At 74.8% G+C, this 55,761-nt stretch carries 46 protein-coding genes and 1 pseudogene; 32 read left to right on the top strand and 15 right to left on the bottom strand.

Annotated elements, in window-relative coordinates:
• On the top strand, positions 1–549 hold a 549-nt coding region (gene pspM, locus V6V16_RS21050), incomplete at its 5' end, for a phage shock envelope stress response protein PspM (protein ID WP_334564586.1).
• Between the two features lie 41 nt (positions 550–590).
• On the opposite strand, the gene V6V16_RS21055 is transcribed toward pspM, so the two are convergent.
• Together V6V16_RS21055 and V6V16_RS21060 are read right to left on the bottom strand one after the other, a co-directional pair.
• On the bottom strand, positions 591–4,232 hold the full coding sequence (locus V6V16_RS21055) for a hypothetical protein (protein WP_334564588.1): 3,642 nt from the start codon (positions 4,230–4,232) through the stop codon (positions 591–593).
• 302 nt (positions 4,233–4,534) lie between these two features.
• Entirely contained in the window at positions 4,535–5,374 is an 840-nt protein-coding gene (locus V6V16_RS21060; RefSeq protein ID WP_334564590.1) for a zinc finger domain-containing protein, read from the bottom strand.
• A 110-nt stretch (positions 5,375–5,484) separates the two neighbouring features.
• Between V6V16_RS21060 and V6V16_RS21065 the strand changes: the two genes are divergently transcribed.
• Positions 5,485–6,687 carry a hypothetical protein gene (locus tag V6V16_RS21065; RefSeq protein WP_334564591.1) on the top strand — a complete coding sequence of 401 codons (1,203 nt, stop codon included), beginning with the start codon at positions 5,485–5,487 and terminating at the stop codon, positions 6,685–6,687.
• A gap of 40 nt (positions 6,688–6,727) precedes the next feature.
• On the opposite strand, the gene V6V16_RS21070 is transcribed toward V6V16_RS21065, so the two are convergent.
• Both V6V16_RS21070 and V6V16_RS21075 read right to left on the bottom strand, forming a co-directional pair.
• Positions 6,728–7,579, bottom strand: coding sequence for an SAM hydrolase/SAM-dependent halogenase family protein (locus tag V6V16_RS21070; protein WP_334564653.1), 852 nt, complete (start codon positions 7,577–7,579; stop codon positions 6,728–6,730).
• A gap of 126 nt (positions 7,580–7,705) precedes the next feature.
• Positions 7,706–8,071: pseudogene (locus V6V16_RS21075) on the bottom strand (GNAT family N-acetyltransferase); the annotation flags it as partial.
• Positions 8,072–8,217: 146 nt separating this feature from the next.
• On the opposite strand from V6V16_RS21075, the gene V6V16_RS21080 reads away from it, so the two are divergent.
• On the top strand, positions 8,218–8,802 hold the full coding sequence (locus V6V16_RS21080) for a hypothetical protein (protein WP_334564593.1): 585 nt from the start codon (positions 8,218–8,220) through the stop codon (positions 8,800–8,802).
• Positions 8,803–9,020: 218 nt separating this feature from the next.
• Here V6V16_RS21080 and V6V16_RS21085 read toward each other — a convergent pair whose 3' ends face one another.
• Positions 9,021–13,583 carry an ATP-dependent helicase gene (locus V6V16_RS21085; RefSeq protein WP_334564654.1) on the bottom strand — a complete coding sequence of 1,521 codons (4,563 nt, stop codon included), beginning with the start codon at positions 13,581–13,583 and terminating at the stop codon, positions 9,021–9,023.
• A gap of 194 nt (positions 13,584–13,777) precedes the next feature.
• Between V6V16_RS21085 and V6V16_RS21090 the strand changes: the two genes are divergently transcribed.
• From V6V16_RS21090 to V6V16_RS21140, 11 genes are all read left to right on the top strand, one after another.
• The gene (locus V6V16_RS21090) at positions 13,778–14,164 is read left to right on the top strand and encodes a hypothetical protein (protein WP_334564595.1); all 387 of its coding nucleotides are present in this window, start codon (positions 13,778–13,780) and stop codon (positions 14,162–14,164) included.
• Positions 14,165–14,388: 224 nt separating this feature from the next.
• The gene (locus V6V16_RS21095) at positions 14,389–17,223 is read left to right on the top strand and encodes a Na+/H+ antiporter subunit A (RefSeq protein ID WP_334564596.1); all 2,835 of its coding nucleotides are present in this window, start codon (positions 14,389–14,391) and stop codon (positions 17,221–17,223) included.
• On the top strand, positions 17,220–17,711 hold the full coding sequence (locus tag V6V16_RS21100) for a Na(+)/H(+) antiporter subunit C (RefSeq protein ID WP_334564597.1): 492 nt from the start codon (positions 17,220–17,222) through the stop codon (positions 17,709–17,711). The genes V6V16_RS21095 and V6V16_RS21100 overlap by 4 nt, the downstream gene beginning before the upstream one ends.
• Before the next feature lie 25 nt (positions 17,712–17,736).
• On the top strand, positions 17,737–19,242 hold the full coding sequence (locus V6V16_RS21105) for a Na+/H+ antiporter subunit D (RefSeq protein ID WP_334564599.1): 1,506 nt from the start codon (positions 17,737–17,739) through the stop codon (positions 19,240–19,242).
• Positions 19,239–19,820 carry a Na+/H+ antiporter subunit E gene (locus V6V16_RS21110; protein WP_334564601.1) on the top strand — a complete coding sequence of 194 codons (582 nt, stop codon included), beginning with the start codon at positions 19,239–19,241 and terminating at the stop codon, positions 19,818–19,820. Before V6V16_RS21105 ends, V6V16_RS21110 begins: the two co-directional genes overlap by 4 nt.
• Positions 19,817–20,089 (top strand): monovalent cation/H+ antiporter complex subunit F, encoded by a 273-nt coding sequence (locus tag V6V16_RS21115; RefSeq protein ID WP_334564602.1) that lies wholly within the window; start codon positions 19,817–19,819, stop codon positions 20,087–20,089. Before V6V16_RS21110 ends, V6V16_RS21115 begins: the two co-directional genes overlap by 4 nt.
• The gene (mnhG, locus tag V6V16_RS21120; RefSeq protein WP_334564603.1) at positions 20,089–20,421 is read left to right on the top strand and encodes a monovalent cation/H(+) antiporter subunit G; all 333 of its coding nucleotides are present in this window, start codon (positions 20,089–20,091) and stop codon (positions 20,419–20,421) included. The genes V6V16_RS21115 and mnhG overlap by 1 nt, the downstream gene beginning before the upstream one ends.
• A gap of 226 nt (positions 20,422–20,647) precedes the next feature.
• Complete coding sequence (locus tag V6V16_RS21125) at positions 20,648–22,204, top strand: M28 family metallopeptidase (protein WP_334564604.1); 1,557 nt, start codon at positions 20,648–20,650, stop codon at positions 22,202–22,204.
• A gap of 185 nt (positions 22,205–22,389) precedes the next feature.
• Complete coding sequence (locus V6V16_RS21130) at positions 22,390–23,739, top strand: hemolysin family protein (protein WP_334564606.1); 1,350 nt, start codon at positions 22,390–22,392, stop codon at positions 23,737–23,739.
• Positions 23,736–24,800, top strand: a complete 1,065-nt coding sequence (locus tag V6V16_RS21135; RefSeq protein ID WP_334564608.1) for a hemolysin family protein — start codon at positions 23,736–23,738, stop codon at positions 24,798–24,800. Before V6V16_RS21130 ends, V6V16_RS21135 begins: the two co-directional genes overlap by 4 nt.
• Positions 24,801–24,967: 167 nt before the next feature.
• Positions 24,968–25,909, top strand: coding sequence for a sporulation protein (locus tag V6V16_RS21140; RefSeq protein ID WP_334564609.1), 942 nt, complete (start codon positions 24,968–24,970; stop codon positions 25,907–25,909).
• Positions 25,910–25,912: 3 nt separating this feature from the next.
• On the opposite strand, the gene leuE is transcribed toward V6V16_RS21140, so the two are convergent.
• Positions 25,913–26,581 carry a leucine efflux protein LeuE gene (gene leuE, locus V6V16_RS21145; RefSeq protein WP_334564610.1) on the bottom strand — a complete coding sequence of 223 codons (669 nt, stop codon included), beginning with the start codon at positions 26,579–26,581 and terminating at the stop codon, positions 25,913–25,915.
• Positions 26,578–27,822 (bottom strand): bifunctional pyridoxamine 5'-phosphate oxidase family protein/GNAT family N-acetyltransferase, encoded by a 1,245-nt coding sequence (locus V6V16_RS21150; protein WP_334564612.1) that lies wholly within the window; start codon positions 27,820–27,822, stop codon positions 26,578–26,580. Before V6V16_RS21150 ends, leuE begins: the two co-directional genes overlap by 4 nt.
• A gap of 34 nt (positions 27,823–27,856) precedes the next feature.
• On the opposite strand from V6V16_RS21150, the gene V6V16_RS21155 reads away from it, so the two are divergent.
• From V6V16_RS21155 to rny, 10 genes are all read left to right on the top strand, one after another.
• Positions 27,857–29,197, top strand: a complete 1,341-nt coding sequence (locus tag V6V16_RS21155; protein ID WP_334564614.1) for an aminotransferase class I/II-fold pyridoxal phosphate-dependent enzyme — start codon at positions 27,857–27,859, stop codon at positions 29,195–29,197.
• A 76-nt stretch (positions 29,198–29,273) separates the two neighbouring features.
• The gene (locus V6V16_RS21160; protein ID WP_334564616.1) at positions 29,274–30,011 is read left to right on the top strand and encodes a UdgX family uracil-DNA binding protein; all 738 of its coding nucleotides are present in this window, start codon (positions 29,274–29,276) and stop codon (positions 30,009–30,011) included.
• A gap of 57 nt (positions 30,012–30,068) precedes the next feature.
• Complete coding sequence (locus V6V16_RS21165; protein WP_334564618.1) at positions 30,069–30,581, top strand: hypothetical protein; 513 nt, start codon at positions 30,069–30,071, stop codon at positions 30,579–30,581.
• A gap of 20 nt (positions 30,582–30,601) precedes the next feature.
• Positions 30,602–31,744: an acyl-CoA dehydrogenase family protein gene (locus tag V6V16_RS21170; RefSeq protein ID WP_334564619.1), complete on the top strand. Its 1,143-nt coding sequence runs from the start codon at positions 30,602–30,604 to the stop codon at positions 31,742–31,744.
• A 76-nt stretch (positions 31,745–31,820) separates the two neighbouring features.
• Positions 31,821–33,140, top strand: a complete 1,320-nt coding sequence (locus V6V16_RS21175; RefSeq protein WP_334564621.1) for an MFS transporter — start codon at positions 31,821–31,823, stop codon at positions 33,138–33,140.
• Between the two features lie 4 nt (positions 33,141–33,144).
• Positions 33,145–33,345, top strand: a complete 201-nt coding sequence (locus V6V16_RS21180) for a DUF3046 domain-containing protein (protein ID WP_139583060.1) — start codon at positions 33,145–33,147, stop codon at positions 33,343–33,345.
• Positions 33,346–33,529: 184 nt separating this feature from the next.
• A complete protein-coding gene (gene recA, locus V6V16_RS21185; protein ID WP_334564623.1) occupies positions 33,530–34,576 on the top strand; it encodes a recombinase RecA in 1,047 nt (348 codons plus the stop codon).
• Between the two features lie 14 nt (positions 34,577–34,590).
• Positions 34,591–35,295, top strand: a complete 705-nt coding sequence (locus V6V16_RS21190) for a regulatory protein RecX (protein ID WP_334564624.1) — start codon at positions 34,591–34,593, stop codon at positions 35,293–35,295.
• 10 nt (positions 35,296–35,305) lie between these two features.
• On the top strand, positions 35,306–36,019 hold the full coding sequence (locus tag V6V16_RS21195) for a 3-keto-5-aminohexanoate cleavage protein (RefSeq protein WP_334564625.1): 714 nt from the start codon (positions 35,306–35,308) through the stop codon (positions 36,017–36,019).
• A 742-nt stretch (positions 36,020–36,761) separates the two neighbouring features.
• Positions 36,762–38,528, top strand: coding sequence for a ribonuclease Y (gene rny, locus V6V16_RS21200; RefSeq protein ID WP_334564626.1), 1,767 nt, complete (start codon positions 36,762–36,764; stop codon positions 38,526–38,528).
• Between the two features lie 96 nt (positions 38,529–38,624).
• On the opposite strand, the gene V6V16_RS21205 is transcribed toward rny, so the two are convergent.
• From V6V16_RS21205 to V6V16_RS21220, 4 genes are read right to left on the bottom strand one after another with little or no spacing between them, the layout of a single operon-like run.
• Positions 38,625–39,590 carry an amino acid ABC transporter permease gene (locus V6V16_RS21205; RefSeq protein ID WP_334564628.1) on the bottom strand — a complete coding sequence of 322 codons (966 nt, stop codon included), beginning with the start codon at positions 39,588–39,590 and terminating at the stop codon, positions 38,625–38,627.
• Positions 39,587–40,294 carry an amino acid ABC transporter permease gene (locus tag V6V16_RS21210; protein WP_334564630.1) on the bottom strand — a complete coding sequence of 236 codons (708 nt, stop codon included), beginning with the start codon at positions 40,292–40,294 and terminating at the stop codon, positions 39,587–39,589. The genes V6V16_RS21205 and V6V16_RS21210 overlap by 4 nt, the downstream gene beginning before the upstream one ends.
• Positions 40,295–40,335: 41 nt before the next feature.
• Entirely contained in the window at positions 40,336–41,214 is an 879-nt protein-coding gene (locus tag V6V16_RS21215; protein ID WP_334564632.1) for a glutamate ABC transporter substrate-binding protein, read from the bottom strand.
• A 57-nt stretch (positions 41,215–41,271) separates the two neighbouring features.
• On the bottom strand, positions 41,272–42,027 hold the full coding sequence (locus V6V16_RS21220; RefSeq protein ID WP_334564634.1) for an amino acid ABC transporter ATP-binding protein: 756 nt from the start codon (positions 42,025–42,027) through the stop codon (positions 41,272–41,274).
• 190 nt (positions 42,028–42,217) lie between these two features.
• On the opposite strand from V6V16_RS21220, the gene selD reads away from it, so the two are divergent.
• On the top strand, positions 42,218–43,207 hold the full coding sequence (gene selD, locus V6V16_RS21225) for a selenide, water dikinase SelD (RefSeq protein WP_334564636.1): 990 nt from the start codon (positions 42,218–42,220) through the stop codon (positions 43,205–43,207).
• A gap of 248 nt (positions 43,208–43,455) precedes the next feature.
• Complete coding sequence (locus tag V6V16_RS21230; protein WP_334564638.1) at positions 43,456–43,935, top strand: hypothetical protein; 480 nt, start codon at positions 43,456–43,458, stop codon at positions 43,933–43,935.
• 60 nt (positions 43,936–43,995) lie between these two features.
• Here the strand turns inward: V6V16_RS21230 and V6V16_RS21235 are convergent, their stop codons facing one another.
• Entirely contained in the window at positions 43,996–44,229 is a 234-nt protein-coding gene (locus V6V16_RS21235; protein WP_334564640.1) for a DUF2277 family protein, read from the bottom strand.
• 51 nt (positions 44,230–44,280) lie between these two features.
• On the opposite strand from V6V16_RS21235, the gene miaB reads away from it, so the two are divergent.
• Complete coding sequence (gene miaB / locus V6V16_RS21240) at positions 44,281–45,780, top strand: tRNA (N6-isopentenyl adenosine(37)-C2)-methylthiotransferase MiaB (protein ID WP_334564641.1); 1,500 nt, start codon at positions 44,281–44,283, stop codon at positions 45,778–45,780.
• Between the two features lie 54 nt (positions 45,781–45,834).
• On the opposite strand, the gene V6V16_RS21245 is transcribed toward miaB, so the two are convergent.
• Both V6V16_RS21245 and V6V16_RS21250 read right to left on the bottom strand, forming a co-directional pair.
• A complete protein-coding gene (locus V6V16_RS21245; protein WP_442934122.1) occupies positions 45,835–46,767 on the bottom strand; it encodes a pectate lyase family protein in 933 nt (310 codons plus the stop codon).
• A 396-nt stretch (positions 46,768–47,163) separates the two neighbouring features.
• Positions 47,164–48,372 (bottom strand): DUF349 domain-containing protein, encoded by a 1,209-nt coding sequence (locus V6V16_RS21250; RefSeq protein WP_334564644.1) that lies wholly within the window; start codon positions 48,370–48,372, stop codon positions 47,164–47,166.
• A gap of 150 nt (positions 48,373–48,522) precedes the next feature.
• Here V6V16_RS21250 and V6V16_RS21255 point away from each other — a divergent pair, with 150 nt between their 5' ends.
• The 3 genes from V6V16_RS21255 to dapF are packed head-to-tail and all read left to right on the top strand — an operon-like array spanning position 48,523 to position 51,084.
• A complete protein-coding gene (locus tag V6V16_RS21255; protein ID WP_334564646.1) occupies positions 48,523–49,293 on the top strand; it encodes a class III extradiol dioxygenase subunit B-like domain-containing protein in 771 nt (256 codons plus the stop codon).
• The gene (miaA, locus tag V6V16_RS21260; RefSeq protein WP_334564656.1) at positions 49,278–50,237 is read left to right on the top strand and encodes a tRNA (adenosine(37)-N6)-dimethylallyltransferase MiaA; all 960 of its coding nucleotides are present in this window, start codon (positions 49,278–49,280) and stop codon (positions 50,235–50,237) included. Before V6V16_RS21255 ends, miaA begins: the two co-directional genes overlap by 16 nt.
• Positions 50,238–50,244: 7 nt before the next feature.
• On the top strand, positions 50,245–51,084 hold the full coding sequence (gene dapF, locus V6V16_RS21265; RefSeq protein WP_334564647.1) for a diaminopimelate epimerase: 840 nt from the start codon (positions 50,245–50,247) through the stop codon (positions 51,082–51,084).
• A 213-nt stretch (positions 51,085–51,297) separates the two neighbouring features.
• On the opposite strand, the gene V6V16_RS21270 is transcribed toward dapF, so the two are convergent.
• Complete coding sequence (locus V6V16_RS21270) at positions 51,298–52,764, bottom strand: NAD-dependent malic enzyme (RefSeq protein ID WP_334564649.1); 1,467 nt, start codon at positions 52,762–52,764, stop codon at positions 51,298–51,300.
• 176 nt (positions 52,765–52,940) lie between these two features.
• Here V6V16_RS21270 and hflX point away from each other — a divergent pair, with 176 nt between their 5' ends.
• On the top strand, positions 52,941–54,392 hold the full coding sequence (gene hflX / locus V6V16_RS21275; RefSeq protein ID WP_334564650.1) for a GTPase HflX: 1,452 nt from the start codon (positions 52,941–52,943) through the stop codon (positions 54,390–54,392).
• A 51-nt stretch (positions 54,393–54,443) separates the two neighbouring features.
• Positions 54,444–55,761 (top strand): hypothetical protein (locus tag V6V16_RS21280; RefSeq protein ID WP_334564652.1); only part of this gene is annotated, 1,318 nt, incomplete at its 3' end.

Here is a 55,761-nt window from a genome sequence, read left to right on the forward strand (position 1 = left end):
CCGCTCGACCCGGCCGAGGCCGCCGCGCGGTCGCGCGCCCGGCTCGTCGCCGCCGTGGAGCGGCTGCCCGCCGGTCCCGGCGTGCTGGCCGAGGTCCGCCGGGTGCGATCCCGGGTGGCGCTGCGCGGCACCAGCGCGGCCGAGCCGTGGGCCCGGCTGGACCGGGCCGCGCTCACCCTCGCCGGGATGGCCGGCCGGCTGACCGGGCTGGCCGAGCCGGCCGTGCGGGAGGCCGCCGCCGCCGACCGGTCGTTGCGCGATCTCGCCGACCGGGTGGCCAGCGTCGACCGCGCGCTGCGGCTCGCCCCGGTCGACGCCCGGCCCGCGCTGGCCGAGGCCCACCGTGCCCTGACCGCGCAACTGGAGCAGGGCGTCGCCGCGTACGAGCGGCTGGTCGTGGCCGCCGCCGGCTACGTCGCGGGAGAGTCCCGCCCCGGCGGGGAGCACCCGGCCGCCTTCCGCCTCACCGAGGCGACCGACCTGCTGCACGGGGTCGCCTCGGCACTGGCGGAGCTGCGCGGCGTCGGCACGCCGCTGCGTACGCCCTGAGACACGACACCGGGCGGCGGTGAGTCGCCCGGCGCGGCCGCTCACGGCGGCGTGCTGACCGGCACCGGGCCGGTGTACGGCGAGCTGCCGACGACGTTGAACGAGCGGATCCGGTAGTGGTAGGTGACGCCGCGCGCCAGGCCGGTGTTGGTGAAGCCGCGACCGGTGACGGTGAAGGTCGCCACCTCCCGGCCGAACGCCGGGTCCAGCGCCCGCTGCACGATGAAGCCGGCACCGGGCCCGGTCGGGGTGCTCGCCGCCCAGGCGAGGATCACCGTCGCCGTGTCCGGCCCGGGCGCCGTCGCGGTGGCGGTCACCCCGGTGGGCGGGCCGGGCGCCGGCGGGGTGGTCGCCCGGGCCACCGTCGACCAGGCCGACGCGGCACCGAGGTAGGTGGTGCGTACCCGGTAGTAGTACGTGGTGTCCGGCGCGACCGCGCCGTCCAGGTGGTTGTCGCCGACGCCGATCGCGGTGGTGCCGGGGCCGCTGCTGAACGTCGGGTTGGTGGCCCGCTGCACGTCGATGCCGGTGGCGAACGAGCGGTTGGCCCAGCGCAGGGCGACCCGCAGCGGCGCGGCCGGCGGGATCGCCGCGGACAGCCCGGTCGGCGCGGCGAGCCGCACGGAGGCCGGCACGCTGTTGGACCAGGTGGAGAAGCTCACCTCGTTCTCGGCGCGGATCCGGTAGTGGTAGGTCACCCCGGGCGTGACCGTGGCGTCGGTGTGGTGGGTCGCGTCGGCCGCCACGGTGATGGCCGTGAGCCCCTGCGTGAAGGTGGCGTCGGTGGCGCGCTGGAGCAGGTGGCTGGTGGCCGCCGGGCGGCTGCCGTTGCCCGTCCACGCCAGCGCGATCGCCGGCAGCGCGGTGGCCGAGCCCGGGAGGGGCGTCGTGGTCAGCCCGGTCGGCGCCCGCGGCGAGACCCGCAGCACCAGGGGTCGGGTCATGCCCTGGTCCCGCTGCCCGGCGAGCTGGCTGTGCCAGTGGTACTCCCAGCCGAGGTTGACGACCTGGTTCACCACCACCGCCGGGCGACCGTCCACCGGACTCACCGGGGTCGAGCCGGTCCGCACGCCCGCCGGCCGGACCGGATCGAGCAGTCGTACGCTGTCGCCGATCTTGAACGGCAGGGGCGGCGCGACCGGCCGCAGCGCCACGACCACGTCCTCCCGCGGGTTGACCCGCACCACCTGCTTCCAGCCCCGCTCGGCGGGGTGCGGCGGGCGGACGGCGCCGTCCCAGCCGACCCGGTTGACCACCTGCACGTCGCAGCCGGCGAAGCGCACCGGCTGGGTCTGCCGGCTGTGGCCGCGGAGGCGCCAGAGCTGGGTGCCGTCGGCGGGCCCGCCCACCGGCACGGCCGGGTCGCTGACGTGCAGCACCTCGGTGGCCGGGTCGGTCGGGCCGAGCGGCAGGGTGGTGGGGGAGAGCGGCCCGGCGTTCGGATGCCCGACCCCAAGCCGGCCGACGAGCCGGCCGTGGTCCGGTTCGAAGGCCTGCTGCACCGTCTTGACCTGGAGTGGGAGGGTCACCGGGGCCGCCGCGCCGGCCGGCACGAAGCTGACCGTGTCGGCGTGCGCGGGGACCACCGTGTCGTGGGCGGTCCGGGTGCCGAACGCCGCGTCGTACGCCGGCTGCGGCACGATCGGCGGGCGCTGGCTGGCCGCGTACGCGCCGGGCAGGCGCTCCCGCAGCCGGGCCAGGTCGTACGGCGGCGCCGGGGTGCCGCCGACGCGGAACTGCAGCAGGGTGCGGGTGTTCGGCCCGTACCCGGGGCGGCTCGGCGGGGCCCCGCCCTCGGCAACCCGGTCGGCGGCGCCGGTGTGCTGGTCGGCGCGCGGGTCGAAGCCGGGCAGCGGGGCCGGGCAGTCGTTGTAGAGGATCAACGTCGCGCCGGCCGGTACGGCGGAGAAGTCCACCAGCACGTCGGCCGCCTCCCCCGGGGCGAGCAGCAGCGCGTGCGAGTCGACGTTGAGCACGGTCGGGTCGCGGCGGTCGTACCGGTAACCCACCGGCCGGTTCGGCACCACCACCGGCACGGGGAGCAGTCCGCACTCGTTGCCGATCTGGATCATCTCGGGGCCGGCCGCCCGCGGGTCCGGCACCCCGCCCTCGCGCCCGTCCGTCGGCCAGCCGGCCGGCCGGTCCGGCGCGCGGACCGCCTCCACCATCGGCACCTCGCCGGCGTCGGCGTCGGCCGGCCCGCCGTCGGGGCCCCACATCGGGCCGTCCGAGCGGGCCCGGTAGAGCTGGAGGTTGAGGGCCCGGTCCAGGCAGGCGTTGAGGATGCGGAACCGGTACGTCCTTGGCTCGACCTCCAGGTACGGGTACGCCGTCCCGTTGACCAGCATGGTGTCGCCGAACGCGTCCGGCACCGCCGACGGGTGCGGGACACCGGGCGCGAGGGGCGGCTCGTCGGGCGCGGCGACCGGGTCGTGGTGCGGGTTCGGCACCGGTGCCGCCTGCCGGTGCCATCCGCCGCGCTCCGCCGGCCCGGCGCCGTCCGCCGTGCGCGACCACGGACCGTAGTCCCACCGGCCGGTCGGGTTCGTGCCGTCGGCGCGGTGCGGGTTCTGCCGCGCCTGGTAGACGTGCGGGTGCCAGAGGCCGCCCCGGGAGCCCCAGCGGTGCCGGTCCCACGTCGGGTCCTCCCCGGCGAGCTGGTTGTCGTCCGGCACGAAGGTCTTGTCCTCGACGACCAGGGGGAGCTGGTCGGCGGGGAGCACCCCGTCGGCGACGAGCCGCTCCTCGGCCGGGTCGGTGAGCAGGTAGAGCGCGAGCTGACCGGAGTACACGGTGAGCCGGGCCAGGCCGGCGGTGTTGTCGTGGAACCAGCAGAGCCGCCCGCTCTGCTCGTTCGGGTGGTAGAGCGTGGTGGCGCCCGCCCCGGGCGGCGGCATGTCGGGGACGTTCGTGAGGCCGGGCCCCGTCGGGTACGGGGTGATCTCGCCCGCCGGGGTCACCCACTGCCAGGGGTTGCCGGCGCTGATCCAGCCGGTCTCGGCCCCGGCGAGGCGGAGCACCGCCCGGTTCTGCGGGTAGGGCGCCGGACCGTCGAGCGGGCCGGCACCGGCCCCGTCGACGGTGGGGTCGACCGGCAGGAAGAGCTCCCCGGCCCGGCCGGTGGGGAGTTGGTTGATGAACTTGATCCGGACGGGTCGCCCCCGCCGGGCCAGGACGACCGGGCCGAGGTGCCAGGGGCGCCCCGCCGGCACGACCGTGTTGTGCCCGTCGGCGTCCGTGCCGAGGTTGAGCTGCCGGTAGCCGCGCAGCCGGGTGGCCGGCAGGTCCCGGTGCAGCCGCTGCGCGTACTGCTCCAGGCCGATCTCGTAGTAGTCGCAGCCCGGGTAGCTGATGGTGTCCGGCACCGCCACCGGCAGGTGACCGCCCAGCTCGGTGCGGCCGAGCGTGCCGAGGCCGGGCAGCGCGTCGACGAACTTGCGGATGCCGGTGCCGGGTACCACCGAGCCGTCGGCGCCGACGACCGGCAGCGGGCTGCGCGCGTGGTTCGGCACGGGCCCGAAGCCGCGTGGGACGGCGGCCGGGTCGAGGCTGGCCGGCGCGGCGGCCGGCTCCTGCGCGCGGCGGGCCCCCGGGACGGTCGCCGCGGTCCCGTCGGCGCCGTCCGCGGCGTGGGCGGTCGCCCGGTCCGCCCACGGGATCCGGAGTATGCGGAACAGGTCCATGGCTCTCCCCGGTGGCCGGGCGCGCCGCCCGCCACGGCGCCGTGGCGGGACCGGTCGCGCTTCGCTGACGATGCGTGAGGAGTCAACCGCAGCATGCGACCTGGACGGCGGGGTTAGGAAGTACCCAATCGTCCGTATCTGTGGCGGGCAGGCGACTCGCGGCCGCGGCTACGGAGTGTCCCGCCCGACACGCCGGTCCGGCCGGCGGCGGTGCCGCGGCCGGGGGTGCGCCGCCGTGCCGACCGCGTCCCGGCCGGTGGCGCCGGGCCCGCCCGCGCCCGGGTGGCGTCCGCCGCCCGTGGTCAGCCGGTGGGGCGTTCCGGCTGGCAGGCCGGGCACCAGTAGGTGACTCGCTCGCCCAGTTCCTCCTTGCGGATCGCGGTGCCGCACCGACGGCAGGGCTCGGCGCGCCGGCCGTAGACGTAGCTGGTCTGGCCCCGCCGCAGGGATCCGGTGGTGCTCTGCGTCCAGCGGCCGCGGTTCGCCGCGAGCAGCCGCTGCGCCAGGGCCACCGTGCCGGCGAGGTCGGGCACCGCGCGCACCGGCGTCCATGGCGAGACGCCGCGCAGGAAGAGCACCTCGCACTTGTAGAGGTTGCCGACACCGGCGAGGTTGCGCTGGTCCAGCAGCGCCTCGGAGATGGTCGCGTCCGGCTGGGCGGCCAGCCGGCGGACGGCCTCCGCCGGGTCCCAGTCCGCGCCGAGCAGGTCGGGGCCGAGGTGGCCGACCAGCGAGTCCTCCTCGGTGGTCGGCACCAGCGACAGGTCGTGCAGGTGGTAGCCGACGGCGACGGCCCGCGGGGCGCGCAGCACCGCCCGGATCAGATGGGCCGGCCGGCCCGTCCAGCGTTCGCCCGGCGCGTACGCCCGCCAGGCCCCGTCCATCCGCAGGTGCGAGTGCAGCGTCCAGCGCGCCCCGCCGTCGGCCGGCGCGACGCCCTCCGGCGGCGCGACGCCCTCCGGCGGGGCGGTGAGGCGGAGCAGCAGGTGCTTGCCGCGGCTGGCCGACTCCCGTACGACCCAGCCGGTGAGGTCGGTCGTGGCGAGCCGGGGCACCCGGAAGTCGCTGCCGGTCAGGCTGGCGCCGGCCAGGGCGCGGTGCAGGACGCGGGCCGTGTTCCAGACGGTGTCGCCTTCGGGCACCGGACCATCCTCCCTCGTCCGAGCGGGATTCGCATGTATCACCATTTGTATCGCGCTTACTGTCGATCTACCGACAAGGGCACGATCAGGGAGTTCTGAGGAGAACGCCCATGATTCTGCCCGACCGTCGTGCCCGTACCGCCGCCCTGACCCTCATCCTCGTCCTCACCCTCCTGCCGTCGCCCGGCGCCGCCCGCGCCGCCGGCGGCGAGCGGTGGGCCACCGACCTCTCGCGCGTCGACGCCGACGACGTCAACGTCCGGTCCGCCCGGGCCGGGCTCCGCCTCGCGGATTCCCGCACCGCGCCGGTCCGCGCGCCCCGCGGCGCGGTGGCCGAGGGCCTGTTCCACGCGACCCCGCACACCCTGGCCCGCCCGGCCACCCGGGTCCGCGCCTCCCTCGACGCCCGCGCGCCCGCCGGCACCACCGCGGAGGCCCAGGTGCGGGGCTGGCGCTCGGGCGGCTGGACCGAATGGCGCGAGGCCACCGGCGCGGCGCTATTCGACCGACCGGTCACCCGGGTGCAGGCCCGGGTGCTGCTCACCACGAGCCGGCCCGGCACCACCGCCGAGGTGCGCGCCGTGCGGCTCACCGCCGACACCGTCGCCGTCGCCGCCGCCACCCCCGGCCTCACCTACCGGGTGTACGCCACCCGCATCGGGCTGGTCGGCGGGGTGACCGCCAACGGGCACACGATCGAGGCCCGTGACCACTTCGTCGCGCTGCCCTCCCGGCGGAGTCTCGCCCCGGCGTACACCGGCGACTACACCCTCCGGGTCTGCACGACCACCGGCAGCCGCTGTGAGTACGCCCCGGTCTGGGACGTCGGGCCGTGGAACACCCGGGACGACTACTGGAACCTCAGCGGCGTCCGGGAGAACTGGAAGGACCTGCCGCAGGGCCGGCCGCAGGCGCAGGCGGCCTACCAGTCCGGCTACAACGGCGGGCGGGACCAGTTCGGCCGGGTGGTGCTGAATCCGGCCGGCGTGGACCTCGCCGACGGCACGTTCTGGGACGGGTTGCAGCTGACCACCAACGCCTGGGTCGACGTGGCGTACCTGTGGACCGGCAGCGGCCCGCGCGGGGTGGTCGGGGACGGCCCGCTCAACCTCCGCGCGGGCGCCGGCACGGGGTACGCGGTGCGTGGCCTCGCGGCGCGGTACGCCAACGTGCCGATCGAGTGCTACGTGGCCGGGCAGACCGTCGCCGGCCCGTACGGCACCACCAACCGGTGGAACCGCCTCGCCCCGGGGCAGTACGTCAGCCACGCGTACGTCTCCGCGGTCTACGGCGGCGGCGTGCCGCTCTGCTGACCGGGCACCTCCGTCGGGCCGGGCGGTACCGGCCCGGCGGTCAGCCGGCCGCGATCCGCAGCGGGTCGCCCGGCGCCACCGCCAGCAGGTCGACCGCCCGGCCGCCGTTGACCGCCACGGCGACCCGGCCGGCCGAGTCGGCGTGCACCAGCAGCCCGCCCGGCGGCGCGTCGCCGAAGGTGCGCCCGTGCACGGCCTCCCGCCCGGCGGTCGGACGCTCCCCGGCCCCGGTGCCGGGGAGCACCCGGACCCGGGCGGGCAGGGGGTCCAGCAGGTCGGCCGGCGCGGCCAGCTGCACGTTGCCGAAGTGGTCGACGGCCAGCACCTCGGCCGTGAAGCCGTCCGGCTCCCGCCGCAGCAGCGGCGCGGGCAGCCGGACCAGGGAATCCGGGTCGACCGCCGGGCCGAGACCGGCCAGGGACGCGCCCAGCGCCAGCCGCGCGGCCACCGGCGCGAAGACGTCCCGGCCGTGGAACGTGTGGGACACCTCGGGCGCGAGCCATTCCCGCCCGGTCAACTCGACGGCGGCCGTCACCCCGCCCAGCGCCGCGGCGGCGTCGATCAGCAGGCCGTTGTCCGGCCCGACCAGCAGGCCGCCCGGCGCCGCCAGCGCGACACCCCGGCGGGCCGTGCCGACCCCGGGGTCGACGACGGCCACGTGCACCCCCCGCGGCAGGTGCGGCACGGCCTGCGCGAGCACCGCCGCGCCCCGGCGCACGTCGGCCGGCGGGACGAGGTGGGTCACGTCGATCACCCGGGCCGCCGGGGCGAGCCGCGCGATCACCCCGTGGCACGCGGCGACGAAGCCGTCCGCGAGACCGTAGTCGGTGGTCAGCGAGATCCAGGGGACGCCCGCCGGGTCGGTGGACCGGCCGTCGGCGGTGAGCCGCAACTCCAGGCGCAGCTCGTCGTGCAGCTCGATGCCGTCCTCGCCGACCAGCGGGATGCCCGGCTTGAGCCGGCGGGCCCGGTCCACCCCTCCCCGGTCGACGCCCACCAGCCGCAGCCCGCGCCGCTGGTAGAACCGCAGTGCCCGCAGGTTGTCGTTCGTGGTGACGAGCCAGAGCCGGTCGCGCCCCCCGGCCCGGGCCAGCTCCGCGGCCGCCGCCAGCAGCGCCGTGCCGGCGCCGCCGCCGGGCGTCGCGGCGACGACGCTGAGCACCTCCAGCCCGTCGGCGTCGGCGCGGTGGGCGAGCGCCCCGACCACCGTGCCGGCACCGTCCACCGCCACCAGGGTGGGCAGCGTACGCAGGTCGTGGCGGGTGTCGTGGGCGACGACGTACGGGCCGCCCCACTCGCGCTCGTGCAGCGCGTCCACCGCCGCGCGGTCCCCGGCCCGCGCCGGCCGGACGGTCACCCCGGTCGTCCCGTTCGTTCCGGTCATCCTCGACTCCCCTCGTCGACGGGTCGGGATCGTACCGGCGCCGGCCGCGCGGCCGGGTCGACCGGGGCGGGTTGGCGGAAATGGGACAGCCGCACTGACCGACCGGCCACTGCCAGGACGGGAGCCGGTTGGGCAGACTGCCAGGGGTGACCAACCGGAGCCTGCCCGCCGTCGCGGTACTCGTGATCGCCACCGCCCTCACCGCCGCCTGCGGCGACGACGCGGGGGACCGGCGCGCCGCGCCCCCGGCCGCCTCGGCGTCGGCTACGGCCGACGTACCTTCGTCGGGCCCGACCGGCACGCCCGCGACCACGTCGCCGCCGGCCGCCCCGCCGACGGGGGCGAGCCCGGCGGGGCCGAGCGCCGGCGGGCCGACCGAGCGCCGTCCCGCGAGCCCGCCGCCGGTGGAGCTGCCGGTCCGGCCGACCGGTACGCCCGGCGCGCGGCAGGTCGTGGACGCGTTCAGGGCCGCCGGGTTGAAGGTGCCGAATCCCCGGGACCGCTCGGTCGAGTGCGGCCCGGACGGGCTCGGCCTGGGCTGCTCCGAGCTGGTGGCGACCGACGCCGTCACCGTCTACGTCTTCCCCGACGAGACCAGCGCCAGCGAGATCGCCGAGACGTGGGGCGGTCAGTCGTTCCGGCGGGGCACGGTGGTGCTCAACTACCTGCGGACGAAGACCCCCGCCGCCGACCGCGCGAAGTACGAGAAGGTCCTCACGGGCCTGCGCTGACCGTCCGGCCGGGGCCCGGCCCTGGTCTCCGGCCCTCGGCCCTGGTTCCCGGCCCGCCGGCCCCGGGCCCTGATCGCCTGGCCCGCCGGCCCCGGTGCCCGTCCGCCGCCGCCGTCACCGGCCGGCATCGGCCCGCGTCGGCACTCCCCGCCCGGAGATTCGCCCGCCGGCTGGTCCTGCTCCGGGCACGTGCGGGCGTGCCGGCCGTCGGCTGCGGCTCAGCCGCGCAGGCGCAGGCCACGGGGGGTGGCGCGGAAGCCGGCTGCGGTGAGCGCGTCGTGCAGCGGCGAGGAGTGCACCGCCGCGCCGTCGGCCCGCTCCACCGACATCGCGCCGAGCGCGCCGGAGTGCACGGCGTCGGCGAGCGCCTTGCCCGCCGCCCCCAGCAGGTCGGCGTCGTCGGCGAAGGAGAGGATCGTCCGCCCGCCGCGTTCGACGTAGAGCAGCAGCTCGCCGGCGACCAGCACCACCACGGCACCGGCCTTGCGCCCCGCCCGGTGCCCGGTCGCCGGTGCGGCCCCGTCGCCCGAGTCGACCGCCCGTTCGGGCCAGGGCAGGGCCGCGCCGTAGGGGTTTGCCGGGTCGGTCGCGGCGAGTACCAGGACGGGGGCGCCGCGACCGCGCCCGCCGTCGGTCGGCTCGGCCAGCGCCCGGATCCGGTCCACCGCGCCCGGCACCGCGAACTGCGCCGCGCCCAGGCCCTCGACGAAGTAGCCCCGCCGGGCCGCCCCGCGCTCCTCCAGCGCCGAGAGCACCGGATAGACGGCGGCGAAGCCGCCGGTCACCTGCTCGGCCACCACCGCGCCCCGGGTCACCACGCCGTGCCGTTCGAGCAGCACGTCGGCGAGTGCCGCCGCCCGGCGGGTCGGGTCCGTGTCGCGCTCCGGCAGGCGCGACCAGCGGCCGGCGACGGTCGGCGGGCCGCCGCGGGCCGGCAGGACCACCCGACCCGGGCGCCGGTAGCGGGTGCGGGGCGTGGCGGGACGGGACCGGTGGGCGCCGCCGCCGCCGAGCGCCGCCCGCAGCGGCGTCAGCGTGTCGTTGGTGAGCCGGCCGGCCCAGACCAGGTCCCAGACGACGGCGGAGAGCGCGGCGTCGTCGGTGCAGCCGACCCGGTCGGAGAGCGACCGGAAGAAGAGCGCCTGCCCGTCGCCGAGTGCGTCGAGGACCGCGTCGTGCAGCGGGGTGCGGGTGAGCGCCTCGTCGGGCGGGGGGAGCAACAGCGGCGCGACGTCCGCGTACGCGAGGGTGACCCAGCCGTCCCCGCCGGAGATCGCCCCGGAGCCGGCCCAGAGCACCTCGCCGCTGGCGCAGAGCTCGTCGAGCTGGGCGGGGGAGTAGTCGGCCACCCTTGCGGGCAGCACCAGCCGCTCCAGCGCCGACGCCGGCACCGCCACACCCTGCAACTGCTCCACGGCGGCGGCCAGCGCCTCCACCCCCCGGGCCGACGAGCCCACCTGCTGCCAGCGGGGCAGGAACGCGGCCAGCGCGCGGGGCGGTACCGGCTCGATCTCCCGGCGCAGGGCGGCCAGCGACCGGCGGCGCAGCAGCCGGAGCACCTCCGCGTCGCACCACTGGCTGCCGGCCGTGTCGGGGGTGAACTCCCCGGCCACCACCCGCCCGGTGGCGGCGAGCCGGCGCAGCACCTGCTCGACCACGAAGACGCCCAGCCCGAAGCGGGCGGCGCAGGTGGCGGCGGCGAACGGCCCGTGCGTGCGGGCGTAGCGGGCGACCAGGTCGCCGAGGGGATCGGCCACCGGGGCCAGATACGCCTCCGCCACCCCGACGGGCAGCGCCACGCCGAGGGCGTCGCGCAGCCGGGCGGCGTCCTCGACGACCACCCAGCGTTCCTCGCCGGCGACGCGCACCCGCAGCACCCGACGGGCCGCCGCCAGCTCGGCCAGCCACCCGGGGGAGGCGCCCCGCTCGGCCAGTTCGGCCTCGGCGAGGTCGCCGACGACGCGGAGCAGCTCGACCACGTCCTCCGCGTCGCGCGGGCGGCGCTGCTCGGTCAGCCAGCGCAGCTGCCGCCCGGTCTCGGCGAGCACCGCGGGATCGAGCAGCTCCCGCAGGTCGACCCGGCCGAGCAGCTCGCCGAGCAGGGTCGAGTCCAGCGCCAGCGCGGCGGCCCGGCGCTCGGCCAGCGGGGCGTCGCCCTCATAGAGGAAGGCCCCGACGTAGCCGAAGAGCAGCGAGCGGGCGAACGGCGACGGCTGTGCCGTCTCCACCTCGACCAGGCGCACCTTGCGGGCCGCCAGGTCGCGCATCAGCTCGGCCAGCGCGGGCTGGTCGAAGACGTCCTGGAGGCACTCCCGGGCGGCCTCCAGGGTGACCGGGAAGTCGGCGTACTCGCGGGCGACGTCGAGCAGCTGGGCGGAGCGCTGCCGCTGCTGCCACAGCGGCTGGCGGCGGCGCGGGTCGCGCCGGGGCAGCAGCAGCGACCGGGCCGCGCACTCCCGGAACCGGGACGCGAAGAGCGCGGACGTGCCCACCGACTCCTCGACGAGCTGGGCGATCTCCTCCGGCTCGAAGACCACCACGTCGGCGCCGGGCGGCTCCTCCGCCGTGTCCGGCAGGCGGACGACGATGCCGTCGTCGGAGGGCATCACCTGGGCGTCCACCCCGTAGCGCTCGGCGAGCCGGCGGCCGATGGCCAGCGCCCACGGCCCGTTGACCCGGGCACCGAGCACGCTGTGCACGGCGAGCCGCCAGTCGCCGAGCTCGTCGCGGAACCGCTCGACCACCACGGTGCGGTCGTCGGGCAGCGACCGGGTGGCGTCGCGCTGCTCGCGCAGGTATGCCATCAGGTTGCCCGCGGCCCAGTCGTCGAGCCCGCCGGCGCGCAGCGCCGCGAGCGCCGCCGCGTCGTCCTGCCGCAGCAGGGTGCGCACCCGGGCGCCGATGGCCCGGCCCAGCTCGACCGGGCGGCCGAGCTGGTCGCCCTTCCAGAACGGCATCTTCGCGGCCTGCCCGGGGGCGGGCGAGACCAGCACCCGGTCGGGGGTGATCTCCTCGATCCGCCAGGACGACGAGCCGAGCAGGAAGACGTCGCCGATCCGCGACTCGTAGACCATCTCCTCGTCCAGCTCGCCGACCCGGGCCGCCCGCTCGGCGCCGGCCAGGAAGACGCCGAAGAGGCCCCGGTCGGGGATGGTGCCGCCGCTGGTCACCGCGAGCCGCTGCGCGCCCGGCCGGCCGGTCAGCGTGTCGGTGGCGCGGTCCCAGACCAGTCGGGGCCGCAGCTCGGCGAACGCGGTGGACGGGTAGCGGCCGGAGAGCATGTCGAGCACGGCGTGCAGCGCCGAGTCGGGCAGCTCGGCGAAGGGCGCCGCCCGGCGGACCAGGACGGCCAGGTCGCCGACCCGCCACGGCTCGAGCGCGACCATGGCGACGATCTGCTGGGCCAGCACGTCCAGCGGATTGCGCGGGTAGTGCAGCTCCTCGATGGCGCCGTCGGCCATCCGCTCGGCCACCACAGTGCAGGAGAGCAGGTCGCCCCGGTGCTTGGGGAAGACCACTCCGCGGGAGACCGCGCCCACCTGGTGCCCGGCCCGGCCCACCCGTTGCAGCCCGGCGGCCACGCTGGGCGGGGCCTCGATCTGCACCACCAGGTCGACGGCCCCCATGTCGATGCCCAGCTCCAGGCTGGAGGTGGCGACCACGGCGGGGAGCTGGCCGGACTTGAGTGCCTCCTCGATGTGCTTGCGCTCCTCCCGCGAGACGCTGCCGTGGTGGGCGCGGGCGATGACCGGCGGCGCGCCGGCCGCCGCGCCGGCCTGGGCCATCAGCTCGGCCGGAGGGCGGCCGGCCGGCGCGGCGCGGAGGGCCCCCGGGCCGGCGGTGCGCGCGGCCGGCACGCCGTCGGGGACCTCCTCCGCGGCCAGCTCGTTGAGCCGGGCGCAGAGCCGCTCGGCGGAGCGCCGGGAGTTGGTGAAGACGATGGTCGAGCGGTGGGCCCTGACCAGGGAGAAGACGCGTTCCTCCACGGCGGGCCAGATCGACGCGCGGCGCGGACCGGGCCCGCCGGGATCGTCCGGCGGCTCCTGCTCGTCGAGGCGGGTCATGTCCTCCACCGGGACCTGGACGCTGACCTCGATCGTCTTGGCGGTGGGCGGCGCGACCACGTCGATCGGACGCGCGCCGCCGAGGAACCGGGCGCAGGCGTCGACGGGCCGGACCGTGGCGGAGAGGCCGATCCGCTGGGCCGGGGCGGGCAGCAGCTCGTCGAGGCGTTCCAGGGAGAGCGCCAGGTGGGCCCCCCGCTTGGTGCCGGCCACCGCGTGCACCTCGTCGACGATCACGGTCTCGACGCCCCGCAGGGAATCGCGCGCGGCGGAGGTGAGCAGCAGGAACAGCGACTCGGGCGTGGTGATGAGGATGTCCGGCGGGGTGCGGGCGAAGGCCCGCCGCTCGTCGGCGGGGGTGTCGCCGGTGCGCATCCCGACCGTGATCTCCGGTGGGGCCACCCCGAGCCGGGTGGCGGCCTGCCGGATGCCCGCGAGCGGGGTACGCAGGTTGCGCTCGACGTCGACCGCGAGCGCCTTGAGCGGGCTGACGTAGAGCACCCGGCACCGGTGGCGGGGCTCGGCCGGGGCGGGCTCGCGGGCCAGCCGGTCGAGCGACCAGAGGAACGCGGCCAGCGTCTTGCCCGAGCCGGTCGGCGCGACCACCAGCGCGCTTCGCCCCGCGGCGACGGAACGCCAGGCGCCGGCCTGGGCGGCGGTGGGCGCGGCGAAGGCGGCGGTGAACCACTCCCGGGTGGCCGCGCCGAAACTCGCCATCGCATCCGTCACGCCATCCATCCTGCCCCGGCGGTGTGACAATCAGGCCTCGGGCGGCGTGGGATTCTGCCCGGCTTCGACCCGGTGAGGGGTGCTTGCGCGGTTAGGTCCGTTAAGTCTTACTTAACTGCTTGCTTGTCCCCCACAACATAAAGTAACTTCACTCCGAGTGCCGACCGGGTGGAGGGGACTGGATGACCGTCGAGCAGCGGAGTTTCGAGCCCGGCACCGACGTGCTCATCCGCAAGGTCGACAGCCATCTCGCCGCCGTCCGCGCCGGGCTGTGCGGGCCGGAGCTGGAGCTGGCCGAGCGGCTCGCCGCCGCGCTGCGGGAGCTGGTCGCCTCCACCGCCCAGGCCAGCGCCGCCGACCGGGGCCAGGTGCGCGCGGCGGTGCACTACTTCGTGCTGCGCCGGGAGGGTCGGGGCCGGTTGCTCCCGGTGCGCTCCCTCGCCGCCGCCCAGCGGGTGGTCAACCGCGTCGTCGTCGAGCTGGACCGTCCCGACCTGCTGGTGGAGCCACGGAGCGAACGTCCAGCCGGGGAGCCCGCCCTGCCCGCCGCCGATCTCGCCGTCGGCTGACCCCGGTCGTCGGCCCCGCCGTCGCCAGCCCCCGGCGCCGCTCTCGCCGTCGGCCGACCTCCGGTCGTCGCCGAGGCGTCCGCGCCCGTACCGGGGAACGGTCAACCGGCAATCCGGCCGAATTCGCGCAAAACCGCCCGCCGGGCGACGAACTGGCGTCTGATCGCAGCTAGGTGCCGTCCCACCTCCGGCGCGGACCGCAGCAACCTCGACCGGGAGCGCGGGTGCTCGTACTGCTGATCCTCCACCTCGTGGCGGCCGTCGTCGCGCCGCTGCTCGTCCGGTGGTGGGGTCCGCGCGCCTGCTACCCGCTGGCGCTGGCGCCGGCGGCCGCGTTCGGGTGGGCGGTGGCCCGGACCCCGGCCGTCCGCGACGGCGGCGCGGTGGTCGAGACGTACCCGTGGATCCGGGAACTCGGCGTCGACCTGGCCCTGCGGATGACCACCCTGTCGTGGCTGATGACCCTGCTGGTCGGCGGCGTCGGCGCGCTGGTCCTGATCTACAGCGCCCGCTACTTCGGCGCGGAGTCGACCGGGGTGGCCCGGTTCGCGGCCGTGCTGGTGGCCTTCGCGGGGGCGATGCTCGGCCTGGTCCTCGCCGACGACCTGCTGCTGCTCTACGTCTGCTGGGAACTCACCACGATCTTCTCGTATCTGCTGATCGGGCACAGCACCGAGCGGCGCTCCAGCCGGTGGGCGGCGGCGCAGGCGCTGATCGTGACCACGCTCGGCGGGCTGGCCATGCTGGTGGGCTTCATCATGCTCGGCGAGCACGCCGGCAGCTACCGGCTGTCGCAGCTCACCGCCGGTGCGCTGCCGGGCGGGGCTTACCTGGTCACGGCGGTCCTGCTGATCCTGGCCGGGGCGTTGTCCAAGTCGGCGTTGCTGCCGTTCAGCTCGTGGCTGCCGGTGGCGATGGCGGCGCCCACGCCGGTGAGCGCGTACCTGCACGCCGCCGCGATGGTGAAGGCCGGCGTCTACCTGATCGCGCTGCTCGCCCCGCTGCTGGCGAGCGTCGGCCCGTGGCGGCCGGTGGTGCTGGTCGCCGGCCTGGCCACCCTGGTCACCGGGGGCTGGGCGGCGCTGCGGCAGACCGACCTGAAGCTGCTGCTGGCGTACGGCACGGTCAGCCAGCTCGGGCTGGTCGCGGTGGCGGCCGGGGCGGGCACCCCGGACACCGCGCTGGCCGGGGCGGCGATGCTGCTGGCCCACGCCCTGTTCAAGGCTTCGCTGTTCCTCGTCGTCGGCATCGTCGACCACGGCGCCGGCACCCGGGACCTGCGGGAACTGTCCGGGCTGGGGCGGCGCGCGCCCGTGCTCGCCGCCGTTGCGGTGCTTGCCGCCGCGTCGATGGCGGGGCTGCCGCCGCTGGTCGGCTTCGTCGCCAAGGAGGCGGTGCTGGCCGCCTTCACCGACCGGCCCGCCGTCCTCGCCGTGCTGGTGGCCGGCACCGCGCTCACCGTCGCCTACAGCGCCCGCTTCGTCTGGGGGGCCTTCGCCACCCGGCCGGGCGTGCAGCCGACCGTCCTGGGCCGGGTCCCCGCGTCGATGCTCGTCCCGCCGGCCCTGCTCGCCGCCGTCGGGCTGGTCGCGGGCCCGGGCACCGGCGTGCTCGACGACCTGCTCCGCCCGTACGCCGAGCTCTTCGGCGGCGTCGGCAAGGAGTTGGCGCTGTGGCACGGCCTCACCCCCGCGCTGGGCCTCTCCGCGCTCGCCGTGGCCGGCGGCGCGGCGCTGCACGCGCTGCGCGGCCCGCTCGCCCCCGTGCTGGCGCGGCTGCGCGTCCCGGTCGGCGGAAACCAGGGGTACGAGTGGGTCATCGGCCGCTTCGACCGGCTCGCCATGGACGTCACCGGCGCCACCCAGCGGGGCTCGCTGCCGCAGTACCTCGGCGCGATCCTGCTCGTGCTCACCGTGGTGCCCGGCGGGGCGATGCTCGCCACCGCCCCGTGGCGGGACCGGATCGCCCTCTGGGACAGCCCCCTGCAGGTCGTGGTGGTGGCCGTGGTCATGGTCGCGGCGGTGCTCGCGGTGGGCGCCCGCCGGCGGCTGACCGCGATGCTGCTGGTGGGCATGACCGGCTACGGCACCGCGATGCTCTTCGTGGTCTACGGCGCCCCGGACCTGGCGCTGACCCAGTTCCTCGTCGAGACCGCCACCATCGCGGTGTTCGTGCTGGTGCTGCGCCGGCTGCCGGAACGCTTCTCGGCCCGCCCGCGGCGCAGCCGGTGGGGGCGCCGCGCGATCGGGGTGGCCGTCGGCGTGATGACCGGCGGGTTGGCCCTGACCGCCGCCTCGGCCCGGCAGGCGCCCACGATCTCCGACGCGTTCCCGGGCCTGGCCGTCACCCAGGGGTACGGACACAACGTGGTCAACGTGACCCTGGTCGACATCCGGGCCTGGGACACGATGGGCGAGCTGTCGGTGCTGGTGGTGGCCGCCACCGGCGTGGCCAGCCTGGTCTTCCAGCGCTCCCGCACCGGACCGCGTCCCCGCCGTCCCGAGCCGTCCGGCCGGAGCCAGCGGGCGGGCGGACGGGTCTGGCTGCGCGGCGGGGCGACCCTGCACGAGCGGCAGCGTTCGATCGTGCTGGAGGTGGTGACCCGGCTGCTCTTCCACACCGTGGTGGTCTTCTCCCTGTTCCTGCTCTTCTCCGGTCACAACGCGCCCGGTGGCGGCTTCGCCGGCGGGCTGGTGGCGAGCCTGGCCCTGGCCGTGCGCTACCTGGCCGGCGGCCGTTACGAGCTGGCCGAGGCCGCCCCGGTCGGCGCCGGCACGGTGCTCGGGGCCGGCCTCCTCGTCTCGATCGGCACCGGGGTCGTCGCCCTGCTCGCCGGCGGATCGGTGCTCGAGAGCGCCCGGATCGACCTGTGGCTGCCGCTGATCGGCGACTTCTACCTGGTCACCTCCGTCTTCTTCGACGTCGGGGTCTACCTGGTGGTGGTCGGGCTGGTGCTGGACATCCTGCGCAGCCTCGGCGCCGAGGTGGACCGGCACATCGAGGCGGCCGGCGAGTCGGGCGGCGGACTGCGGGTCGACCGGGGAGGTAGGCGGACGTGAGGCCGGGCGTCGAGGGACCGACCCTGGTGCTGGTGGTGGCCGCCGGGGTGCTGGTCGGCTGCGGGGTCACCCTGATGCTGGAACGCAGCCTCACCCGGATCCTGCTCGGTGTCATCATGCTCGGCAACGGGGTCAACGTGCTCATCCTGATGGGCGGGCGTGCCGGGGCGGCGCCGATCGTGGGCACGGCGCCGACCGACACGCTGAGCGACGCGTTGCCGCAGGCCATGGTCCTGACCGCCATCGTGATCACCTTCGGGCTGACCGCCTTCCTGCTGGCGGTCAGCTACCGCAGCTGGTACCTCACCGGCGACGACGAGGTCCCCGACGACATCGAGGACCGGCAGATCAGGCGGGCCGCCGACCGCAACGAGGCCCGCACCGCCGACCTCGGCGGCGAGGGCCCGGACGACCCCCGGCGGGTCGACCCCGAGCAGGTCGACCCCGAGCCGCCGCGCCGGCTCCGCCCCGGGGACGGTCCCGGATGACCGGCCCCGCGCGACGGGGCGCCCGATGAGCCGGCTCCTGCCGCTGCCGGTGGTGGTGCCGCTGCTGGGCGCGGCGCTGACCCTGCTGCTGGCCCGCTGGCCGGGGCTGCAACGGGTGGTCAGCGTGGCCTGCCTGACGGCCACGCTGGTGGTGGCGGCGGCGCTGCTGGTGCAGGCGTACCGGCACGGGCCGGTGGTGCTCCAGGTCGGCGGGTGGGCGGCGCCGGTGGGCATCGTGCTGATCGCCGACCAGTTCGCCGCGCTGATGCTGGTGGTCTCGTCGGCGGTGACCCTCTGCGTGCTGCTCTACTCCGTCGGGCAGGGGCAGGCCGACTTCGGCGAGACCGTCCCGGTGACCATCTACCACCCGACCTACCTGGTGCTGACCGCCGGCGTGACCAACGCGTTCCTCGCCGGCGACCTGTTCAACCTCTTCGTCGGCTTCGAGATCCTGCTGGCCGCGAGCTTCGTGCTGATCACCCTCGGCGGCACCGAGACCCGGATCCGGACCGGCTCGACGTACGTGGTGGTCAGCATCCTCTCCTCGATGGTCTTCCTCACCTCGGTGGGCCTGGTGTACGCGGCCACCGGCACGCTGAACCTGGCCCAGCTGGCGTACCGGCTGGACGCGCTGCCCGACGGCGTACGGCTGAGCCTGCAACTGATGCTGTTGCTCGCCTTCGGGGTCAAGGCGGCGGTCTTCCCGCTCTCGGCCTGGCTGCCCGACAGCTACCCCACCGCGCCGGCCCCGGTCACGGCGGTCTTCGCCGGCCTGCTCACCAAGGTCGGCGTGTACGCGATCATCCGCACCGAGACGCTGCTCTTCCCCGGCGGTCAGCTCGCCGGGCCGCTGATGGTGGTGGCCGGACTGACCATGCTGGTCGGCATCCTCGGCGCGGTGGCCCAGTCCGACATGAAGCGGCTCTTCTCCTTCACGCTGGTCAGCCACATCGGCTACATGATCTTCGGGGTGGGGCTGAGCACCGTCGCCGGGCTCTCCGGCGCGATCTTCTACGTGGTGCACCACATCACCATCCAGACCACGCTGTTCCTGGTCGCCGGGCTGGTCGAGGAGCGCGCCGGCAGCACCGACCTGCGCCGCATCGGCGGCCTGGCCCGGGCGGCGCCGCTGCTCGGCGTGCTCTTCTTCGTCCCGGCCATGAACCTCGCCGGGGTGCCGCCCTTCTCCGGGTTCCTCGGCAAGCTCGGCCTGCTCCAGGCCGGCGTCGCGGCCGGCGGACCGCTGCCCGGGGTGCTCGTCGCGGCGGGGACGGTGACGAGCCTGCTCACCCTCTACGTGGCCTCCCGGGTGTGGACCCTCGTCTTCTGGCGCGCTCCCCGGCTGCCCTCCGCCGAGCCGGTCGTCCGGCTGCCCGGGCTGATGGTCGGCGCGACGGTCGCGCTGGTCGCGCTCGGGCTGGCGCTGACGGTGGTCGCCGGGCCGCTCTTCGACGTCACCGCGGAGGCGGCCGCGGACCTGCGCGAGCGCACCCCGTACATCCGTTCCGTCCTGCCGGACGGCGCCCCGTGAGCCGCCCCGAGCCGGCCGCGCCGGAGCGCCGGCAGAGTCGGCGGGACCGGGCGATCGCGTTCGGCTGGCTGGTGCTGGTCTGGTGCCTGCTCTGGGGCGACCTCTCCTGGGGCAACCTGGTGGCCGGGACGGCCGTCGCCGGGGCGGTGCTGCTCTTCTTCCCGCTGCCGCCGGTCTCCTTCGGCGGCCACGTGCGCCCCGGGCCGCTGCTGGTCTTCGCACTGCGCTTCGTCGGCGAGCTGGTCAGCGCCAGCGCGCACGTCGCCGTCGTCGCGGTGCGCCTCGGCTACCAGCCCCGGGGCGCGATCCTCGCGGTCCGGCTGCGGGTCCGCACCGACCTGAACCTGGCGCTCACCGCCGAGGCGATCTCGCTGGTGCCGGGCACGCTCATCATCGAGGTGGACCGGGACGCCGGGGTCCTCTACGTGCACGTCTTCGACGTGCGCGGGCCGCGGGACCTGACCGGCAGCCGGGAGCGGATCCTCGCCGTGGAGCGGCGGCTGGTCCGTGCCGTCGGCGCCGCCGAAGAGGTACGCCGGGTGACCACCGATCCCGTCGAGAGGGGACCTGACCAGTGACCACCTTCCTCGCCGTCGTCCTCACCACCCTGTTCTCGGTGACCGCGCTGCTCGCGCTGATCCGGCTCTACCGGGGACCGTCCCTGATCGACCGCGTGGTCGCCGCCGACATGCTGCTCGCCACCATGGTCGGCGCGGTCGGCGCGGAGGCCGCGGTGAACCGCCACGCCACCACGCTGCCGGTGCTCGTGGTGCTCTCCATGCTCGGCTTCGTCGGTTCGGTGTCGCTGGTCCGCTTCGCCGTGCGCGACGAGGGGGAGGAGGCGTGATGCTGGGCACGCTGGCCGACTGGCTGGCCGGGGGCTGCCTGGTGGCGGGCGCCCTGCTGAGCCTCGCCGCCGGGATCGGGGTGTTGCGCTTCCCGGGCACGCTGGACCGGATGCACGCCGCGACCAAGCCGCAGGTGCTCGGGGTGCTGCTCCTGCTGCTCGGCCTGGCGCTGCGGCTGCGGACGCCGGCCGACCTGGGCATGCTGACGCTGGTCGGGATCTTCCAGCTCGCCACCGCACCGGTGGCGGCGCAGATGATCGGCCGGGCCGCGTACCGCGCCGGCAAGGCGGACCCGGCCCTGCTCGAGGCCGACGAGCTCGCCGAGCGCTGACCCGTGTGGTGCTCGACCGCCGCCCGCGCCGCGGCGACCGGCGAGGGGGCCCGGTCCCGCCGTCGCGGCCCGGCGTCCCATTTCGGGGAATGCGGCGATTCTGCGTCTTGCGTATTGCCCGGACCGGGGTCCCGCTGCACTCTTTCGCAGTGATGACCGTCGATCAACGGCCGTCCCCGGTCACCGCCCACCCGGCGGGACCGGAACCCCCCACCCCGGAGGACCAATGAGATCCCGCACCCCCCGCGCCGCCTGGCTGGCCGCGCTGGCCGTGGCCGCGGCGACGGTCGTGACCGCCTCCTCGGCGACCGCCGCCCCCACCACCGTCCGGGCCGCCGCCCCGGCGAGCCTCGCCGCGGCCCCGGACATCCCGCTGGCCAACGTGAAGGCCCACCTGTCGCAGTTCCAGTCCATCGCCACCGCCAACGGCGGAAACCGGGCGCACGGCCGACCCGGCTACCTCGCCTCGGTCAACTACGTCAAGGGACAGCTCGACGCGGCCGGGTTCAGCACCGTGGTGCAGTCGTTCACCTACAACGGCGCCACCGGCTACAACCTGATCGCCGACTGGCCGGGCGGTGACCCGAACCAGGTGGTGATGACCGGGGCGCACCTGGACAGCGTCTCCTCCGGCCCGGGGATCAACGACAACGCCTCCGGCTCGGCCGCGATCCTGGAGACCGCGCTGGCCGTGGCCCGCAGCGGCTTCACCCCCACCAAGCACCTGCGCTTCGGCTGGTGGGGCGCGGAGGAACTCGGGCTGCGCGGCTCGCAGTACTACGTGAACAACCTGCCCTCGACCGAGCGCACGAAGATCAAGCAGTACCTCAACTTCGACATGGTCGGCTCGCCCAACGCCGGCTACTTCGTCTACGACGGCGACAACTCCGACGGGGTGGGCTCCGGCCCCGGCCCGGCCGGCTCCGCGCAGATCGAACAGACCATCCAGGCGTACTTCACCTCGATCGGGGTGCCCACCCGGGGCACCGACTTCGACGGCCGCAGCGACTACGGGCCGTTCATCAACGTCGGCATCCCGGCCGGCGGCACCTTCACCGGGGCCGAGGGAGTCAAGTCCAGCACCCAGGCGTCGCTCTGGGGCGGCACGGCGGGCCAGGCGTTCGACCCGTGCTACCACCGCTCCTGCGACAACACGAGCAACATCAGCGACACCGCGCTGGACCGCAACGCCGACGCGATCGCGTACACGGTGTGGACGCTGGCCGGGGCGGGCACCCCGCCGGGCAGCACGGTCTGGAGCGACACGTTCGAGACCGCCACCGGGTGGACCACCAACCCGGCGGGCACCGACACCGCCACCCTCGGCGGGTGGGAGCGCGGCGACCCCGCCGCCACCAGCTCCGGCGTGGCCACCCAGCTCGGTACGACCGTCAGCGGCAGCTACGACCTGGTCACCGGGGCGCTCGCCGGGGGCAGCGCCGGGGCGTACGACCTCGACGGCGGGGTGAGCACCATCCAGTCGCCGGCGATCACGCTGCCGTCGAGCGGCACCCTGCGCCTCTCCTTCTCCTGGTACCTGGCCCACCTGAACAACGCCAGCAGCGCCGACTACCTGCGCGTGCGGGTGGTGGGCGGCGGCACCGTCACGGCGCTGAACGTGACCGGCGCCGCGAGTGACCGGGCGGCGGCCTGGCAGGGCGCCACCGCCGACGTCTCCGCGCTGCGGGGACAGACCGTACGGATCGTGGTCGACGCGGCCGACGCGGGCGGCGCCAGCCTCGTGGAGGCAGCCGTCGACGACGTGCGGATCATCCTGAGCTGACGCGTGCCGGAGGCCCCCCGCCCCGACGTCGGCGGGGGCCTTCGGCGCACCTTCAGCGGATGCCCAGCCGAGCCCGATAAAATGGGCGGCATGATCGACTCTTCTGCCCAGGAGGGCAGCAGTAGCCAGCCGGGTCGTGCCCGGCGTATCCCCACCCCGACGTCCCCGGGAGCCCTGAGCGACCCGTGTTGATCGTCGTTGGTCTTCTTCTCATCATCGTTCTCACCGTCGCCACGGGTTACTTCGTGGCCCAGGAGTTCGGCTACGTCGCCGTGGACCGGGGGCGGCTCAAGCAGCTCGCCGACGACGGCGACAAGGCGGCCGCCCGGGCGCTGGAGGTGACCGGGCGGCTGTCGTTCATGCTCTCCGGCGCGCAGCTCGGCATCACCGTCACCGCCCTGCTGGTCGGTTACGTCGCCGAGCCGTTCCTCGGCGCGGGGCTGGCCGAGCTGCTCGGGGTGGCGGGCGTCTCCACGGCGGTCAGCCTGCCGCTCTCGGTCGTCCTGGCGCTGCTCCTCGCCACCGTCGTGCAGATGGTCCTGGGCGAGCTGGCCCCGAAGAACCTCGCCATCGCCCGGCCCGAACCCCTCGCGAAGGCCCTGAGCAGCTCCACCCTGATCTACCTCAAGGTCGCCGGTCCGTTGATCAAGCTCTTCGACCGGGCCGCGGTCCGGCTGCTCCGCCGCGTCGGCATCGAGCCGATCGAGGAACTGCCCAGCGGGGCCACCCCGCAGGACCTGGAGCAGATCATCGCCGAGTCCCGCCAGGAGGGGCACCTGACCGCCGAGATGTCCACGCTGCTCGACCGGGGGCTCGACTTCCGCGAGCTGACCGCCGGCGAGGCGATGGTGCCGCGCGTCGACGTGCACACCGTACGCGCGCACGAGCCGCTCAGCCGGGTGGTCGAGCTGCTCGACACGGGCAAGTCCCGCTTCCCGGTGCGCGGCACCGAGGGCGTGGACGACCTGGTCGGCGTCGTCGGCATCGCCGACGTGCTCGGCGTACCCCCGGAGCGGCGCGCGACCACCCCGGTCAGCGCGGTCGCCGGGCCCCCGCTCCTGGTGCCGGAGACGCTGCCGCTGCCGACGGTGCTGGACCGGCTGCGCTCCGGCCACCGGCAGCTGGCCTGCGTGGTCGACGAGTACGGCGGCTTCGCCGGGGTGATCACGCTGGAGGACATCGCCGAGGAACTCGTCGGCCCGATCCGGGACGAGGACGACCCGCCGGAGCGGGCCCCGGCCCGGCAGGACGACGGCTCCTGGGTGGTGCCGGCGCGCTGGCGCATCGACGAGGTCGCCGACAGCACCGGCATCGCGCTGCCCGAGGCCCCGGAGTACGACACCCTCTCCGGCCTGGTCATGCGCGAGCTGGGGCGGGTCCCCGAGGTCGGTGACCGGCTGGCGATCAGCCTGCCGGCCGACGGCGAGGACGGCGCGGAAGGGCCGCGCGCCCTCGTCGAGGTGCTGGCCGTCGACCGGCACGTGGCCGACTCGGTCCGGCTGCGCATCGCCGAGCCGGGGGAGGTGGCCGCGTGAGCCCCGGCATCGCGCTCTTCACGTCGGTGATCCTGCTGGCGCTGAACGGCTTCTTCGTGGCCGCCGAGTTCGCCCTGGTGGCCAGCAAGCGTTACCGGCTGGAGCACGCGGCCGCCGGTGGCGGCCGGGCGGCGCGGGCCGCGCTGGACGGCGTACGCGAGCTGTCGCTGATGCTCGCCGGCGCGCAGCTCGGCATCACGCTCTGCACCCTGGGTCTGGGCGCGCTCGCCGAACCCGCGATCGAGCACCTGCTGAGTCCGCTGCTGCACGCGGTCGGGCTGCCGGACGCCGCGAGCCACGTGGTGGCGCTGGTCTTCGCGCTCAGCGTCGTCACCTTCCTGCACCTGGTGGTGGGGGAGATGGCGCCGAAGTCCTGGGCGATCACCGATCCGGAGCGCTCGGCGGTGCTGTTGGCGCTGCCGTTCCGCGCCTTCGCCCGGGTCGCCCGCCCGGTGCTGTCGGTGATGAACGCGCTGGCCAACGCGATGCTGCGGCTGGTCAAGGTCAACCCCCAGGACCAGCTCGCCCAGGTGCACGGCCCGGACGAGCTGCGCATGCTGCTGGAGCAGTCCCGCGAACACGGGCTGCTCGGCGCGGAGCAGCACCAGATGCTGACCAGCATGCTGGAGTTGCAGGGCACCACGGTGGCCCAGGTGATGGAGCCGTTCCAGAAGATGGTGACGGTGCGCCGCCACGAGGGGGCCGACCGGATCGAGCAGGTCAGCCGGGACAGCGGCCGGTCGCGGCTGGCCGTGCTGGACGAGAACGACGACGTCTGCGGCCTGGTGCACGTCCGGGAGGCGGTGCGGGCCACCACCACGGGGCGCGCGGTCACCGCCGGCGACCTGATGACGACCACCCTCACCCTGCCGGCCTCGGCCTCGGTGAGCGAGGCGGTGGCGGAGATGCGGGCCCGGCAGTCCCAGCTCGCGCTGGTGCGCAACGGTGGCGGGCCGACCCGGCCGATCGGCTTCGTCGCGCTGGAGGACCTCCTGGAGGAGGTCATCGGCGAGTTCGACGACGAGACGGACGCGGTGCCGCGCGGGCGGCGCATGAGGTGAGACGGAGCGGGGGTGGCCGCTCTTCGCCGAAGTCGGGGCGGCCACGCCCGAGGTCCGCGACGATTGAGGCGGTCCCGCCGAGGCGGGGCCCGCGACGATCGCCGTGGTCCCGCCGGCCGGCGCACGGGAGCCGGGCAGGGCCGGCCCGGTGCGGACGGGGGAGTGCCGTGCGGTTGACGGGGGTGTCACCGGAGTCCGGCTGGACCGGCCTCTCCGTGCGGACGGCCCTGGCCAACCCCAGCACCCGCCCGGGCCTGCGGTTGCCGGGGCGGGTCACCGTCGTCGCCGGTTCCGCCGACGTGCCGGTCCTGCACGTCCGGCTCGGCCTGGTCTCCACGGCCGAGCCGGACGACCCGGAGGCGCCCCGTCGGCTGGTGCAGTTCCACCGGGCGACGGTGGCCGAGGGCTTCGTACTGCCGGCCGGACGGGGCCGGTCGATCCCGTTCGAGTTCGCGCTGCCCTGGGAGACCCCGGTGACCGTTCTCGGCGGGGTGCCCCTGCTCGCTCTGCGGATGGGGCTGCGTACGGAGGTGGCGGTCGGGCCTCGGCTGGACCAGGGCGCGATGGTGCCGCTCTTCGTCCATCCGCTGCCCACCCAGGCGCACGTCCTGGCGGCCCTCGACACGCTCGGCTTCAGTCTGCGCCAGGCCGGCCTGGTCGACGCGCGGCTGCCCGGGGTGGCGCAGACCCTGCGGCTGCACCAGCGCCTGGGCTTCTGGGTCGCGCCGCTCTACGCCGGGCCGATCACCGAGTTGGAGCTGATCTTCATCAGCGACCAGGCCGGCCTGGAGGTGATCCTCTGGATGGACCGTCGGCTGGCCCTGGCCGGGATCACCCACCAGAGCATCAGCCGGTTCCGGGTCTGGCACGCGGACGCCGACCGGCGGGACTGGATAGCGACGGTGGACGCCTGGCTGCGCGAGGCGATCAACCGGCACGCCGCGGCCGCCGCGCACGCCGACTGGTCGGCGACGATCTCCGAGTCGGCGCACGTCAGCCGCCCGCCCGACGAGCCGATCCACCCCGGCTACGGGCTCGGCGGCACCGCCGGCGGGGCCGGCATCGGCGGCTCCGGCGGCGGTGGCGCGGGTGGCGGCGACGGCACCTGACCGTCAGACCGTGGCGGTGGCGAGCTTGACGCTGAAGCCGAGGAAGAGGGCGGCCACGCCGGTGGTGGCGCCGGCTGCCAGCCGGCGGCGCCGGCGGAACTGGGCCGCCAGGAACGTGCCCGTGAAGATCAGCGCCGTCAGGTAGAGCACGCTGGTGACCTGGGCGATCAGCCCCAGCAGCAGGAACGACAGCGCCGGCCAGGCGTAGCCCGGGTCGACGAACTGGATGAAGAAGGAGACGAAGAAGAGGATCGCCTTAGGGTTGAGCAGGCTGATCACCAGCGCCTTGCGGAACGGGCTGCGCATCGCCGCCGGCTCCGCGGCGTCGATGAGCCGCGGCGCCGCCGGGTCGGTGCGCGCCCGCCAGCGTCGCCACGCGCCGCGCAGCATCGTCAACCCCACATAGCCGAGGTACGCGGCGCCGGCGTACTTGACCACCAGGAAGATCGGCGGGTACGCCTTGACCAGCGAGGCCACGCCGGCGGCGGAGAGGAACATCAGCACCCCGTCGCCGACGAAGACCCCGCTGGCGGCCCGGTAGCCGGCCGGCACGCCCCGCTGCGCGGCGGTGGAGAGCACGAAGAGGGAGTTCGGCCCGGGCAGCAGAACGATCGCCACGGTGCCCAGCACGTACGTCCAGATGTCGGTGATACCCAGCACGCCCGCCATCATCGGGCCACCGGTGCGGCCCGGCGAAGCCTTTTTCGCAGGGCGGCCTGTGCGTTCGGCCACTCGTCGACGGTCATCGAGTACTGCACGGTGTCCCGCCAGGAGCCGTCCGGGCGGAGGCGGTGCATCCGCAGTACCCCCTCGCGGGACGCGCCGAGGCGCTCGATCGCCCGCTGCGAGCGTTCGTTGCGGATGTCGGTGTGCCAGACCACCCGCACCGCGCCCAGCTCCTCGAAGGCGTGGGCGAGCAGCAGCAGCTTCGCCTCGGTGTTGATCCCGGTACGCCACCACGGCCGGCCCAGGAAGGTGTAGCCGATCGCCACCGCCCGGCGCTCCGGGTCCACCTCGTAGAAGGAGGTGGTGCCGACCACCGCGCCCGTCACCGCGCAGCGCTGCACCCAGGGCACCCGCTCGCCCCGCCGGTGCGCGGCCAGCGCGGCGGCGACCAGCTCGGCGGTGCCGGCGGGGTCGGTCGGCAGAGGGCTGCCCAGGTGCCGCCAGACCTCCGGGTCGGCGGTCGCGGCGTGCAGCTCCTCGGCGTGGGCGGGGTCGAGTGGTTCCAGCAGCACGTGCTCGCCGCGCAGCACCACCGGGTCGAGCCACGCCGGGGTGGCCGGGCGCAGGTACGCCGGCACCGACGCGGTCACCCCGGCGTCGGGCTCGGCCGGCCCGGCGGTCAGCCGCAGCGGCACCACCCCGGCCCAGTGCGGCAGGTCCAGATCGTTGGGGTCGTCGCGGACGCCCCCGGCCCGGGCGCGCACCGAGACCTCGCGCAGCGGCAGGGCCAGCACGGCGGTCTCGGCCAGCTCCCGCCGCGACGGCGGGCGGCTGTCGGCGCTGCGCCCGGCGGCGGCCTTCTCAACCAGCGCGGTCAGCACCCGCAGCTTCTCCCGCTCGTCGGTGACGAGCCGCGCGGTGCCGTGTGCGACCACGGAGCGGTAGTTCGCGCTGTGGTGGAACTGCGAGCGGCCGTAGACGATGCCGTCGAGCAGGGTGACCGCGACGCAGACCGGCAACCCGTCACCCCGGGCGGCGAGCAGCGGCCGGCTGCCGGTGGAGCCGTGCAGGTAGAGGGTGTCCTCGACGCGGACGTGCAGGGTGGGCAGCACGCGGGGCTCGCCGTCGACGGTGAACCCGAGCGCGCAGTCGTACGCCTCGTCGAGGACGGCGTGCGCGGCGGCCTCGTCGTAGCTCATCCGTTCCCGGGTGCGGGTGGCGGTGGTCCGCTCGGTGGGTGCGTACATTGTCAGACCTTTGTTCTAGTACAATCCCTGATTTGTGTCAGCACGCTATCAGGCCGCCGGTACGACGGCCGCCGAGATTTCGGCCAGCATCGAATCGGGCATCCGCTCCGCCGCCCTCGCCCCCGGCGACGCGCTGCCGCCGGTGCGGGAGCTCGCCGCCCGGCTCACGGTGAGCCCGGCGACCGTCGCGCGGGCCTACCAGGAGCTGCGCCAGCGGGGCCTGGTGGTCACCGCCGGCCGGCACGGCACCCGGGTCCGTCCCCGTCCGCCGGTGGCGGCCCGCCGCTCCGCGTTGCGCCCGCCGGCCACCTCGGGCCTGCGCGACCTCTCCCGGGGCGAGCCCGACGTGCGGCTGCTGCCGCCGCTCGGGGAGCACCTGGCCGGCCTCGCCGCCGCCGCGGGCGAGTCGGCCGGCTACCCCGCGGCCGGGGTGCTGCCCGAGCTGGCCGAGGCGGCCCGCGAGCGGCTGGCCGCCGACGGCGTGCCGGCGGCGGAGCTGACCGTCACCGGCGGCGCGCTGGACGGCATCGAGCGGCTGCTCGGCGCGCACCTGCGCCCCGGCGACGCGGTCGCGGTCGAGGACCCCGGCTGGGCGAACCTGCTCGACCTGGTCGCCGCGCTCGGGCTGCGGCCGATCGGCGTGCCCGTCGACGACGACGGCCCGCTCACCGCCGGGGTCGGGGCCGCGCTCGCCGCCGGCGCGCGGGCGCTTATCGTGACCAGCCGGGCCCAGAACCCCACCGGGGCGGCGGTCTCCGCCGAGCGGGCCCGGGAACTGCGCGCCCTGCTCGCCGGCCGGTCCGACCTGCTGCTGATCGAGGACGACCACGCCGCCGAGCTGGCCCGCGTACCGCTGCACCCGCTCGTCGGGGCGACCCCGTCGTGGGCCTTCGTCCGCTCGGTGAGCAAGCCGTTCGGTCCGGACCTGCGGCTGGCCGTGCTGGTGGGGGACGAGACCACCGTGGCCCGGGTGGCCGGCCGGGCCCGGGTCGGCGCCGGCTGGGTCTCCACGGTGCTGCAACGGCTGGTCCTGGCGCTCTGGCGCGACCCCGCCGTCGCCGGGCTGGTGGACCGGGCCGCCGGCAGCTACGAGCGGCGGCGCGGCGGCCTGATCGACGCGCTCGCCGGCCACGGCCTCGTCGCCCACGGCCGCAGCGGGATCAACGTCTGGCTGCCGGTCGAGGACGAGACCAGCGCGTTGACCGCGCTGCGCGACGCCGGGTGGGCGGTGGCGCCCGGCGCGCTGCACCGCATCGCCGGCCCGCCGGCGCTGCGGATCACCGTCAGCGCGCTGGACGAGGCGGAGATCCCGGCCCTGGCGGCGGCGGTGGCCCGCGCGGTGCGCCCCGTCCCGCCGGGGGGCTTCACCGCCTGAGCCACGGCCCCGCACCGGCGCCCGGTCCCGACCGGCCCGGTGCCCCGCGTGGCCGCGCCCCGGCGGGTCCCCGCGCGTGTCCCACACCGCGCGGGGTAGAACAGTCGCCATGGCCGAGCAGACCGAGACCGCGCCGGGCGCCCAGCGGTTCATCCCGCCCAGCGCCGACACCCTCGACGACCTGCGCGCCGCCGCCGCCGGCTGCCGGGGCTGCGAGCTCTACCGGGACGCCTCGCAGACGGTCTTCGGCCGCGGCGACGCCCGCGCCCGGGCGGTCCTCGTCGGCGAGCAGCCCGGCGACCTGGAGGACCAGAAGGGCCTGCCGTTCGTCGGCCCGGCCGGCCGGCTGCTGCGCAGGGCGGTCGACGACGCGGGCCTCGACCCCGGCCACATCTACCTCACCAACGCGGTGAAGCACTTCCGCTTCGAGCAACGCGGCAGGCGGCGCATCCACCAGACCCCGGACCGGGTGCACGTCACGGCCTGCCGGCCCTGGCTGGTGGCCGAGTTCGCCCGGCTGCGCCCCGAGGTCGTGGTGGTGCTCGGTGCCACCGCCGCCAAGGCCCTGCTCGGCCCGGCGTTCCGGGTCACCCGCCAGCGCGGCGAGCTGCTGCCCTGGCCGGAGTCGGCCCAGCACCCGGAGGACTTCCGACGGGTTCCGGTGGACGCGGGCGGCGCCGTCGCCGACGCCCCGCCGGCCCGGCTGCTGGCCACCATCCACCCGTCCGCCGTGCTGCGCGCGGACGACCAGGACAAGGCGTACGAGGGGCTGGTCGCCGACCTCACCGTGGCCGCCCGCGCCCTCGCCGGCTGAGCTGCGCCCCGGGCCGCGGGGGAGTGCCACGGGGGTCGACCGGGTACCGCCGGAGGCATGTCCCCCCGCCTTCGTACGCCACTGGTCCGGCTGGGCGCGCCCGGCCCGTACGTCCTGGTCGCCGCGCTCGCCACCGCCGCCTGGTCCGTGGCCCGGCTGCTCGCCGGTTCGGGCGGTTCCCCGGCCGAGGCCCTGCTCGGTGCGGGGGTGGGCGGCGTGCCCTGGGGGCTGGTCCCGTTGGCCCTCGGCTGGGTCCTGCGGGCCGACCGCGACCCGGCGTGGGAGGCGGCCCGCCGGGCCCTGCGTCGGGGCGTGGCGCCCGACGACGAGCGGGCCCGGGCGGCCGCCGCCGACCAGCTGCCCACGACCCGGCAGGGAGCGGTGGTCGGGCTGGCGGGCGGTGTCCTGCTCTTCGGCGGCATGGCCGTGCTCGCGCTGGCGCTCGACCGGCCGCTGACCGCCGGCCTGCACGGGCTGGTCCTGGTCGCCGTGCTCGCCGCCGCCGCCCTGACCCTGGGCAGGGCGCGCAGGCTGGAACGGGCGCTGGACGGCCCTGGGCAGGGCGGTTGAGCGGTGCCACACTGGCCGCCATGGAGCAGCATCTCTACGAGCGCGACCACGAGGAGTTCCGCGAGCTGTGCCGCGCGTTCCTGACCCGGGAGGCGGTGCCGCACCACGAGCGCTGGGAGGCCGACGGGATCGTCGACCGCGAGGTGTGGCGCCGGGCCGGGGCCGCCGGCCTGCTGGGCATGGACGTCGACGCGGAGTACGGCGGCGGCGGGCAGCGGGACTTCCGGTTCAACGCCGTGCTGGACGAGGAGATCGTCGCCGCCGGATGCACCGGGCTCGGCTTCGGCCTGCACAACGACGTGGTGGCGCCGTACCTGACCGGGCTGACCACGGACGAGCAGCGCAAGCGCTGGCTGCCCGGGTTCTGCTCCGGCGACCTGGTCACCGCGATCGCGATGAGCGAGCCGGGCGCCGGCTCCGACCTGGCCGGGATCCGCACCAGCGCGGTCCGTGACGGCGACAGCTGGGTGATCGACGGCCAGAAGACCTTCATCACCAACGGGGAGATGGCCGACCTGGTGGTCGTGGTCGTGCGCACCGCGCCGGACCAGGGCGCGCACGGGGTGAGCCTGATCGCGGTGGAGGCCGGCACCCCCGGCTTCTCCCGGGGCCGTCGGCTGGCCAAGGTCGGGCTGAAGGCCAACGACACCGCCGAGCTGTTCTTCGACGGGTGCCGGGTGCCGGCGGAGAACCTGATCGGCACGGAGAACCACGGCTTCTACCACCTGATGGCCAACCTTCCCCGGGAACGGCTCAGCATCGCGGTCGTCGCGGTGGCCGCCGCCGAGCGGCTGCTCGCCGTCACCCTCGACTACGCCCGGTCCCGGCAGGCGTTCGGCCGGCCGATCGGCGCGTTCCAGCACAACCGCTTCCTGCTGGCCGAGCTGGACACCGAGGTGACCATCGCCCGCACCTTCGTCAACCACTGCGTCGCGGAGCACGGCGCCGGGCGGCTCTCGGTCACCGACGCGGCGAAGGCGAAGTGGTGGACCACCGAGTTGCAGAACCGGGTCGCCGACCGCTGCGTGCAGCTGCACGGCGGCTACGGCTACATGCTGGAGTACCCGGTGGCGAAGGCCTGGCTCGACGGCCGGGTGCAGACGATCTACGGCGGCACCACCGAGATCATGAAGGAGATCATCGGCCGCGGCCTGGGTCTGTAGCCGAACCGGCTGCCGGGCGGTGGGTCGACTGCGCAAGGATGGAACCGCACGCCGCCCCTTACCCGAAGGAACCACCATGGCCACCGGCCTCGCCGCGCCGCCCGCCGCGCCCGACGTCGCGTCCATCCAGCGGCGTACCCTGCGGCTGCTCTTCGCCACCCAGATCGTCGGCGGCATCGGGGTGACGATCGGCGTCGCCGTCGGGGCGCTGCTCGCCTCGGACGTCGCCGGCACCGCCGTCGCGGGCCTGGTGAGCAGCGCCGCGGTGGTGGGTGGGGCGCTGCTCGCCGTGCCGGTCACCCGGATCATGAACGCCCGCGGCCGGCGGCCCGGCCTCGTCGTGGCCTACCTGACGGGCGCGGCCGGCGGCGCGCTGGTGGTCCTGGCCGCGACCGTCCGCTCGGTTCCGCTGCTCTTCCTCGGCATGCTCCTCTTCGGCGGGGGCAGCGCGGCCAACCTCCAGGCCCGCTACGCCGCGGTGGATCTCGCCGCCCCGGCGCGCCGGGGCCGCCAGCTCTCGCTGATCGTCTGGGCCACCACCATCGGCGCGGTCGCCGCCCCGAACTTCGCCTCGCTGGCCGACCGCACCACCAGCGGCTGGGGGCTGCCGGCGCTGGCCGGCCCCTTCGCGTTCAGCGCCGTCGCGCTGGTGCTGGCCGCCGGGGCGATCCTGGCGTTGCTGCGGCCCGACCCGCTGCTCACGGCCCGCCGGCTGGTGCCGGCCGCCGCCACGGCCGGCATCCCGGCGACGCCGACCGCCGCGCCGGCACCGCCCGCCGCGCGCGGTGCGGGCATGCGGGCGGCCTGGTCGGCGGTACGCGCCCGGCCGGCCGCCCGGCTGGGCATCGTCGCGGTGGCGGTCGGGCACCTGGTCATGGTCGCGGTGATGGTGATGACCCCGGTGCGCCTGCACGAGTGGCACGCCGACGCCGACGTGCTGCGGGTGGTGGGCCTCGTGCTGAGCCTGCACATCGCCGGCATGTACGCCCTCGCGCCGGTGGCGGGCTGGCTCACCGACCGGCTCGGCCGCCGGGCGGTGATCCTCGGCGGGGTAGGGCTGCTGCTCGCGGCGTGCGCGGTCGCCGGCACCGCCGGGCACCACACGGCCCGGCTCTCGGTCGGGTTGTTCCTGCTCGGCCTGGGCTGGTCGGGGACCATGGTGGCCGGCTCCACGCTGCTGTCGGAGTCGGTGCCGGTGGGGATCCGGCCGAGCGTCCAGGGGCTCTCCGACCTGACCATGGGGCTGGCCGGCGCGGCCGCCGGGGCGGTCAGCGGGTTTGTCGTGGAGGCGGCCGGCTATCCGGTGCTGACCCTCCTCGCGGCGGTCGCGGTGGCGCCCCTGGTGACGCTAGCGTTGCGGCCGGTGCCGGTGGGCGCACCGGACGAGGAGGACTGATCACGTGCGGCTGACCGACTTCTGGGCCCGGCTGGAGGAGGCGTTCGGCCCCGGCTACGCGGCGAGCATCGCCCGCGACCAGGTGCTCTCGCAGCTCGGCGGCCGGACCGTCGAGCAGGCCCTGGCCTCGGGCGAGCAGACCCACGTGGTGTGGCGCGCGGTCTGCGCCGCCTATCCCGACCGGGTGCCCGCCAGGCTACGCTGAGCAGCCGTTTCGCTACTTTCGCGTGTCGCTTGCCGACTCGTACACCTGTTCGGCTATTGTCCACGGCGGGGCGCTCGTCCACAGCTTGCGGCCGGTCGGCTGGTTTTCTGTCGGACCCAGCGCCTAGCGTGTCCGCGTGACGCGAAGCTCAGGAAAGACGCCGGCGAAGGCAGGAGTGGCAAACATGGCCGCAGGGCCCGATCGGGAGAAGGCACTCGACCTTGCTCTCGCTCAGATCGACAAGCAGTTCGGCAAGGGCTCGGTGATGCGGCTGGGGGAACGGCCGGTCATCCAGACCTCCGTGATCACGACGGGTTCCATCGCGCTCGACGTGGCGCTCGGCGTGGGAGGTCTGCCCCGCGGCCGGGTGGTCGAGATCTACGGTCCCGAGTCCAGCGGTAAGACGACGGTGGCCCTGCACGCGGTGGCCAACGCCCAGCGGGCCGGCGGCATCGCGGCCTTCGTCGACGCCGAGCACGCGCTCGACCCGGAGTACGCGAAGGCCCTGGGCGTCGACACCGACGCCCTGCTGGTCTCCCAGCCGGACACCGGCGAGCAGGCGCTGGAGATCGTGGACATGCTGGTCCGCTCCGGCGCGCTCGACATCATCGTGATCGACTCGGTGGCGGCCCTGGTGCCGCGTGCCGAGATCGAGGGCGAGATGGGCGACAGCCACGTGGGCCTCCAGGCCCGGCTGATGAGCCAGGCGCTGCGGAAGATCACCGGTGTGCTCAACAACACCGGCACCACCGCGATCTTCATCAACCAGCTCCGCGAGAAGATCGGCGTGATGTTCGGCAGCCCCGAGACCACCACGGGTGGTCGGGCGCTGAAGTTCTACGCCTCGGTCCGGCTCGACGTGCGCCGCATCGAGAGCCTCAAGGACGGCACCGACGTGGTCGGCAACCGCACCCGGGTCAAGGTCGTGAAGAACAAGGTCGCCGCGCCGTTCAAGCAGGCCGAGTTCGACATCATGTACGGCAAGGGCATCTCCCGTGAGGGCTCGCTGATCGACGTCGGCGTCGAGCAGGCGATCATCCGCAAGTCCGGCGCCTGGTACACCTACGACGGTGACCAGCTGGGTCAGGGCAAGGAGAAGGCCCGCGAGTTCCTCCGGGAGAACCCGGACGTCGCGGCCGAGATCGAGAAGAAGATCCTGGAGAAGCTCGGCGTCGGGGTCGGCGCCGGCGACGCCGCCGGTGGTCCGGAGCTGCCGCCGGTCGACTTCTGACCGGTCGCCGACCCGTGGCAGGAAGACGCGCCCGCACGGGCCGGGGCTGGGATGCCAGCCCCGGCCGCCCGGGTGACGACAGCACGCCCGGCCCCCGGCGGGCGCGGCGCGGCCGGTCCGCCGACGCCGACCCCGAAGCACCCCCGGCCCCGCCGCGCGACGAGTCGGAGCTGGCGCGGGAGATCTGCCTGCGCCAGCTCGCCGTCCGGCCCCGCACCCGGGCCGAGCTGGCCGGGGCGCTGGCCAAGCGGGGGATCTCCGACGAGGTCTCGGCCGAGGTGCTCGACCGCTACGACGAGGTCGGCCTCATCGACGACGCCGCCTTCGCCCGGGCGTGGGTGTCCAGCCGGCACGCCGGCCGTGGCCTGGCCCGTCGGGCGCTCGCCAACGAGCTGCGGCAGCGCGGGGTGGACGGCGAGGTCGCGAGCGAGGCCCTCGGCGAGCTCGACGAGGAGACCGAGGCCGAGACCGCCCGCGCCCTCGTCGAGCGGAAGCTGCGCACCGCCCGGGGCGAGCCGGACGCGGTCTTCCGGCGCCTGGTCGGCATGCTGGCCCGCAAGGGCTACCCGCCGGGCGTGGCGATCCGGGCGGTGAAGGACGCGCTCGCCGCGCAGAGCGCCGAGGCGGCCGAGTTCGCCGAGCAGATCGACGCCGACGCGCTCGCCGACGCCGAGGGCGAGCTCGAACGGGACCGCCCTTCCCCCGGGTCGGCGGCGTAGGGAGACTTCCGTGCTGAAGGCGTGCCTCAACGGGAGCCGGGGCCGAGACGAGCACCCGGCGGTGCCGGTCACCCCGGCCGAGCTGGCCGCCGACGCGGTTCGCTGCGCCCGGCTCGGCGTCGGCGCGGTGCACGTGCACCCTCGGGACGACGCCGGGCGGGAGTCCCTGCACCCGTCGGTGGTCGCCGCCGCGCTGGAGGCGATCCGGGGCGCCCGGCCCGGCCTGCCGGTCGGGGTGAGCACCGGAGCCTGGATCGAGCCGGAGCCGGCCGCCCGGGTGGCCGCCGTCCGCGCCTGGACGACGCTGCCCGACTTCGCCTCGGTGAACGCCCACGAGCCGGGCGCGGAGGCGGTGGCGGCGGCGCTGCACGAGCGGGGCGTCCCGGTCGAGGCGGGGCTCTGGACGGTGGCCGCGGTCGAGGCGTACGCGCGGTGGCGGGTGCCGGCGGGGCGGGTCCTGATCGAGTGCATGGCCGAGGATCCGACGAGGGCGCTGGCCGATGCCGCCGCCATGCTCGCCGCGCTGCCGGCCCCGGTGACCGGAGGCCCGCCGGTGCTGCTGCACGCCGAGGGGCCGGCCACCTGGTTGGTGCTGGCCGAGGCGGTGCGCCGGGGCCTGCACAGCCGCGTCGGGCTGGAGGACACGCTGCTGCTGCCCGACGGCACGACCGCACCCGGCAACGCCGCACTGGTGACGGCGGCGCTGGCCGCGGGCGCCCGCTGACCTTACCGGGCGGGGCCGGTCCGGCTCCGCGTTCATGATCGGTCGTTGCGGGCCTGGCCCCGGACAACCGGCGCACCGGCTCGGCGACGGACGATCAGGGCGGTGGCGGTTGCGCGGCGACGCGTACGTCACAGTCGGTCCCGCGGGGGCGCACGCGCCGCCCGGCTGAGCAGGAAAGACGTGTCGGCAAGCCCGATCCGCCGCCGTTTTGTCCGCCCGTGTCCGGGCTCGTGTCAGCGTTGCGTGACGCGGCAACTTCTCTCCGTTCGGGGGGTTTGATCATGAGTTCTTGACCGGAGCCCCCCGGGAGACCTAGCCTCGCCATACAGGCTCACATTGCCCGACCAAGCGCAGGCTAAGCGCACAACATAGATCGCGTAACAGAACAGCATCACTTTGGCCGGCACCATCGGTCATCGACGGCAGCCGCGGACAGGCCGGTCCGCGGCTGGCGACAACTGCACCCGGCCGCCGGTGGTGCCCCCACGTGGGCACCGCCGACGGAGAGCTACCCCACGGCCAGTCGCTCCGGTCGGGCGTCCACAGCCGCAGGGTCCGTGTCCACCGGCACGGTCGCTGCGGGCCCGACGTTCAGGGGAGGCGGCCATGGCGAGGTGGCGCAGTTGCACCGGGGTGCCGACATGAGCGGGCCGGGCACCGGGTCGGGCGCTCCGGGCGTCGGAGCGAGCCGGCCGGGCGCCGGGCGCGGACCCGTGGTCGCCGGCCGGGACGGGGCGCGGGCATGAGCGGCTTCGACGTCCTCATCCTCGTCGTGGTGCTGGCACTGACCGTGGTCGTGCTCGGGGCGGTGCTGTTCGGCGTACGCGCGCTGCGCCGCTTCGGTGCGGCGCCGGCGCCGGAGGATCCCGCCTTCATCGCCGAGAAGGACCGGCAGGAGCAGTCCCTCGCGGCTCTGCGTACCGCCGCCGACGAGGCCAACAGCACGATCGACGTGGCGAAGTCCGCCGCCGCGGCGGCCCGCGCCGAGGCGGCGGCGGCGAAGGCCGAGGCGAAGGCGGCCCGGGCGGAGGCCCGCCGGGTGCTCGACGACGCCCGGGCGGAGGCCGACGCCGTCCTGGAACGGGCCCACAAGCAGGCCGAGGCCGACGCGGAGCAGCTGCGGGCCACCGCCCGGCGCAGCGGCGAGCGGGAGGTCGCGGTGCTCGCCGCCACCACCCGTGAGCAGGCCGCGGAGGTGGAGCGGCGGGCGGCCAGGATGGACGAGCGCGAGCGGCTGCACACCGAGGACGTGGAGCGGCTGGCCGAGCGCGAGCGGCAGCTCACCGCCACCAGCGCGGCCCTGTCGGCACGCGACGCCGCGCTCGCCCGGCGCGAGGCGGAGCTGGCCGAGTCGGAGGAGCGGCGGCGCCGGGAGCTGGAGCGGGTCGCCGGCCTCACCGCCGACGCCGCCCGGGCGGAGCTGATCGAGGCGATCGAGGTCCAGGCCAAGCGGGAGGCCGCGCTGCTGGTCCGGGAGATCGAGTCCGACGCCCGGGGCACCGCGGAGCAGCGCGCCCGGCACATCGTCGTCGACGCCATCCAGCGGGTCGCCAGCGAGCAGACCGCCGAGAGCGTGGTCAGCGTCCTGCACCTGCCGGGCGACGAGATGAAGGGGCGGATCATCGGTCGGGAGGGGCGCAACATCCGCGCCTTCGAGTCGGTCACCGGCGTCAACCTGATCATCGACGACACCCCGGAGGCGGTGCTGCTCTCCTGCTTCGACCCGGTACGCCGGGAGGTCGGCCGGCTGACCCTGGAGAAGCTGATCCTGGACGGGCGGATCCACCCGCACCGCATCGAGGAGGTCCACGACCTGGCCCGGCACGAGGTGGAGGAGCTCTGCCAGCGGGCGGCCGAGGACGCCCTGGTCCAGGTCGGCATCACCGAGATCCACCCGGAGCTGGTCACCCTGCTGGGCCGGCTGCGCTACCGGACGTCGTACGGGCAGAACGTGCTGAAGCACCTGGTGGAGACCGCGCACATCGCCGGCGTCATGGCCGCCGAGCTGCGGCTGGACGTGCCGCTCATCAAGCGCTCGGCGTTCCTGCACGACATCGGCAAGGCGCTCACCCACGAGGTGGAGGGGAGCCACGCCATCATCGGCGCCGACCTGGCCCGCAAGTACGGCGAGAGCGAGGACGTCGTGCACGCCATCGAGGCGCACCACAACGAGGTGCCGCCGCAGACCATCGAGGCCGTCCTCACCCAGGCGTCCGACGCCTGCTCCGGCGGCCGGCCGGGGGCCCGGCGGGAGAGCCTGGAGGCGTACGTCAAGCGGCTGGAGCGGATCGAGGAGATCGCGGCGGGCAAGCTGGGCGTGGAGAAGGTCTTCGCCATGCAGGCCGGCCGGGAGATCCGGGTGATGGTCAAGCCGGACGACGTGGACGACATCGGCGCCGCCGTGCTGGCCCGGGACGTGGCCAAGCAGATCGAGGAGGAGCTGACCTACCCGGGTCAGATCCGGGTGACCGTGGTCCGCGAGTCCCGGGTCACCGAGATCGCCCGCTGACGGCGTGACCGACCCCCGCCGCCGGGGCTCACGGAGGGTGGCGCGACGCGAAGGGCCGGCCCGATCATCGGGCCGGCCCTCGTCGTCGGGACGGTGTCAGGCGCCGCCGGTGCCCTCGGCCTGCGCGGTGAGCGCCGCCGGGGGCGGGTTCTGGGCCGGGGTGCCGGCGGTCTTGCGACCGCGGGAGAGCCGGCGCTGGACGTACTGGGCCAGCTTCGACAGCGAGTAGTTGACCAGGATGAACATCACCGCGATCACGACGTAGACCTGGATCGGGTTGTCCAGCACGCCGATGATCTGCTTGCCGATGTTCAGGGTCTCCTCGTAGCTGATGATGAAGCCCAGCGAGGTGTCCTTGAGTACCACCACGAGCTGGCTGATCAGCGCCGGCAGCATGATCCGGAACGCCTGCGGCAGCAGGATCATCCGGGTGGTCTGCGCCGGGGAGAGCCCGATCGCGGCCGCGGCCTCGGCCTGCCCGCCGGGCAGGCCCTCCATGCCGGAGCGGAGGATCTCGGCGATCACCACCGAGTTGTAGATGGTCAGGCCGATGACCAGGTACCAGAGCGTGTCGAACGAGACGCCGAACTCGGGGAAGCCGCGGGCCACGAAGAAGATCGTGATGACCACCGGCAGGCCCCGGAAGACCTCGACGCAGACCCGGGTGACCGCGGACAGGAACAGGCTCAGCCCGCGCAGCAGGTACGCCAGGGGCGTGGCGAGCCCGGTGAAGCGGCGCCGGGTCAGGCTCTTGAGCTGGATCCGCAGCACCCCGAGCAGGGTGCCGACCACCAGCGAGGCCACGATCGCCAGCGCGGCGGCGATCAGCGTGTTCTTGAAGCCGAGCCCGATCCGGTCCCACACCAGCGAGAAGTTCTCGTTGGAGGGGTCGATCAGCGGCCCCCAGAGCTCCATCGAGAACTGGCCCTTGTCGGCCAGCGGGCGGTAGATCAGGAAGTACGCGCCGACGAGCAGCAGCACCGTCGCGATCGCGCTGCCGATGAGAGTGACCCGGCGCTGCCGGGGACCGGGGACGTCGTAGAGGACGCTCTGCTGGCTCACCGGGCCACCGCCTGCCGCTTCTCGATCCGGTCGAGGAGTGCGCCGAGGGGGACGGTCATGATCAGGTATCCGATCGAGATGCCGATGGCGACGGGGACGAAGGCGTAGCCCTCGGCCGAAGTCAGCTGGTCGGCGGTCTGCGAGAGGTCGCCGACCACCCCGAAGAAGCCGACCAGGGCCGAGTTCTTGATCATCGCGATGATCACCGACCCGAGCGGCACGACCGAGGCCTTCCAGGACTGCGGCAGCACCACGTAGCGCAGGTTCTGGCCGAAGGTGAGCCCCAGCGAGCGGGCGGCCTCCGCCTGGCCGGCGGGCACGGCGTTCACCCCGGAACGCAGCGCCTCGCAGACGAACGCCGCCGTGTAGAGCGTCAGCGCGATCAGCGCGAAGCGGAAGTACGGCAGGTCCGTGTCGAGCCGGCTGAACACCGCGTCCAGGCCGGGGACGCGCAGGAAGTCGGCGTTGGAACCGAGCGCCGGCAGGCCGAACGCGGCGAAGAACATCACCACGGTCAGCGGCATGTTGCGGAAGACGTTGACGTAGCCGGTGCCGACCGCCCGCAGCGGCGGCACCGGGGAGATCCGCAGCACCGCCATGACGGCGCCCAGGATCAGGGCGCCGATCGCGGCGAGTACGCAGATCTGGAGGGTGAGCCAGAAACCACCCGCGAAGACGTCGAACTTGTCGATGAGCACACTCACGGGCCGGTCTTCCTCCCCACCCTCCAGATCAAGGAATCAGCTCAGTAGCGGTTGACGGTCGGCGCGGAACCCAGCTCGGCACCGAACTTGCCGGCGGTGTCGTCCCAGGCCTTCTTCCAGCTGCCGTCGGCGAACGCCTTCTCCAGCGTGTCGTTGACGAAGTTGCGGAAGTCGGTGTCCTCCTTCTTCACCCCGAGGCCGTACGGCTCCTTGGTGAAGTTCTCGCCGGCCAGCTTGAACGACGCCTCGTCCTTGGCGATGTAGCCGAGCAGGATCACGTTGTCCGTGGTGACGGCGTCGACCTGGCCGCCCTTGAGGGCGTCGCGGCACTTGTCGTAGGTGTCGAAGAGCACCAGCTGGGTGCCGACGTCCTTGACGTACTTCTTGATCTCCTCGGCCGGGGTCGAGCCGGTGACCGAGCAGACCTTCTTGGTGCCGTCCTTGAACGAGTCCGGACCGGTGATCGCGGCGTCGTCCTTCTTGACCATGATGTTCTGGCCGGCCTCGTAGTACGGGCCGGCGAACGCGATGCGCTCCTTGCGCTTGTCGTTGATCGTGTAGGTGGCGGCGACCAGGTCGACCGTCCCGTTCACGAGCACGTCCTCGCGGACCTTCGAGGGGGCCTCGACCCACTCGATCTTGTCCTCGGGGATGCCGAGCTCCTTGACGATGATCTTCGCGACCTCGACGTCGAAGCCCTCCGGCTTGCCGGAGAGGCCCTTCTGGCCGAAGCCGGGCTGGTCGAACTTCGTGCCGATCTTGATGGCCTGGGCCTTGTTGAGGCGCTCCATCGTGCTGCCGGCGGCGAAGGACTTGCTGCCGGCGCCGGTGCCCTCGTCGGCGTCGTCGCCACCACAGGCGGTCATGCCGAGCGCCAGGGTGGCGGCCGCCGCGAGCGCCGCTACGCGCGTGATACGCATGTTCTTCTCCTTCTTGGACGGAACCGCCGGGGGACGGCGCGCTCCAGGTACGGACGCCTAGTGCGTGAGGATCTTGGAGAGGAAGTCCTTGGCCCGCTCGCTGCGCGGGTTGGCGAAGAACTCGGCCGGCGGCGCGTCCTCGACGAGCTGACCGTCGGCCATGAAGATCACGCGGTTCGCCGCGTGTCGGGCGAAGCCCATCTCGTGGGTCACCACGACCATGGTCATGCCCTCGCTGGCCAGCGACGTCATCACGTCCAGCACCTCGCCGACCATCTCCGGGTCCAGCGCGCTGGTCGGCTCGTCGAAGAGCATCGCCTTGGGCTGCATGGCCAGAGCCCGGGCGATCGCCACGCGCTGCTGCTGCCCGCCCGAGAGCTGGGCCGGGAACTTGTCGGCCTGGTTGGCGATGCCCACCCGGTCCAGCAGGGCCAGGCCGCGCTCGCGCGCCGCCGCCGGCTTCTCCTTGCGGACCTTCACCGGCCCGAGGGTGACGTTCTCGAGGATCGTCTTGTGCGCGAAGAGGTTGAACGACTGGAACACCATGCCGACCTCGCTGCGCAGCTTCGCCAGCGCCTTGCCCTCGGCCGGCAGCGGCTGCCCGTCGAAGGTGATGGTGCCGGAGCTGATCGGTTCGAGGCGGTTGATCGCGCGGCACAGCGTCGACTTGCCGGAGCCCGACGGGCCGATCACCACGACCACCTCGCCGCGCCCGACCGACAGTGAGACGTCGTCCAGCACGTGCAGCGGCCCGAACCACTTGTTGACCGAGTCCAGCACGATGAGCGGTTCGCCCGTCGTCACGTCGTTCACCGTCCCTGTCGTCGCGCGGGGTCGGATGACCCCCGGTTGGGCAACTGTAGGCGGGGGGATGTGGCGGGACGCAACCCAGTTGGTCACGGAGCGATAACACCAGTTCGGATCGGGGTCAAGAGTCCGATTCTGACCGCGATCCGGGTAGGGCGCGGTGGCGCCCGCCGGGCGGTGCGGAGATCATGTGGGGATGACCGAACCGGTACGGCTGACCCGGTACGCCCGGGGTGGCGGCTGCGCGTGCAAGATTCCCCCGGGTGAGCTGGAGACCATGGTCGCCGGGCTCGGGCCGGCGACCGGCACCGCCGAGCTGCTCGTCGGGCTCGACCACGGCGACGACGCCGCGGTGGTCCGGTTCGACGAGCGTACGGGGATCGTCGCCACCGCCGACTTCTTCACCCCCGTCGTCGACGACGCGTACGACTGGGGGCGCATCGCCGCGACCAACGCGCTCTCCGACGTGTACGCCATGGGCGGCACCCCCCTCGTGGCGCTCAACCTGCTCTGCTGGCCGCGCGGCGTGCTGCCGCTGGAACTGGCCCGGGAGGTGCTGCGCGGCGGGCAGGACGTGGCCCGCGACGCCGGCTGCCACCTCGCCGGCGGGCACAGCGTTGACGACGAGGGCCCCAAGTACGGGCTGGCCGTCACCGGGGTGGTCCGGCCGGAGGAGCTGATCACCCTGGACGCCGGCCGGGCCGGTCTGCCCCTGTCGCTGACCAAGCCGCTCGGTGTCGGCGTGCTCAACACCCGGCACAAGGCCACCGGGGAGAGCTTCCCCGAAGCGGTCGCCGCGATGACCACCCTGAACCGGGACGCGGCGCGGGCGGCGGTGGCGGCCGGCGTCCGCTGCGGAACCGACGTGACGGGCTTCGGCCTGCTCGGGCACGCCTCCAAGCTGGCCCGGGCGAGCCGGCTGACGGTGGCGATCGACGCGGCCCGGGTGCCCTACCTGGCCGGCGCCCGGGAGGCGGTGCGCGACGGGCACGTCAGCGGCGGCAGCCGGCGCAACCTGGAGTGGGTCGCCCCGTGGACCGACTTCGGCGGCGTCTCCGAGGAGGAACGGCTGCTGCTGGCCGACGCGCAGACCTCGGGCGGCCTGCTGGTCGCCGGCGAGGTGCCGGGCGGCACCGTGGTCGGCGAGCTGCTGCCGGCGGGGGAGCACCGCGTGGTGCTGCGCTGAGGGTGCGGCGGACGCGGCGGCCGGCCCGGCGAAGGGTTCTTCCGCGTACGGCGTGGGGTGCCGGGGAGCGGGCCACCGTACCCGATAAACTGTCATCTTCCCGCTACTCGGAGCAATGGGGCCCGAGGAATTTTGCCCGGAATGGTCACAGACCGGTAACTTGCCCCCGGCTGATGCCATTTGCACCCCACCATCGTCTTTAAGGCCCGATCCGGAGGCCGGTGGGACGAGCACAGCGAGGAGGCGGCATGACCGAGCTGTGGAACTGGAGAATTGACCAGGTGCGGCCGGTGGAGGTCTACCCGGCACTGGCCGAGGCGCTCGGCCGGGTGGTGATGCCCCTGGCCGTGGCGGACCCCGCCCGGCTGCCGACGTACGCGGTGGTCTGCGACGTTTGGCAGGCGCCGGGGGAGTTCGCCACGATCGTGGACTGCTACGGGGTGCCCGACGGGCTCTCCGAACACGGCAGCATCGCCGCGCTGGCGCGGCTGCTGGACCGCAACTGCCTGCTGCGCGACGACACCCTCGACGCCGGGCGTCACCTGCTCGTCGCGCCCGACGGGACCATCCGGCCGGTGCACTTCGACGTGCGGGAGACCGACGACGGCGAGGTGCTCGCCGAGCAGCGGCTGTGCACCGACGCGGATCCCCGCTGCCGCGGCTGGTCGCAGTGTCACCGCTCGCGCTGGGCGCCGGACTCGGTGCTCCCCGCGCTCGCCGCCGCCTGACCGCGCCGGCCCGACCCCGGACGGGATCGGGCCGGCGGGCAGGGGGCCTGCCTGGCGGGCTCAGCCGGCCGCCGGACGGGCGGACCGGCCGCCGCGTACCTCCAGTTCGGCGAGGAGGGTCGCGGTGGCCGCGGCCACCGCGGCGACCGCCGCGTCGAAGGCCGCGGCGTTGTGCGGCGCGGGCTTGCGGAAGCCCGAGATCTTGCGGACGTACTGCAACGCCGCGGCGTCCACGTCGGCCGGGGTCACCTCGGCGGTGTACGGCTCACGAAGCGTCTTGATGCTCCGGCACATGGCTCCTCCTGGTTCGGTCCATCGGGTGGGCCCGGATACGCTGTCCGGGTCATGACTACCGCAGCGGCGAGCAGTCCGCGCACCTATCAGGTGCGCACCTACGGCTGCCAGATGAACGTGCACGACTCCGAGCGCATCTCCGGCCTGCTCGAACAGGCGGGCTACGTGCGCGTCGGCGAAGCGGTCGACGACCCGGACGTGGTGGTGTTCAACACCTGCGCCGTCCGGGAGAACGCCGACAACCGGCTCTACGGCAACCTCGGTCACCTGCGCCCCGTCAAGGCCCGGCACCCGGGGATGCAGATCGCCGTCGGCGGCTGCCTGGCCCAGAAGGACCGCGGCGAGATCGTCCGCAAGGCGCCCTGGGTGGACGTCGTGTTCGGCACGCACAACATCGGGTCGCTGCCGGTGCTGCTGGAGCGGGCCCGGCACAACGCCGCCGCCGAGGTGGAGATCCTCGAATCCCTCGACGTGTTCCCCTCGACGCTGCCCACCCGGCGGGAGTCCACGTACGCCGGCTGGGTGTCGATCTCGGTCGGCTGCAACAACACCTGCACGTTCTGCATCGTGCCCGCTCTGCGCGGCAAGGAGAAGGACCGCCGCCCCGGCGACATCCTCTCCGAGGTCCGCGCCCTGGTCGACGAGGGTGTGCTGGAGGTGACCCTGCTCGGGCAGAACGTCAACTCCTACGGCGTCGAGTTCGGCGACCGGCTCGCCTTCGGCAAGCTGCTGCGCGCCTGCGGCGACGTCGAAGGGCTGGAGCGGGTCCGCTTCACCAGCCCGCACCCGAAGGACTTCACCGACGACGTGATCGCCGCGATGGCCGAGACGCCCAACGTCTGCCACTCGCTGCACATGCCGCTCCAGTCCGGCTCCGACGACGTGCTGCGGGCCATGCGCCGCTCGTACCGGGCCGAGCGCTACCTGGGCATCATCGAGAAGGTGCGGGCGGCGATGCCGGACGCGGCCATCACCACCGACATCATCGTCGGCTTCCCCGGCGAGACCGACGCCGACTTCGAGCGCACCCTCGACGTGGTCCGCGCGGCCCGGTTCTCCTCCGCGTTCACCTTCCAGTACTCCAAGCGCCCCGGCACGCCCGCCGCGACGATGGACGGCCAGCTGCCCAAGCAGGTCGTGCAGGAACGCTACGAGCGGCTGATCGCCTGCGTGGAGGAGATCACCTGGGCGGAGAACAGGAAGCTCGTGGGGGAGACCGTCGAGGTCCTGGTCGCCGTCGGCGAGGGGCGCAAGGACGAGCGCACGGGCCGGCTCTCCGGCCGCGCCCGTGACGGCCGCCTGGTCCACTTCGACGCGGGCTCGTACGCCGGGCGGATCCGCCCCGGTGACATCGTGCACACCGTCGTCACCTACGCCGCCCCGCACCACCTGAACGCCGACGGCGAGCCGTTGTCGCACCGGCGCACCCGGGCCGGCGACGCGGCGGAGGCGGGGCGCGCCCCGCGTACGCCGGGGGTGCTGCTCGGGCTGCCCACGATCGGCGCGCCGGCCGCGTCGCCCGCGCCGACGACCGGCTGCTCCGCGCACTGACGCGCGACCGGCCGGGGCCGCCCCGCGGCGACCCCGGCCGGTGCGCTCAGGGCGTCAGACGGAGATCCGGCCGGCGCCCGCGCCGGCGGTCACGATGGACTTCACGCTGCTCGCGGGGTCCAGCGGGTACGAGTACGGGATGCTCCGGACGCTGCCGCCGGCCTGGCCGCTGCCGGAGTTGACGAAGTGGTTGTTCCGGGCCACCAGCGTGCCCGGCCCGGAGTCGCCCTCACCGAGGTGGTACGGGTCCTCGACGTTCTCGAAGTAGTTCCCCTCGACCAGGACGCCGGCGTTCTCGGTGGACGCCACGCCGTAGCCGCCGTTGCTGTCGTAGTAGTTGTTGAACACGTGCACCGGGTTGCCGAAGCGGACCCGGGGGTGGCGCTGGGTGCTCTCGTCGAACCAGTTGTGGTGGTAGGTCACCCGCAGGTGGCCGGTGTCCTGGCTGGCGTTGCTGTCGCTGTGCCCGAGCAGCATCGACTTGTCGTGGTCGTAGACCCGGTTCCACGAGACGGTGACGAAGTCCGAGCCCCGCTTGATGTCGACCGCGCCGTCGTAGCCGTTGGTGAAGCTGTTGTGGTCGATCCAGATGTTGGTCGCCGACTCCTGCACGTTGATCGCGTCGTCGTTCCAGTTCCGGAAGGTCAGGTTCCGGATGATGACGTTGCGGTCGCCGTTGATGTTGAAGCCGCAGCCGGAGATGGTCGCGCCGGGGTTGCCGAGGATGGTCTTGTTGGAGCGGACCCGCAGCATGCCGGAGCAGGAGATGGTGCCGGAGACCCGGATCACCGCCGCGCTGCTGGAGCCGACCGCGCTGGTCAGCGCGGAGGCGCTGGTGACGGTGACGGGGCTGCCGCTGCCGCCGGTGGTGCCGCCGTTCTGGGTGGCCCAGCCGACCAGCCCGGTGGGGGCGGCCGAGGCGGGTGGGGCGCCGGTGGTCAGCGCCCCCGCGACGAGCAGGGCGGCGCCGGCGGCGGCGGTGAGCAGGGTGCTGCGACGTCGGGATGTACGCACTGGGTGTTCCCTTCGGTGGTGGCGGGCTCGCGGACCGCGTACCGACCGGCGACGCCGTGCCCGGCTGGCGTCCTGGTCGGCGGGGACGGCGGTCGGCGGCCCCGCGGGTACGGACTGGCTGCGCGAAGTTGCGGCTCCCGTGCTGGCGCCGCCGAAGGATCAGGCAAGCGCTTTCCTGATGTAAACACAGACGCTGATCGATGTAAAGGCCCCTCGCCCGCACGCGGAACGGCGGCCGCCCCGAGGGGAACGGCCGCCGTTCGGCGGGTGGATCAGCAGGCGACGCCGTCGAGCCGCACCCCGCCGACGCGCGGGTGGACACACGCGAGCCCCCGGCCCTGCGGACCGGGGGCTCGCGTGCCGTCTCGGTCAGCCGGCCTGCTCGGCGAGCTGGAGGAACTGCCGCTTTGAGGCCAGCGCCTGCTCGGCCTCCTTGACCCGCCGGGCGTCCCCGGCGGCCTGGGCGCGCGCCAACCGCTCCTCGGCCTCGGCGACCTGCGCCCGCATCTGGGCCAGCAGCGGGTTGTCCTCCTTGGTGGTCCGCCGCCACGCCGAGTCCATCACCTCGCGGACCTTCTCGTCGATCGCCCGCAGCCGGCGCTCCAGCCCGGCCGCCGCCTCGCGGGGCACCCGGCCGGCCTCGTGCCACTGCGCCTGGATGTCGCGCAGCTTTGCCTGCGCGCCCTTGGGGTCGCCGTCGACGTCCAACGCCTCGGCCTCGGCGAGCAGCGCCTGCTTGCGCTCCAGGTTGGCCCGCTGCTCGTTGTCCCGCGCCGAGAAGACCTCGCTGCGCCGGGTGAAGAACTCGTCCTGCGCGGCCCGGAACCGTTCCCAGAGCTTCTGCTCCGCCTCCTTGGAGGCGCGGGGCGCGGCCTTCCACTGGTTCATCAGCTCCTTGAGCTGGTTGGCCGTGGCCGCCCAGTCCGTGGAGTCCTTGAGCTTCTCGGCCTCGGCGACCAGCTCCTCCTTGACCGTCTGCGCCTGCTTGCGCTGCGAGTCGAGGGAGGCGAAGTGGGCGCCCCGGCGACGGGTGAAGCCGTCGCGCGCGGCGGCGAACCGCTTCCACAGCTCACCGTCGGTCTTCTTGTCGACCCCGCGGATGGTCTTCCACTCGTCGAGGATCTCCTTGAGCCGGTCGCCGGCCGTCTTCCAGCCCGTCGACTCGGCGGCCAGCTTCTCGGCCTCCTCGACCAGGGCCTGCTTGCGGGCGAGTGCCTCGCCGCGGGCGGCGTCGCGGGCCGCCTTGGCCTCGCCGGCCTTCTCCTCGGCGACCGTGGCGAGCCGGTCCAGCCGGGCGGCCAGCGCGTCGATGTCGCCGACGACGTGCGCCTCGGCCAGCGAGGCGCGGATCCGCCGGATCGTGGTCAGTGAGTGGCCCGCGTCGGCCGCGCCCGAGTTCAGCCGGGCCTCCGTCAGGTTGACCTCGGTCACCAGGTCGTCGAAGCGGCGGGCGAAGTGGGCGAGCCCCTCCTCGGGCGCTCCCGCCTGCCAGGATCCGACCACCCGCTCGCCGTCGGCGGTCTTGACGTACACGGTGCCGTCCGCGTCCACCCGTCCGAAGGCAGTCCAGTCGCTCATGTGCCCATCCTCGATCTCCCGGCGTCGGGGAGCAGCCCCTCGATCGCCGCCACGGCGCAGCAAAGTTCCTCCCGGCATTGTCACAGGTGCGACCCCGTTCCCGTCGAGCGCCTATCGCCGACCGTGACCATACGGTGTCCTAGCGCCCGAATGACCGGATCGGCGCGGGGACGCACCGGGGCGTCCCGCTACGGTGGACGGGTGCCACTGGTCGCCGCCGCCGTCTGCCCGCACCCGCCCCTGCTCGTGCCCGAGGTGGCCGGCGCCGCCGCCGGTGAGCTCGACGACCTCCGCGCCGCCTGCGACGCGGCCCTCGCCCGGCTGCTCGCGGCCCGGCCCGAGCAGATCCTGCTGATCGGTGGCGGGCCGCGGACCGCCCGCTTCAACGCCGCGGACGAGGGCTCCCTGCGCGGGTACGGCGTGGACCGGCACGTCCGGCTCTGGAAGGTCAACTGCGCCGGGGGCGTACGGCTGCCGCTGAGCCTGACCGTCGGCGCGTGGCTGATCAACCGCACGGGCACCGAGCTGCCCCGGTTCGCCGAGTCGGTGGCCGCCGACGCCACCGCCACGGAGTGCGCCGCGCTCGGCGCCGACCTGGCCCGGCGCGCCGAGAGGCGCACGGCGCTGCTGGTGCTGGGGGACGGCTCGGCCTGCCGGGGCGAGAAGGCGCCCGGCTACGACGACCCGCGCGCCCGGCCGTACGACGAGGGGGTCGCCCGGGCCCTGGCCACGGTGGACGCCGACGCCCTGCTCGGCCTGGACGAGGCGGCGTCGGCGGAGCTGAGGGTCGCCGGCCGGGCGCCCTGGCAGGTGCTGGCCGGCGCGGTCCGCGCGACGGGCGGCGCCTGGCGCGGCGAGCTGCACCACGACTCGGCCCCCTACGGCGTGGCCTACCTCGTCGCCACCTGGGAGCCGGCGTGAGCGCAGCGGTCGACGCCGGCGGCGCCCGCCCGCCCGCCGGCACGGTGGTCGCGGTGGTCGGCCCCACCGCGGCCGGCAAGTCGGCGCTGAGCGTAGCCCTGGCGCACGCCCTCGGCGGCGAGGTGGTCAACGCCGACTCCATGCAGCTCTACCGGGGCATGGACCTCGGCACCGCGAAGCTCACCCCGGCCGAGCGCGAGGGGGTGCCGCACCACCTGCTGGACATCTGGGACGTCACCGAGCCGGCGAGCGTCGCGGAGTACCAGCGGCTGGCCCGCGCCGCCGTCGACGACATCCTGGCCCGCGGCCGGGTGCCGCTGCTGGTCGGCGGCTCCGGCCTCTACGTACGGGCGGTGCTGGAGCGGTTCGAGTTCCCCGGCACCGACCCCGCGGTGCGTGAACGGCTGGAACGGGAGCTGGCCGAGGCCGGCCCCGCGCCCCTCCACGCCCGGCTGCGCGCGGCCGACCCGGCCGCCGCGGCGGGGATCCTGCCCGGCAACGGCCGGCGGATCGTGCGCGCCCTGGAGGTCATCGAGCTGACCGGCGCGCCGTTCACCGCCTCGCTGCCCGACCCGACGCCGTACTACTCCGCCGTGCAGCTCGGGGTGGACCTGGACACGGCGCTGCTCGACCAGCGGATCGCGTCGCGGGTGGACCGGATGTGGGCCGACGGCCTTGTCGAGGAGACCCGCGCGCTTCTCGGGCGCGGGTTGGCCGAGGGGCGCACGGCCAGTCGCGCGCTCGGCTACCAGCAGGTGCTGCGCTTCCTCGCCGGTGAGCTGACCGAGGCCGCGGCGCACGACGAGACCGTCCGGGCCACCCGCCGCTTCGTCCGGCGGCAGCGGTCCTGGTTCCGCCGCGACCCCCGGATCCACTGGCTGGACCCGACGGGACCGGAGCTGATCCCGGCCGCCCTGCGCCTGCTGCCCGGTGCTGCGCGATGATGGGGGCGTGCAGTTCACCAAGGGCCACGGCACCGGCAACGACTTCGTCATCCTTCCCGACCCCGACGACCGGCTCGCGCTGACACCCGGGCTGGTCGCGGCCCTCTGCGACCGGCGGCGCGGGATCGGCGCCGACGGCGTGCTGCGGGTGGTCCGTGCGGCGAAGCACCCCGAGGGCGCCGACCTCGCCGGCGAGGCCGAGTGGTTCATGGACTACTGGAACGCCGACGGCTCGTTCGCGGAGATGTGCGGCAACGGCGCCCGGGTCTTCGTCCGCTACCTGGTCGACACCGGGCTGGCCGCGCCGGAGGGCGACGCACTGCCGGTGGCCACCCGGGCCGGCGTCGTGCGCGCGCTGGTCACGGCCGACGCCATCGCCGTCGAGATGCGCCGCCCCCGGCTGTACGACGCGGCGACCGCCACCCTCGGCGGGCTGACCCTGCCGGGCACCGCGGTGGACGTGGGCAACCCCCATCTGGTCTGCGCGTTGCCGGCGGGGCTGGAGCTGACCGCGCTCGACCTCACCCGGGCCCCCGACGTCGATCCGGCGGTCTTCCCGGCCGGGGTGAACGTGGAGTTCACCTCGCCCGGCGAGCCGGTCGAGGGCACCGACGGGCACGTGCTGATGCGGGTGTACGAGCGCGGCTCCGGCGAGACGCTCTCCTGCGGCACGGGGGCCTGCGCGGTGGCCGCGGTCGCCCTGCGCGACGCCGGCCGGGACACCGGCGTACTGGCGGTGGACGTGCCGGGCGGGCGCCTGTCGGTCACGGTGACCGAGGACTTCTGCTGGCTGGCCGGCCCCGCCGTCCTGGTGGCCACCGGCACCCTCCACCCCACCTTCACCTGACCCGCCCCCGCCCTAGCCCCGTCCCCGCGCCCCGCCCTCGCCCCGTCCCCGCGCCCCGCCCTAGCCCCGTCCCGCGTCGATCTTGCACTTTCGGCCCTCGGCCTGTCCGCTTCGGGCGGATTCGCGGGGGCGGCAACTGCAAGATCGACGCGGCTCGGGCGGCGCGGGGGCGGGGCGGGGGCGGGGGCGGGGGACAGGCGGGCAGGGTCAGGGTCAGGGGGTGGCGGAGGCTCCGGCGGCGATCTCGGGGAGGTCGGCGGGGCCCGGGTCGGCGGCCGGGGTCGGGGTCGGGTTCTGGGCGGCGGCGCGGACCGCGGCGGCGACCGCCGGGGCGACCCGGGAGTCGAAGACGCTGGGCACGATCACCGTCGGGTTGATCTTCTCCTCGCCGACCACGTCCGCGATGGCCCGGGCGGCCGCGAGCGCCATCTCCTCGGTGAACTCCTCGGCGTGCGCGTCCAGCATGCCGCGGAACACTCCCGGAAAGGCGAGCACGTTGTTGATCTGGTTCGGCTGGTCCGAGCGGCCGGTGGCGACCACGGCGGCGTGCTTGCGCGCCTCGCGCGGGTCGACCTCCGGGTCGGGGTTGGCCAGCGCGAAGACGATCGAGTCCTTGGCCATCGTGGCGATGTCGTCGCCGGTGAGCAGGTTCGGCGCGCTCACCCCGATGAAGACGTCCGCGCCGCGTACCGCCCCGACCAGGTCGCCGGAGTAGTTCTCCCGGTTGGTGTTCTCGGCCAGCCACTGCCAGGCCGGGTTGAGCCCGGTCTGGCCGCGGTGCAGGGCGCCCTGCCGGTCGTACGCGATGATGTCGCCCACGCCCTGGCGCAGCAGCAGCTTCATGATCGCGGTGCCGGCCGCGCCCGCGCCCGAGACGACGACCCGGACGTCCGCGAGCCGCTTGCCCACGACGCGCAGCGCGTTGGTCAGCGCGGCCAGCACGCAGATCGCGGTGCCGTGCTGGTCGTCGTGGAAGACCGGGATGTCCAGCGCCTCGCGCAGCCGGGCCTCGATCTCGAAGCAGCGCGGCGCGGCGATGTCCTCCAGGTTGATCCCGCCGTACGCCGGGGCGATCGCCTTGACGATCTGCACGATCTCGTCCGTGTCCTGGGTGTCGAGCACCACCGGCCAGGCGTCCACCCCGCCGAAGCGCTTGAACAGCGCCGCCTTGCCCTCCATCACCGGCAGCGACGCGGCCGGCCCGAGGTTGCCCAGGCCCAGCACGGCGGAGCCGTCGCTGACCACGGCGACGGTGTTGCGCTTGATGGTGAGCCGGCGGGCGTCGGCCGGGTTCTCGGCGATGGCCTGGCAGACCCGCGCCACCCCCGGGGTGTACGCCCGGGACAGCTCGTCGCGGTTGCGCAGCGCCACCTTCGAGCTGACCTCGATCTTGCCGCCGAGGTGCAGCAGGAAGGTGCGGTCGGAGACCTTGCGCACGTCCACGCCGTCCAGCGCGGTCAGCGCGTCGACCACCTGGTCGGCGTGGCTGGCGTCGGCGGTGTCGCAGGTCAGGTCGACGAGCACGTGGGTCGGGTCGGAGTCCACCACGTCGAGCGCGGTGACGATCGCCCCGGCCTCACCCACGGAGGTGGTCAGCCGGCCGATCGAGGACGCGTCCGCCGGTACGGCGATCCGAATCGTGATCGAGAATCCGGCACTTGGAAGTCGGGTGATGGCCACGGGATCCCTCCGTCGACGCTGAACGGCTCGCCCCGCATTTCTACTCGCTCCGGCCGGCCCGGCCGGCATCCGCCCCCACTTTTGTGGTCGACGCCCGCCGGGCATATAGCGGGTGCGTTCGGCGTTGGCACATGTCAGGATTGCTCCGTACGTGACAGAACGGACAGGAGACCGGCTTGCACAACCAGGAGACCCTTCTTCCCTACGAGGACGACGAGCTCGACGCCACCACGGGTGAGCTAGAGCTGTCGGAGCGGCAGGCGCTGCGGCGGGTCCCCGGGCTCTCCACCGAACTCGCGGACATCACCGAGGTCGAGTACCGCCAGCTCCGCCTGGAGCGCGTGGTCCTCGTCGGTGTCTGGACCGAGGGCACGCAGGGCGACGCCGAGAACTCCCTCACCGAGCTGGCCGCGCTGGCCGAGACCGCCGGCTCGCAGGTGCTCGAGGGGCTGATCCAGCGGCGCAACCGACCCGACCCGGCCACCTACATCGGCCGGGGCAAGGTCGACGACCTCGGCTCGATGGTGCTCTCCAGCGGCGCCGACACGGTGATCTGCGACGGCGAGCTGTCGCCGTCGCAGCTGCGCAACCTGGAGCAGCGCACCAAGGTCAAGGTGGTCGACCGCACCGCGCTGATCCTCGACATCTTCGCCCAGCACGCCAAGAGCAGGGAGGGCAAGGCCCAGGTCGAGCTGGCCCAGCTCGAATACCTGCTGCCTCGTCTGCGCGGTTGGGGTGAGACGCTCTCCCGCCAGAGCGGCGGCAGCGGTCGCGGCGGGGGCGCCGGCGGCGGCGTGGGTCTGCGCGGCCCCGGTGAGACGAAGCTGGAGACCGACCGGCGCCGCATCCGCCACCGCATCTCGCGGCTGCGCCGGGAGATCAAGGCCATGCGGACCGTACGCCAGACCAAGCGCGCTCGCCGCTCCCGCAACGCCGTGCCGGCCGTGGCCATCGCCGGTTACACCAACGCCGGCAAGTCGAGCCTGCTCAACCGGCTGACCGGGGCGGGCGTGCTCGTCGAGAACGCGCTCTTCGCCACCCTCGACCCGACCACCCGCAAGGCCACCGCGGCCGACGGGCGGGTCTACACGCTCTCCGACACCGTCGGGTTCGTCCGGCACCTGCCGCACCAGATCGTCGAGGCGTTCCGCTCGACGCTGGAGGAGGTGGCCGAGGCCGATCTGGTGGTGCACGTGGTCGACGGCACCCACCCCGATCCGGAGGAGCAGGTCCGCGCGGTCCGCGAGGTGCTCGCCGAGGTGGGCGCCGACCGGCTGCCCGAGCTGCTGGTCGTCAACAAGACCGACACGGCCGACGAGGACACGCTGCTGCGGCTCAAGCGGCTCTGGCCGGACGCGGTGCTCGTCTCCGCGCACACCGGGCGCGGGCTCGACGGGCTGCGCGAGGCGATCGAGGAGCGGCTGCCCCGCCCGGCGGTGGAGATCCGCGCGGTGCTGCCGTACGACCGGGGCGACCTGGTGGCCCGGGTGCACCGTCAGGGTGAGGTGCTGAGCACCTCCCACCTGCCGGAGGGCACCCTGCTGCACGTCCGGGTCGGCGAGGCGCTCGCGGCCGAGCTGGCACCGTTCGGCGCGGACGAGGGCCAGGCGGCCCCGGGGGCTCGCTGACGGCCTCCCGGCGTCATCCGGCGGAAACGTCCGGCGTGCGACACTGCTTCCATGCCCCGCGCTGTTTCTTCGGTCACGGTCGCCCTCGGCTTGCTGGGGGCGACCGTGGCGTGTACCGGAGTCGCCCTGGCGGCGCCCGCGTCGGCCTCGTCAGTGCTCGCGGCGGCCCCGGGCAAGAAGCGGTGCACGGTGACCGACGAGCGGCTGCGGGAGCTGTCGGGCCTGGTCGCCACCAAGAGCGGCTACATCGTGATCAACGACGGCACCGACGTGGAGAGCCGCAAGCGGGTCTTCTTCCTCGACTCCAAGTGCGGGATCGCGAAGGAACCGGTCCGCTACTCGGGGCGGGGCCCCTTCGACACGGAGGACCTCGCTCTCTCGCCGAACGGCCAGACCCTGTGGATCGCCGACACCGGCGACAACATCACCAGCCGTGAGCGGCGCGAGCGGGTCGCGCTCTGGAGCATGCCGGTCAGCGGGTCCAGGCAACCGGTGCTGCACCGCCTCACCTACCCGGAGGGCAAGCCGCACGACGCCGAGGCGCTGCTCATCGGCGACGACGGCAACCCTCTGATCATCACGAAGGTGATGTCGGGCAAGGCCGAGATCTTCACCCCCGCCGAGAAGATGAAGAGCGGGGACACCCAGGCCGTCCCGATGAAGAAGGTCGGCGAGATCAGCCTGCCGGCGACGGACACCGACAACCGTCTCGGCGCCCCCGGCCGGGTGGCGATCACGGGTGCGGCCCGGTCCCCCGACGGCTCCCGGGTCGTGGTGCGCACCTACGCCGACGCGTTCGAGTACGACGTGGCCGGCGGCGACGTGGTGGCGGCGCTGAGCAGCGGCAAGCCGCGGGTGACGGCACTGAGCGACCCGTTCGGCGAGGCGATCTCCTACACCCCCGACGGCAAGAGCTTCGTCACCGTCTCCGACGGTGGCCAGCTCGACGCGGACGACCCGATCGACATCCTCAGCTACGTGCCCTCCGCCGAGGGCGCCAAGCCGGTGGCCGGCGGAGGCGACGCGCCGAAGAAGGCCGACCAGTCCTGGCTCGCCGGCCTGAGCCTGAGCGACATCACGTACCTGATCGCCGCCGTGGGTGTGCTCGGCGCGCTGATGGTGGCCGCCGGGGTCGTCGGCATTCTCCGTTCCCGGCGCCGACCGGCGGTCGCCGGCGGCGACGGCCCGGACCGTGCGGACGCAGCCGACGGCCGCGAACCGGCGGACGACGGCTTCCCGCCCCCGGGCGACCGGGGTCGCGGCGCCGTCTACGGCGGCGCGCCCGCCAGCGGGGTGTACGGCGGCCCGGCCGGCGGTGGGCGCGGCGCCCCCGCGCCGGCCGCCGGGGGGGCCCGCCCCGCCGGCCGCC

This window comes from Micromonospora sp. CPCC 205561 (assembly GCF_036906775.1).
In the GTDB taxonomy this organism is placed as follows: Bacteria; Actinomycetota; Actinomycetes; order Mycobacteriales; family Micromonosporaceae; genus Micromonospora.

Coding starts and splice junctions, on each gene's coding strand:
- V6V16_RS21055 (WP_334564588.1), bottom strand. CDS start 4,232: ATGGACCTGTTCCGCATACTCCGGATCCCGTGGGCGGACCGGGCGACC.
- V6V16_RS21065 (WP_334564591.1), top strand. CDS start 5,485: ATGATTCTGCCCGACCGTCGTGCCCGTACCGCCGCCCTGACCCTCATC.
- V6V16_RS21085 (WP_334564654.1), bottom strand. CDS start 13,583: ATGGCGAGTTTCGGCGCGGCCACCCGGGAGTGGTTCACCGCCGCCTTC.
- V6V16_RS21090 (WP_334564595.1), top strand. CDS start 13,778: ATGACCGTCGAGCAGCGGAGTTTCGAGCCCGGCACCGACGTGCTCATC.
- V6V16_RS21105 (WP_334564599.1), top strand. CDS start 17,737: ATGAGCCGGCTCCTGCCGCTGCCGGTGGTGGTGCCGCTGCTGGGCGCG.
- mnhG (WP_334564603.1), top strand. CDS start 20,089: ATGCTGGGCACGCTGGCCGACTGGCTGGCCGGGGGCTGCCTGGTGGCG.
- V6V16_RS21125 (WP_334564604.1), top strand. CDS start 20,648: ATGAGATCCCGCACCCCCCGCGCCGCCTGGCTGGCCGCGCTGGCCGTG.
- leuE (WP_334564610.1), bottom strand. CDS start 26,581: ATGATGGCGGGCGTGCTGGGTATCACCGACATCTGGACGTACGTGCTG.
- V6V16_RS21150 (WP_334564612.1), bottom strand. CDS start 27,822: ATGTACGCACCCACCGAGCGGACCACCGCCACCCGCACCCGGGAACGG.
- V6V16_RS21165 (WP_334564618.1), top strand. CDS start 30,069: ATGTCCCCCCGCCTTCGTACGCCACTGGTCCGGCTGGGCGCGCCCGGC.
- V6V16_RS21170 (WP_334564619.1), top strand. CDS start 30,602: ATGGAGCAGCATCTCTACGAGCGCGACCACGAGGAGTTCCGCGAGCTG.
- V6V16_RS21175 (WP_334564621.1), top strand. CDS start 31,821: ATGGCCACCGGCCTCGCCGCGCCGCCCGCCGCGCCCGACGTCGCGTCC.
- recA (WP_334564623.1), top strand. CDS start 33,530: ATGGCCGCAGGGCCCGATCGGGAGAAGGCACTCGACCTTGCTCTCGCT.
- rny (WP_334564626.1), top strand. CDS start 36,762: ATGAGCGGCTTCGACGTCCTCATCCTCGTCGTGGTGCTGGCACTGACC.
- V6V16_RS21215 (WP_334564632.1), bottom strand. CDS start 41,214: ATGCGTATCACGCGCGTAGCGGCGCTCGCGGCGGCCGCCACCCTGGCG.
- selD (WP_334564636.1), top strand. CDS start 42,218: ATGACCGAACCGGTACGGCTGACCCGGTACGCCCGGGGTGGCGGCTGC.
- V6V16_RS21230 (WP_334564638.1), top strand. CDS start 43,456: ATGACCGAGCTGTGGAACTGGAGAATTGACCAGGTGCGGCCGGTGGAG.
- V6V16_RS21235 (WP_334564640.1), bottom strand. CDS start 44,229: ATGTGCCGGAGCATCAAGACGCTTCGTGAGCCGTACACCGCCGAGGTG.
- miaB (WP_334564641.1), top strand. CDS start 44,281: ATGACTACCGCAGCGGCGAGCAGTCCGCGCACCTATCAGGTGCGCACC.
- V6V16_RS21250 (WP_334564644.1), bottom strand. CDS start 48,372: ATGAGCGACTGGACTGCCTTCGGACGGGTGGACGCGGACGGCACCGTG.
- V6V16_RS21255 (WP_334564646.1), top strand. CDS start 48,523: ATGACCGGATCGGCGCGGGGACGCACCGGGGCGTCCCGCTACGGTGGA.